Raw genomic sequence first — 57,671 nt, forward strand, 5'->3', positions numbered from 1 at the left:
CTTTTTGTAATAGGTCTGTCAGTGTCTGACCTGTTTGGATACTTAATGCTAACGTATTTATTTTTTCTAAACAATTGTTTTTTGAACAAAGCTGTGCCCCAAGGACCCGTTGCGTCACTTTATCATAGATTAATTTGCCTAAAATTTCTGTCCCATGTTGTAGAGGCGGCGCTGGCTGTCTAACAATTACGGAAGCAAGTGTTTGCGGAAAAAATAAACCTTCCGTTTCGGTTAGACCTGTACTAGCAAGGTAATAGTCCCCCACTTTTGTTCCCATTGTTCGCAAAGAGCCAATGAATCGGTGTGTTTTTTCTTCTAAATTGTTGGCGACTACTAAGCCAGTTCGTACCGCATTGTTCACTAACGGAGCATAAAAAGTTTCCGCGACTGGTTCATTCATAACTGAAATGCAATCTCCGATGGCAAAAACATTTGGCACTGAAGTTTGTAAATAAGCATCCACCGCGATTGTCTGATCCAGATTTCGTTGAATTTTTTTATCCAAATAGGCTAATTGAGGATGTAAGTTTAAAGCAAAAATCCCACTGTCACAAGAAATTTTCTGTTCACTTGTTTCAAGAACAATACCATTTGCTGTTTCTTCAATTCCTAGGACCGTTTCTTCAAAATGGAAAATTACTGCTTGTTTTTCCAAAGATTTTTGAACTTCTGCGACCATTTCTTTATCAAAATATTTAGGCAATAGATTTTCCAAGCTTTCAAAGACATGGACCGTTTTCTTCATTTTCACAAGAAAATCAATAGCTTCCATTCCAATGGGTCCTGCACCAATGACGGCTACTGTCTGGCTCTTTTCCAGTAATGGAACAGCCGCTAAAGCACCTGATAAAAATTTATATTTGAGTAGTTTTTCTGTTTGACTACCACGAATTTGCGTGGAAAACTGGCTCGCGCCTGTCGCTAAAATCAATTTATCATAAGAATACCACTGTTGCTCTTCCTTTCGTGACCAAGCAATCAATTGGTTCTCAACATCCATTGCCACGACTTCTCTATTTAAAAGCAACTGAATCTTTTGACGACGTAATTCCTCTTCCGTTATGTAACGTGCTTCGTGTAATTCATTGATGGTATGATTAAAATACGCACTTAAGCCACCAGATAAATACCCCACTGTTGCTTGTTTATCAATTAAAGAAATTTCTGCTTGGGGATATTTTTTCCTTGAAGCAATTGCTGCGGAAATACCTGCGAATGATGCACCAATAATCACAATTTTCATTTGTTTCCTCCTCTGTCAGGACCTACTATACTTCTCTCAGTTTATCATGATTAAAAAGAATGCTAAAGCAACAACTATAGTTTTCCCTTAAAATAATTATTTTTGCTGAGCGCATTGCTTTTCAAGCACTTTCATTTTCATTTATAATAAATGTTACTACTGTTTGAGGAGGAGTTTTCATGTCTGCAACGAAAGAGCAATTGGAACTATTTTTATTTTATTTATCTGAAACCCATACAAAAAGTTTATCTTTGCATGACTTAGTTACAAGTCGACCACGCCCAGAAGAAGCGCGTATTTTATTAAATATTAACGAGGTTTTCACTTACTACCATAGCGCTCGTGTTCTCTACACAAGTGTTCCTGCTCTTGAAAACAACAAGTCTGAGCCTTTTTTCCAAGCCTTCGAAAATTTTTATTTTGAATTAAAACAACATTTTTTCAATGAAGAAGATGAAACCAACCAATTGAATGAACGTCTAGAGGAAATGAAAATTGCCTTTGAACAATTGACGGATGACTACAATGTTCTATAATAGAAGAGAACAATTCGTTGAGAAGGGGTCCTTATGAAGCAAGAAGAAGTGATTGAACGTTTAAAAGAAGAACTAAATTTGCCATTTTTTAATGGTACGCTAGAAGAAAAGAACTATTCTGAAGCAGATTATCAACAAATCAAGAAAGAGTTAATTCAATACTTTGATGATTATGTGCGAAATGTTGAAAATTAAAAAGAGAAAAAACTTCGTTTAACGCGAAGTTTTTTCTCTTTTTAATTACTTATTTTTTAAAATCATCATAGCTTCAAAAGGTTGTAATTCTAGTTCCTGTATCACTATTTCCCGTGGATAGTTAGCCACTAAGATTCGACTTCCCTCAGTTAAATTAATCCCTGTATCAAAACGAATAGTTTCACTTGTAAAATTCGATACAACCAAAAGGGTTTCATCATCGAATACTCGCTTATAGGCAAACACTTGATTATTTTCTGCATCAATTAATTCAAAATCTCCTTTAACAAAAATCGGCATTTCCTTCCTAAATTTAATTAGTTTTTGATACGTATAAAAAACCGAATTTTTATCTTCAAGTGCTCGCTCAACATTTACCTCATCGTGAGTAGGACCCATTAACCAAGGTTTGTGAGTAGAGAAGCCATAATATTTTTCATCCGTCCATTGCATAGGAATTCGACAGTTATCTCGTGATTTTTGTCGTAATGCCGCTAAAGCATACTCTTTTGAATCGCCCCGTGCAATCATCATATTGTAGGCATTAATTGATTCACGGTCATCGTATTCTGAAATATTTTGAAAATAAGCATCTTTCATGGCAATTTCTTCCCCTTGATAGACAAAAGTTGTACCATGTAAGCCAAATTCTGTAATTGCTAAATTTTTCGCACTTTCAATCCGAAATTCCTCATCATCTAAAAAGCGTGCCAGCGCACGTGGTTGATCATGGTTCGTCCAGAACAAAGCATTCCAGCCGCCTTCATTGTACATTTTTTGTTGCCAATACGCCATTATTTTTTTTAGTTCAGTTAACTGATAGTCACTTACTGCCCATTTCTCGCCATTTGGATAATCAACTTTCATATGGTGAAAGTTAAAAGCCATTGAAAGTTCTTGGCGTTCAGGTTTCGTATATAAAATAACTTGTTCAGGCGTAGTAGATGATAATTCTCCCACCGTCACTAATTGATACGGTGTAAAAACTTCTTTATTCATTAAATGTAAAAATTCATGAATACGTGGTCCATCCGAATAGTACGTTCGTCCGTCATTTTTCGGTGTCTCTAATGTATCGTTAGGAAAGGATTGGTCTTTAGAAATATTATTAATCACATCTAAACGAAAGCCATCAATTCCTTTTTCCGCCCACCATTTCATCATAGTGATTATTTCTTCTCGTAATTTAGGATTTTCCCAATTCAGATCGGGCATTGTTTTTTCATATAAATGTAAATAATATTGTCCTGAGTTGGGCTCGTATTCCCAGGCAGAACCAGAAAATTTAGATACCCAATTATTTGGCTCTTTTCCATTGACAGGGTCTTTCCAGATATAATAATTTCGATAAGGATTATCTTTGCCCTTCAAAGCTTCTTGAAACCAATAGTGTGCAGAAGAAGTATGATTAACAACTAAATCCATCATTATTCGGATATTTTTTTCATGTGCTTTATTTAATAATTCTTCAAAATCAGCCATTGTCCCAAATTTCGAGTCAATGTTATAGTAATCAGCAATATCATAGCCATTATCTCTTTGCGGAGAGACATACATAGGAGTTAACCAAAGATAGGAAACACCTAAATTTTCCAGATAATCTAATTTTTCAATGATTCCTTTGATATCACCAAATCCATCATTATTCGTATCCTTAAATGAACGTGGATAAATTTGATAAATCGTGCCTGATTTCCAATTTTCGTTTGTCATCTTCTATTCCATCCTTAATTTACTGCATTTTTAAAAACATTTTTCTTTTCTATACCAGTTCCCATCACATCATCATCTTTATAACCAAAAAACCAAACGAGTGCCATAGAAACAGTGATACACAAAATTGTTGTCACCCAAAAAACCAGAAAATTATTTGGATTTCCGTTTACCCATTCTTGTGTAGTAGGATTCAATACTCCTTTAGCTGCAAAGTTTGGAAAACCAATTAGCGAACCAGAAAATCCATACATATGGAGATTTAGAAAGCCCGCCGCTCCTGCACCAACAGCTGCACCAATGGAACTCATAATAAACACACGTGGATATTTTAAGTTTACACCATACATTGCAGGCTCCGTTACACCGCAAAAGGCAGAAATTGCAGCTGGTAAAGTTAATCCTTTAACTGGCGCTTTGCGTGTTTTTAAGAATACCGCCAGCGTTCCTGCTCCTTGAGCAAGCATTGTATAACTAGCCAACATATTTAAACTAGACTCACCAGTTGTAGCAATTTGTAATGAAATGATTGGAACAACTAACCAATGGAGACCAAAAATCACCAAACATTGATAGAATCCACCAATTATTAAACCGGCTATCCCAAGTTGAATAACATTTTGTCCATTACCAATTAAAAATTCAACACCAGAACCAAAAGCAGATGAAATCATTGAGATAACAGGACCAACGCCAATAAAAATGATTGATGCTGTCACAAAAAAAGTAATTAACGGTCTAAAAATTGGCTGAAGTACAATCGGTAAAACTTTTTTGAGCCACCTTCCTAAAGGTGCAGCTATAGCCGCTGCTACAATGATTGGAAATATAGAGTACGCATAGTTAGGCAACACAATTGGAATACCAAAATAATCAGCATTAAATGTAGGTCCTGTTGCTCCAAACATCTGAAATAACTTACCTGCAGTTACTGTCCATCCTGTTAAAACACCATGAACATCATAATTTGCTACCGCCGTTGCTCCATTCGTTGTTACGCCAGCTGCCGCAATTGCTTGATTTGCGGTCTCGATTGCTCCTTTTGTAAAATTGACTACTGTTGGATGATCCAAACTAACAATATTACGAATGTTTGGTGCAATCATGGCTGCCCCGACTGCCGCTACGACATATGGATCAGCTTTTAGTTGTTTGGCGGCAGAAAAACCGATTAAAACAGGTAAAAAATAAAATGGAACCATTGATAATGTTGAAATTAATAAATACGTTGTACTGTGTGGATCAAGCACATTAATTAATCCATTCCCTTTTGTGAAAATAGCTAGTAATCCATTAATTAATCCACCAGCAGCTAATAACCCAATAACAGGAATCATGGATCCTGTGATTGTTCCGATAATTATTTGAAAATAGTGAGAAATAATTTCTTTAAAGCCTTGTGGTTGTTTCTTTGGTAATTTTGCTGATTTATCTGTTTGATTTTTAAAATCTTTTGTAGCTAATTGACTATCTACAGCAGTATAAACATCTTCAACCGCTTGACCAATCACCACGTGATACTGATTTAAATTGGTGTTATAAAAAGCTTTTACTGAAGGAACTTTAGGTGCTGAAAGCTTTTCCAGTTCCTCTTGATTTACTTTCTCGATGTCCTTTAAAGTAAATCGCAGACGTGTAATGCAATGAAATACTTTTTCAATATTATCTTCTCCACCAACGCCAACAATAATTGCCTGTGCCAATTCTCGATAATTTGATTTCACTATCTTCTCCTCCTTCATGAGTTTACTGGCCAAGAAACTCATCATTTAACCGCAAACGTTTACAAAATTATTGTAACCTGTTTAAACAAGTTAGTCAACAACTTGTTTAAACAGGTTGCTAAATAATAAAAAAAAACAAAAGCCAACTGGCTTTTGTTTTTTTAATGGACCACAACTTCTGTAAATACATATTTATCCGGTCTATGTTTAGAAATTGTGTATTCAAACAATTTACCTAACTGTGTATAGGCCGTATTTCTAATGATCACTGCAGTATCATAGCTATGGCTGTGCAATAGTTCTTTATCTTCTTTCGTTAATAGTTCAACTGTAATGACGCGTTTTGATGTTGAAACATGTATATTCAACGTTTTTTCCAAGTATTCATAAATGGAATCTTCTGCTATTTCAGTAGACAAACTTTGCACAACATCTTTTAGAAAATAATTTTCATCCACAACGATTGGATCATTTTTTTGCATTCTTAATCGAACAATTCGATAAATTGTTTCTCCCACTTGAAAAGGTAATTTTTTGGTCAATTCTTCCGTCATTACTTCTTCAGAAAAAGATAATACTTTCGTAGACATTTCTAGATGTGTGCGATTAGTGAATTGTTTAAAACTTTCTATTTTATCTAGCGAAACACCTAACGAATGTGGCGTACTTATAATTGAGACACCCTTCCCAGGGATACTAACTGTTAATCCTTGATTCGTTAATTCTTTTAACGCGCGACGGATTGTATTGCGTGAGACTCCATACTCTTTTACTAAAGTATTTTCAGAAGGCATCATTTCATGATAAATACCAGTATCAATTTTATCACGTAGGCTTTCATAAATTTCCATGTACTTAGTTCTTGTCATATCTGCTCACTCTTTCTCCGATGATAATTTCACTTTACTATACTTAAAAGATTTTGACTAGTCTTATTTATGCACGCAACATTACGCACATTTTAAATGATGCTACCTAAAAAACATAACAATGTTTCAAAATAAAAAAATAACAAAAAAAACCACCGGCAGTTTTGCCGATGGAAAAGGAGTATTTACTCAATAAGAGTAAAATGAAAAATAAAAAGGTTGTTGTTGGTATGAATTAATAATACAATACACTTTCTCTTTTGTCCATAAAAAAGACATGAAAAAAATATTAAATTCGTTAGTTATTTTTATTAGTTTTTTATTTTTTCAAAAGAATGTTGCTCATTCGCGTAATGGCAAAGGTTAATTCATCCGTTGCTTGATCCTGCTTTTCCTCTGAAGCATTAAATAAATCTGCATCAATACCTGTTTCTGGATCTGTTGCTAAAATCATTTCATTGCATCCTGCTACATATTCTGTATAAGCATGTTGAAATTTTTTGTGAATGCCAAGTACTTGTGGTGTTGGTTTTAATGTTCCGACTTTTTTGAGCATTAATTCATATTCTTCAGTACCTTCTTTAAATTTTGCTTGAATTTCTGCAATTCGTTCGGCTGTTAAATCATTCACTTTATTCTTATCGATCGCTTGACGAACTTCTTCGTAATATGGATTCATGACTTCGCCAATGTCTTCTGTTGTTTTAACGATATCATTAATTGTTTGAACGTAAAATCCTAAATTTGGTCTCATAACCATCCCTCTTTTCCCTTTTCTCTTTCACTCCATTTTACACTTTTTCTATTCCATCTGACAAGTGGCACTTTTTCAGTCTTTATTCTTTTGATTCTTAACAGAGAAAACATAGTGAGGCATCGTTTTGCCATGGTATGTTTTAATGTATCGATCCCTAACAAGCATCTGGTTTCGAATAGCGACATTCATAGAGGTTAAGTTCGTATCACGAATCGTTGAAATAACTTCTGGAAAATTTAATACATCGAATGCGTACTGTTTTGTCGCTGCGGCAGCTTCAATCGCATACCCTTTGTGCCATTCTTTCACACATAAATGATAACCAATTTCTGGATAGCTCTTGCCTTTTACTAATTGATTGGTGAGACCACACTCGCCGATGACTTCGCCTGTTCGTTTCTTCTCTAACGCCCATAAGCCGTAGCCGCATTCTTGATAGGACTGTAAGTTCCACTTTAGCCAGTTTGCAACCTCTTCATCAGAAAAAGCGTGTTCATAGGCATACATCACATTTTCATCTTGCAAAAATTTTTTCAATTCCACTTCATCTTCCGACTGCCATTCTCTGACAATAAGTCGTTGTGTTTCGAAAATAATTTTCCGTTTCAAGCCCTTTCACTCCTTACATAAAGAAAAATTGACTGGTTTAAGTACCAGCCAATTTTCTTTTCTTATTTATTAAGCACCTTTTTATTAAGCACCTTTACCTGCTTTACGTTGGAAGAACTTCACAATTTCCACAATTGGGATGATAGCAAAAGAAGTACCTGCTACAATTGCCCATTGATATGCATCTAAATGTGTGACGCTGAATAAATCATTAAATCCTGGAATAACAATCGTTGCAGCTAATAGCAAGAACGAAACAAGAATCCCATAGTTAAATGATTTGTTGCGGAATAAGCCAACTTTGAAAATTGATTGATAAATCGACTTCACATTAAAGGCATGGAACAATTGAATTAATCCCAAAGTAGCGAAGGCCATGGTTAAAGCATCGCCGTGTTGTAAATCATACAACGCTTGCGCCGATAAGTTTGTGTTAGCCGCGGTATGTGCTGGGAACATAATTGACATTTTATACACAATCAAAGTCAATGCCCCTTGCGTAATCCCTTGATAAACAACACTGCTTAAAACGCCGCCAGAGAAGAAGTTCGATTTTTTACCACGAGGTTCATGGCTCATCACATCACGTTCTGCTGGTTCCACACCTAACGCAATCGCTGGGAAAGTATCCGTTACTAAGTTAATCCACAATAAGTGAACAGGTAACAAGGTATCCCAATTGAGCATTGTTGCAATAAACAAGGTTAATACTTCCCCTAAGTTAGCTGAAAGTAAATATTGAATCGTTTTTTGGATATTTGAGAAGACTTTACGTCCTTCTTCTACCGCTACAATAATTGTTGAAAAGTTATCATCGGCAAGTACCATATCTGAAGCACCTTTTGATACTTCTGTTCCGGTAATTCCCATACCAATCCCGATGTCAGCAGCTTTTAAGGCTGGGGCATCATTTACGCCATCACCAGTCATAGCAACCACTTTTCCTTCTTGTTGCCACGCTTTAACAATCCGAACCTTGTGTTCTGGTGAAACACGAGCATAGACAGAGTAGTGTCCCACGACTTGTGCGAATTTTTCATCTGACAATTCATTTAATTCAGCGCCTGTGATGACTGCATCGTCGTCGCCTTCTTTGATGATGCCTAAACGTGCCGCAATTGCTTCTGCTGTATCACGGTGGTCACCCGTAATCATAATTGGACGAATACCCGCTTCTTTCGCGACTTTTACAGCATCTGCAGCTTCTTTTCTTTCTGGGTCAATCATACCGACTAAACCAGCAAATGTTAAATCTTTTTCCACAAGTTCAGAACTCATTTCGGCTGGAATCGTCTCAACATATTTATAAGCCATTCCTAAAACACGTAAGGCTTGTTTCGCTAATGAGGTGTTTGTTTTCAAAATTTCTTGACGTTTTGTTTCATCTAATGGACTTGTTTCTCCATTTGATAAGATTTCCGTACAACGTTTCAATAATTCATCTGGTGCACCTTTGACAGAAACTAGGAAGCCACCTGTTTTTAATTCATGAACTGTAGTCATTAATTTACGATCAGAGTCAAAAGGAATCTCTGCCACACGAGGTTCAGCTGCTACTTTTTCGGTTACGTTAAACGCATGATCTAAACCAAATTGTACTAAGGCAGTTTCTGTTGGGTCACCAATTAATGAACCATCTTGAGCGATTTTTGTATCATTCGTAAAGTTCATGATTTTTAAAGCCATATTATCAGCAGGGATTTCTGTGGAAGCAGATAAAACTTGACCATCTGTATACAACGCTTCAACGGTCATTTGATTTAAGGTTAACGTACCTGTTTTATCTGAACAGATAATGTCTGTACTTCCTAATGTTTCAACGGCTGGTAACTTACGGACAATCGCATTTTTCTTGGCCATTTTTTGGGTACCTAAAGCCAAAATAATTGTGACAATCGCTGGTAATCCTTCTGGAATTGCCGCTACAGCTAACGAAATTGACGTTAATAACATGTCAATCCATGAACGACCATTCATCATTCCTACCACAAACATCACCGCTGCAATGACTAAAATGGCAATTGTTAACATTTTACCCAATTGGTTTAAGTTTTGTTTTAAAGGCGTTTCCGTTTCTTGTTCACTTGCTAGCATGCCAGCAATTTTACCGACTTCTGTATTCATCCCTGTGCCAACCACAACGCCAAGACCACGTCCATACGTCACATTACTATTGGAATAAGCCATATTGATCCGGTCACCGATACCAATATCGGTTCCCTCTAAGATGGTTACTTCTTTTTCAACTGGAACAGATTCACCGGTTAACGCTGCTTCTTCAATTTTTAAGCTATTCGCTTCCAATAAACGTAAATCGGCTGGAACGACATCCCCTGCTTCTAATAAAACAATGTCACCTGGCACTAATTCATCACTTTTAACAGTAATGACGTGTCCATCACGGCGAACATTAGCATTTGGTGAAGACATTTCTTTTAATGCTTCAATGGCTTGTTCCGCTTTGGCTTCTTGGATGACCCCAAAGATGGCATTCAAGATAACAACCACTAAGATGATAATCGAGTCTACCACATCATGGGAAAAGACGGCTGAAATGACCGCTGCCGCTAATAAAACAATAATCATAAAATCTTTGAATTGCTCAAAGAATTTCACGGCAAGTGATTTTTTCTTCCCTTCATCTAGCACATTTTCCCCGTACGTTTCTAAACGCTTTTGAGCCTCCTGTGCACTTAATCCATCAGTTGTTGTGTTCATTTTCTCCAAAACAACTGTGTCGTCTTGTGCGTAAAACGCTTCAGACAATTGTGTTTTCTTTTCTTCTGACATGTTCTTCCTCCTCTATTTTTTGCAGCATCCTTCAAGTACTATTTTACATTTCATCAAAAATAAATGAAAAAAAATAGACTTGTGTATGCTACTTCGTCGAACATACATAAGTCTCACCGTTTAAGACAACACCAGAAATTGCTTTCGGAGTTGGTGATGTTGTCACAGCATAAATACTGTCAGTTACTCCCTCATGAAAAAACTATTTAACATTGATTGGAGAACCAATGTTATGAATAATTACTTAATTAGTATACCGTTTTCCACTCTTTTTTTCAAATAAAAGTTCTGCTCATTTGAGAAAAACTGAAATCCTTTCATTCGGATTCCAGTTTCTTGATTTGTATTCGTAAAATACGTTGTTGTCCCCGCTTTCTCGACCAACTAATAACCCAAGAAAGTAAGAAAAGACTAATCACGGTTCCTTCACGAACAAAAATCGGCAAATGATAACTAATGGACAATCCTAGTGCTAAACTGACACAAAAAATATCAACTAAATAACGATAAACCTGAAAACTATAGCGCGTTCTTTCAGAAATAAGTGTACAAAATTTTTCAATGGGAAATTGCAAAACACCTAGCGCAACTACCTGTCCTGTCCCGATTCCTGCTATGATTGTCCCTAAAATAAATAGAACAATTTTAACCAAATAATTTTGAAAAACAAGCGAACCAAATAATTGATATAAGAAAAAATTAATGACAAAACCAAAGCCAATTAACGCCACCAAAATAATCAAATAGTCCTGAATTTTACGCTGCTGATCTAACAACCAACACGTGCCTAAAAAAGCGAAATTGATAGCTGTGGTAACCGTCCCGACTTTTAAATGAGTAAGTGTTGCAAAGGTCACATTAAATGCATTAAAACTACTAACTCCAATGCCTGCTTGAATTGTCAAACTGATGCCCAATGCACTAATTAAATAAAAAAGAAACGATAGCACAATTTTTTTCTTCCACATTATAAAAACTCCTCTACTCTTGATACGTCTATTATGTGCTACAATAGAAGAAACAAATAGGAGATATCTCCTATTATAAGGAGAAAAAATGCTTAAAACAGCCTACCAAGAATCACCGAAACAAGAATTAGCTAAAAATACGCCTTTTTTTAATGAAATTGATTTAAAACACAGTTTTATTATCGATTTTGAAAATCAAGAATTCATTCATCACCAAGCAGAGCCATTAAATTATCTTTTTTATTTAATCAAAGGAAAAGCGAAAATTTTAAAAACAGAACGCAATGGCCGCCAATCCATTGTTCAGTTTTTAACGACAGGTGATTTAATTGGCGATTTAACATTAGTTCAAGCGGAAACGATAACCAAGGACGTTATCGCCTTAGGTGAAACCTGTTGTTTGGCTATTCCTTTAGCTTATGCAGAAACTGTTTTAAAAAACAAGGTACTTTTTATGCAGCAACTCAGCCATTATCTAGGGAAAAAAATGCTCCAACGAGTGGACCACTTTACAACGAATCAGACCTATGAACTAAGTTATCGGCTAGCGGAATTGCTATTGGTTGCCGCTAATCACGAAGATGTTTATAAAGAAAAACATACTGAGATTGCCGAATACTTAGGGGTTAGTTATCGCCATCTTATTTATACCTTCAAACAATTTCGAGAGCGCGGCTTTATTCAAAAACAAGGAACTGCTTATCACATCAACCGCTTAGCGTTACATTCTTTTGTGCAAAAAATGAAGAGTTAAAGTGGTGGATTGTTGACAAATAGTGCGCTTCCCGCTACCCTATTCTTATTAATAAGAAAGAAGGGACAGCAATGGAGCAAGCATCATTTACTGTATCTAGTTGGCAAGAACAACCGATTGACAATCTTAATGAAAATTTCCCAGTGAATCAAACGAGCGCTACTTATCAATTGTCAGGCGCCTTATCTGGGACAGCTTCTGTGGAATACTTAATGACTTATCAAGGCTCTTCAATGGCAGATGGGCTTGAAGCTGTGGCTCAAGTGGTCGGTTTCCTACATTTCGAAGGAACTTATTTAGGAAAAAAAGGCACCTTTACTGCTTGCGAAAAAGGGACGTTTACACAGGGTCTTTTAGACTGCCCAGGTGAACTATTTCAAGCATCAGGTGAGCTTGCCGGTTTATCCGGTCGCTACACTTATGAATTTAGTCAAGAAGAAGCGCTTCTTCATTTAGACTTTGTATAATAAAAAATTTCAAGGAAAGTTGGTGACATTATTTTACTTATTTTAAATTTGGCGGTTGTAAAAGACAATGGGTGTTTTTGATTAGATTAAACTTTTAAGGAGAAAAATCATGAAAAACACCCGAAACACCGTCCCATCATTACTAATTATTATTTTGCTTGTGGGATTTCCACAAATCAGCGAGTCGATTTTCACACCCATTTTACCAGCGCTTAGTTCTGCTTTTAACATTCACGATAGCGTGGCACAATTAACCATGAGTATTTATTTTGTTGCCTTTGCCGTTGGCGTTTTATTCTGGGGAATTTTATCCGATACGATTGGACGTCGCCCAGCTATGTTATTAGGAATTTTATGCTATTTAATTGGAAATATTGGCCTTTTTTTGAGTCCGACATTTCCTTGGCTGTTATTCTTCCGTTTAATTCAAGCATTTGGTGCAAGCGTTGGTTCTGTCATTACCCAATCAATGATGCGGGAAAGCTTTAACGATCTTCAAAGAGGGAAAATTTTTGCTCAAACAAGCGCTGCCCTATCGCTATCTCCTGCCATCGGACCCTTAGTCGGCGGACTTGTTCAAACCTATTTTGGCTATCAGCATGTCTTTAGCACCTTAATTGTCATGGCTGTTCTATTACTTTTCTATAGTTTTTATCGTTTACCAGAAACCTTTCACTTAGGAAATACCTTAACGAAAGCGCCTTTTTGGTCCGTGGCGAAACGCCTTTCCTTCGACTCGAAAGTTTGGTGCTACGGCTTATTGATTGGTGGCATTAATGGTTTATTATTTAGCTACTATGCAGAAGCCCCGTTTATTTTCATCAATCACTTTGGCTTTAGCAGTGTCCAATATGGCTTTCTTGGTTTAGTTTTAGCTGTGTCTAGTATTCTTGCTGCGGTTCTTATCAATTGGTTGCTAGGATATTGGTCAGCGGAAAAAATTGCCTTTGCTGGTTTGCTGCTAAGTATCTTTGCGGCTTGCTGTTTATTAATAATGACACAATTTGAAACAATCATTGGTCTTATTTTGTTTATTTTTCTCTTTTTCTTAGGGATTAATATTACTTTGCCCAATGCATTAAGTATGGCCTTAAAAGGCTATGAATCTGTAATTGGTACTGCCAGTGGGATTTTTAGTTTTGTCTATTACTTGTTTGTTAGTTTCTTTACCTATTTGATTAGTTACTTTCACAATGGTACCATTTGGGTCTTACCGCTTTACTTTTTAAGTTTTGCCTGCCTGTTAGCTTTCAGCTATTATGTCATTGTTTATCGTAAAACTTTAAAATAAAAATCAAAAAACACACGAATATTGTAGTGACCCCAAAAAGTTAGACTTTTTATAGAGTGGATTTTTCCACTCTATTTTTATGCAGTTTTTTGATTGAATTGTCGAAATTCTACTGGGCTTTTCCAGTTAAGTTTTTCCTTGATTCGGTGATGATTGTAATAATAAATGTAGTTCTCAATTGCTTCTATCAATTCATTTTGACTTTGATAGATTTTTCCATAGTACACTTCTTGTTTTAGGATACTGAAGAAATTCTCCATGGGAGAATTATCTAAACAGGTTCCTTTTCGAGACATACTTTGAAAGATATTGTTGTCCTTTAATGTTTGTATATAGACATTCATTTGATAAGCCCAGCCTTGATCAGAGTGAAAGGTGCGCCGATAGGGACAATCATTTGTTTGAGAAATTGCTTCTTTCAGACCTTCCATAACTGTTTTACCATTTGGTTGAGTAGAAAGGCTATAGCTTAGAATTTCACTATTATACATATCCATAAATGGATCTAAGTATAGTTTTTTCTGACGAAAGATGCCTGCGTTATCTGCTTCAAAGTACTTAAATTCAGTTGTATCAGTTGTAATTTTTTGATGAGGAACAGAGGTTTTAAATCGGCGACGAATCAAATTTTTAGCGATTTTACCAACGATTCCTTTATAGGAATTATATTTTCTGGATTTCTTAGTAAAAGCTTTGACTTGTAACTTTAACTTTTGTATTAATCGCTGGACTTTCTTTTTATTCACTTGAAATCCACGTCGTTTCAATTCTTGGGTTATCCTTCTATAGCCATAATGTTGATGTTTTTTACGAATCGCTTGAATTTCTTCTTCAATGATTTGTGTTGAAGCTGTTCTGTCGAGGCGTTTTTGCCAGTACATGTAAGTAGATTTTGGAAACCTTAGGGTTTCCAAAATATCTTTTAATCGAAAGTGTCTTCGGAGACTGTGAATGATTCGTGCGATTCGTTCATTTTTTGTTCGTCCTCTAAACGCAGTCTCCTCAATTCTTTTAAATAGGCATTCTCAATTTTTAACATTCTATTTTCTTTTTCTAGTTTCTCTACTTGAAATCGTTCACTTGGTAGTGGTTGGGGTTCATTTCGTTTCTTTTTAGACATGGTAGGTGGACGTCCTTTCTGTTTAGAGAGTCCCTCTATACCAAACTTCTGATACGTTCTAAGCCAATTCGCAATCAATGATGGATTGTTCATTTTTAGAAGATTAGCTGCTTCTTGATAGGACAACTCTGTTGTTAAATATAACTCTATCGCATCTAGCTTAAATTGAACAGAGTAATTCTTATTTTTTCGACTGCGAAGTAGGCCTTCTTCACCAAGTTCTTTATAGGCATTTATCCATTTGCTTATTTGAGAACTATCTTTAAACCCATACTTCTTTGCGAGAAACCTTAGACCTCCTTGACCAGATAAGTAGTCATGAACAAGTTTAAGTTTAAATTCAAAACTGTATTTTGCCATACAAAAAAACCTCCAAAAGTTAGATTTCTAGGTCTAACTTTTGGGGGTCGGCTCATATTTCGTGTGTTTTTTTTAGCTAAAAAATTGATTTTCTAAACTATATTGCTTCCCTGAAACAATATCATATTGAATCAGTCGGTATTCCTCATATAGTTGTTCTTGCTTTTTATTCATTTCTACTGTTTTTTTCCATTCCCCACCGAGATAGTAATTCCCCTTTTCAAAAGCAGGCAATTGTTCTTGTACCTCATTTAGCATAGCGTAAAATCCCGATTGCGGTAAGCCGCTTTGTTGGAAAAGTGAGGGAGCAAAATAAACTGGACTAATGGTTGCTTGATGCTGATTTTTTTCTGTTAACTGATTCGCCGTATCATACATTAGAAATTCGGTCTGGTGAAGGGCTGCCCCTTCATTCAACGCTTGAATGTTTTCATCATAAATACTTGGTAAGTGATCTCCCCAAAAAACGACTAATGTGCGTTTGGGCATTTTTTCGATTTCTTGTAGGAAATTTTTCAAAGCTTCGCTACTGTAGGCAATATCTTGCAAGTAATTATTGAGCGCGACTTGATTGCCGTTTCCTTGAGAAAAATAATTGGACGTTGTGTATTTATTTTCATAGGGCATATGTGTTTGCATAGTAACTAAATGAATGAATTGCGGTTGCTCTTTTTCTTTAAGCAGTGTCGTCACTTCCTGATACGCTGCTTGATCTGAAATGTAAGGATTATTTTCTAGTTTATCCGTATAGTTCATTGTTTTTTCATTGATAAATTGATCAAAACCTAAAATTTTATACACATCTTTTCGTTTATACATAGATGTATTGTACGGATGAATAGCCGTTGTTTGGTACTTTTGTTCCTTAAGTAATGAAACAATGGAAGGCAATTCCGTCATCTTAGGAATCATCATTGTATAAGGTGTAGTCATTTGGGCATTCATTAATTCCATCGAAAAACTTGTTAGGGCTTCAAATTCAATATTCGCAGTTCCGCCCCCGTAGTTTTGTGAAAGCATCTGGCCACTGTAAGTTTTATCAGCGATTTGCTGATAATCAGCTAAAGGATTACCAATAATGGACAAACCTTTCAGATGATCTGGATTTGAAAAACTTTCACTCATGACAAACACAATATTTGGTTGCTCATTGCTCGGCACTGTTTTCGCCTCGGCCAACTTTTGATATTTCTGAGTAATTTCTGAAATAGCTTCTTTTGAATAACCCTTTGGTTGGTCCATAGCCTCTACTTTTAAATTATATAGAAAACCACCAATAAATCCTGTATTGTAGTAATTCATTTTTTGGCTGTAAGGAATCCATAACGCGGTTTTATTATAGGCTTTACGTAACAAATTTTGCGGATTGTTAAAATCACCAATATATGAAAATAGACCAATCGAAAGAACAAGACTTAACACACGAATCGTTTGTTTTTTCTTCGATAAAAAGAAACTTTTATAAAAGGCTTTTCCTAAGAAAAAAAGTGCTACACAACCTAACGCTACCACAAAAACAAACGGCCATAAACCAACCATTTCTTTTAATAAACTAACTTCTGTGATCATTTTTAAGTCGTCTGGGTAAATAGGTTCGACACGATAAAACATCTTTTGATAGTCCGCAAATCCTAAAACACCTATTATGACACTATATAAAAGAGCGCCAACTCCTAATGAGCCTGCCAAACTACATAAAAAAAGTAAAAAAACGCTTAGCACAAAACAACCTAAGAAAAACTTTTCCGTATGCCACGAAAAAGCAAACTTGAAGGCTAAATCAACAGACAAGTTATTCTGACACCATTGCAAATATAAATTACTAAAAATAATTAATAAGATGAACCCGATTCCATACAAAAGGTAGCGGTAAGGCCATCGTCTAAATTTCTCAACTCTCTTTTTCACATCGATCTCCTATTCAAAAACTAGTAATGTATTTATTTTATGCTTCTTGAAAAAGAATGTAAAGAAGTAGCTAGCAAAGAAGTCTAAGGAATGGTAAAGAAAAAATGTTATTTGTTGCAAAAATAATTTTCCAGTGGTATAGTAACAATGGAATTTCGTTATCAGTTATCGTCGCCTTTTTAGAGTACTTTATGAAAGGAGAATAACTATGACTTACAAAGTAAAAAACATTCAATACCGTATTCAATTAGACACAGACAAAAATATTTTCATTGTTTTTGATGCAAAAAATGAAAGTAAAACAGCAACTGGTCACACAATTGAAGAAGCAATTGCACACTTAAAACAATTAAACTAAGGAGTGACAAACATTTCCATGCAAGACCCTTTAGGTAGTTATTTAAGCTAAAAGCCGTTTAGTAAAGAAAAAATACTAGACGGTTTTTTTGTATCTTCTTCGCCTTTTATTTTTTACATAGTATACTGAAACAAACGGAGGTGTTTTTATATGACCATCATTGCAAACTATATTCGCCAGCAACCCCAACATCAAACACAGTTAACAGAAATCTACCAAGCAATTTTAGCGGTTGTTCCTCAGGAGACTACTGAAAAAATCGCTTATGGAATGCCGACCTTTTACTTAAATGGCAATTTAGTGCATTTTGCGGCGGCCAAGCAACATTTAGGTTTCTATCCTACGCCATCAGCCATCCAACGTTTCAGCAAAGAATTACGCCCTTTTAAAACCTCGAAAGGTGCCATTCAATTTCCCTACACGCAAGAGTTACCTCTTTCATTAATACAGGAAATAGTTAAATTCCGTGTACAAGAGAACATGAAAACAGGGTCTCATTGAGACCCTGTTTTCATGTTCTTAAAATTTTTTCCATCGCTTTTCCCTTGGCCAACTCGTCGATTAACTTATCTAGGTAACGGATTTTTTGCATTAAAGGATCTTCAATTTCTTCCACGCGATAGCCACAAATTACGCCTTTGATCAATTGGGCATTTTCATTAAAATTGGGTGCTTCTTCAAAAAATGTTTCCATCGTTACTTTTTGAGCCAATTGTTGTTGCAAGCCTTTTTCATCATAACCAGTTAACCAGTAAATAATTTCGTCAACCTCCGCTTGCGTTCGATTTTTACGTTCTGCTTTTTGGATGTATAGCGGGTAAACACTGGCAAAGGTCATTGTATAGATTTTCGGTTTTGTCATTGGTTTTCCTACTTTCTGAAGTATTCTCTCTTCAGTCTACCACAGGCTTGCTGGAAAAAGAGGCTATTTTGTCTTAGTAATCAAATTGACGATAATAACGACGAATCTCTAATGGGTGACAATTCAATTTTTCTACATGCGCATCAATGCGTTGCGTTACCGCATGCATTAGGAGAAATGAAATAACTCGGCCACGATATTTTTCACTAATTCCTGGAAGTTCATACGCTTTCGAATCAATAATTGTATAATTGGCACAGATTTTCGGCAATAATTTTGCTACTCGTTCTGCCAACGGTCGCTGCTCGTCTTCTCCAATAAACAACGTTACTGGCGTAGTTTCATCTACAATTTCTAGCGTTCCATGTAAGAACTCTGCTGCATGAATTGATTTTGAGCGAAGCCAACTTTGCTCTTCCCAATAGCACATTGCATAAGAATAGACCGCTCCCCATTGGTTCCCTGCGCCAATAAAATAGTGAATGCTATCATGACGATGTTTTTCCGCAAAAGCTAAGCCAAACGCATCGGCACTTTTTTCGGCTTCAGCTAAACCTGTAGGCAAATATTCTTCCAATTCTTGGTAATAATTTTCGTAATCTGTAAATTCGTTGTTTTTTTGCATTAAACGATCAGCTACCATAAAGAACTTGATTTGCTCAGTTCCTGGAGCTGGATAAGTCACCACATAATCACATAAATCTGCTAAAAGACTGTCTTTTGCATCGATAAAACCAAATAACGTTGCGCCGACCTTTTTGATTTCTTGAACGGCTTGCACCACTTCTTGTGTTGTCCCAGTAACGGAAGACAAGATGACGAATGATTTTTCTGTTAAACGTTTATTGCCTGTTGTGTAATACTCAGCAGCATGTTGAACATAGATTGGTAAATTACTTTTTCCATTCGCATAAGTAACTGCTTGCATGGCTGAAGCATAAGTACCGCCGATTCCTAAATAATAGACCGCATCAAATCCTTTCGTCCAAACTTGATCAACAACTTTTTCAACATCTGAACGCAAGGCTAAGGCACCTCGTATGTCTTTGATTTGTTGTTCTTCATTAAATTTTAACATGGCTGATTTCCCTCTTTCTTTGCTATTTTACTTTTTAGGACACAATCAAAATCATCAAAAATCCGTTGAGATAAATCAATTCCTTTACTTGTAGCTACTTGATACGCCAAGTATTGAAATGGAATAACTAACAATAAAGGACTAATTTTTTCTTCGACATCACTTGCTAACTCTAACGTATTTGATGCCCTCGTTGAACGCGTTGTAATTGTGTAACATTGGCCAACATAACTGGCTAGATAGTTTCTCAAGGCTTGACTACGTGCTTGAATAGGACTTTGATTTTCAATAAAAAACAAAAGATGTGTAGTATCCGCTTCAAGATAAGGCCCATGCATATAGGCTTCGACTTCAAATCCTTGGGAAGGTAAGCGAACTGTTTCTGTAAACTTCGTCTCAAACTCTTTTGCCGTACCAATATTAGGTCCATAACCAATTGCGATAAATCTTGTCCCCTCTGTTAATTCTTTTTTCGTTTTTTGCCAAAATTGTTCGGTTTTATAAATCACCGAATCGATTTCCTGAATTGCTTTGGCAAGTTTTGCTAATTCTTCTTCAACCTCTACTTTTGTTAATTGATGCTTTTGATAGCCCAGTTTCAAACCAAATAGAAATAAATTTAAAAGTGTTGCCGTATAGCCTTTTGTGACAAAACCAACTGTTTCAAGCCCCATTTTTAAATCCAGGACTTCATCCACAACCTCCGTAATCGGGCTGGTGACATCACTTGTCAAGGCCACTGTTTTTACAGACGTTTGGTTTTTAATTTTTGCAATGGCATCAATTGTTGAAGCACTTTTACCACTTTGCGAAACCGCTACGACCAGATCAAACCGATCATCCACTTTGCCATAATGAGCAAAATTGAACGGCTCTTGGATTTCTACATAAATAGGCGCCACTTCTTCAAGGTAAACTTTAGCCGCCTGACAAGCGTTATGTGACGAGCCAGTTGCTAAAATTAGACAGTGCGTGACCTTTGAAACGTCTGTATCAGTTAATTGAAATTGGTTAAGAATCTGAGTTAGAGCTGCTTGCTCCTCATTTATATAATCCAGCATCGTTTTCATATTTTGCCTCCTAAAATAGACCAATTAATGAGCCAAGAATTCCGACAATTGCCATGCCACCTAAAATCGCTAAAGGTTTTACTTCTTTTTTCAATAAATAAAAAACAAAACCAAAAGATGCAAGCGGTAATAATTTAGGCATGATATCGTCAAAGATACTTTGAACCGTGACTGCATTTTTGCCACTTCCGCTGATTGTAATCGGGATAGTTAAATCAATCATGGAGGCGGTCATAGCACCTACCACCATCAAGCCAATTATTGAAGCGCCTAATGTGAGACTTTCCATCATGCCATTTGCTTGAATTTTTTTGAGAAAACCAGTTCCTAATTTGTAGCCCCAACGATTCAGTAAATAACGAACAATCACATGAGGAACGTTAAAAATGAGTAAAAATAGAATTGGCCCTAACACATTCCCTTGTAAAGCTAACGAAGTTCCAACACCTGTTGCAATCAAGCGTAAGGTTCCCCAGAAAAAGGAATCACCTAAACCAGCTAAAGGTCCCATTAACGAGGTTTTAATACTATCGATTGTTCCAACTTCAAAATTTTCGTCCAGAACATTTTCTTCTTCCATTGCAGCATTAATTCCTAAAATAAACGTCACGATATGCGGCGTAGTATTAAAGAAAGCAAGATGCCGTTTTAAAGCTGCCGCCATCTCTTCTTTTTGAGGATATAATTTCTTTAAAATAGGGATCATGGCATAGACATAAGCCATATTCATCTGACGTTCATAATTCCATGAAAATTCCATTTGAAATGAACGCCAAAAGACTTGATTAAGTTCTTTTTTTGTAATTAAGTTTTCTGTCTTAGTTTTAGAAGTCTTCGTCATCATCAATTACCTCCCCACTTGTTGTTTGTATTGTTTCATTCTTTCCTTTGGCATAATTCATGATATTCACAACAATTACTGCTGTAATGGCACCCAAAATTGCTACTCCTGTTACAGGTAACTTAAAGTAGGCCATTAAGACAAAGCCTAAAAAGAAATATGGCGCTACTTGTTTGTTAATCAGTAAGCGTGCAAGCATCGCAAATCCTAGCGCTGGAATAATTCCCGTTGCAACAGACAACCCATGTTGAATAAATTCAGGGATCAGATCAAGTAAGCCTTTAATGGTGTTGCTACCCACGGCAAATGAAATAGTTACAATGAGCGCTAGCATGAACGATAAGCCAAAGCCTGCAAGTAAATGCATGCGCTCCACCCCTTTATATGCTCCTTCTTCAGCATACTGATCAGCTTTTTGACTCATGATCGGGATGAGCAAACCCAAATAAATATTTTTAAGAATCAACGTTAACGTTGCGATTGGCAAGCCTAAGACTAAGGCTGTTTCTGTTCCTGCGCCAGCAGTAATAGCAAACGCTGTACCAAGAATCCCACCAGTCACTACATCAGGTGGGATTGATGCGCCCACTGAAAAAGAACCGATGAAAGCTAACTCTAAGGTCGCGCCCATGATTACGCCCGTTTTGACATCACCTAATACAATTCCGACAAATAAACCGGTTACAATTGGTCTTGAAAGCAACGAGGTTCCTAAAGCATATTCCGACTGCGCAATAAAAGCGATGCAACCTAAAAGAATCGCTTGTCCTATCATTTGTATTTCTCCTTTCTACAAGACATTTAATGCTGCTACTTTTTTGTCATTTGGGACTTGTCGAATTTCAACTTCACAACCATTTGCGACCAATTCTTTAACCATTTTTTCTTCATCCGGCGTAATATTAATTGCTTTAGAAATGTTTCGAGTATTTTCCCTTACTTTCATCCCTCCTAAGTTAATTTCTTTTATTTCTGGATAAGCAGTAGCCAATCGATAAGCATCTTCCACACTCTCAACTACAATAAAAAGTTTGTATTTTTCTGTAACACCACTTTTTAGTGCGGCAATCGCATCTTCAATCGTTTTAATGACCAGTTTTACTCCTGCTGGTTTAGCTAGCTTAATGGTTGTTTTTCGAATATCATTTTTAGGTACGTCATCATTTGCGATTAAAATACAATCGGCGCCTAAGCCTTGGGTCCATGAAAAAGCCACTTGACCATGTAACAAGCGATGATCGACTCTTAACAATTTAATCATTTCATTTCCTCCTAAAATTCTTCTTCTAAAATTTCTTTACTAGATAACTCGTTACAATAACAAAGACTTTCTTGTCCGTTTTCAACGGCACGTTTTACTAAATCAACTAATGAATCAACAGTATTTATTTGGGTATATATTTCAATTAACGTTGCTAAATTTAATCCTGAAATTAAATGCATTGCTTGTTTCCCCACATAATTAAAGAATTCGTTATTCACGCTTCCGCCAAATAGGTCTGTAATCACAATTAATTCATTTTGTTGATTGTTCTTTAAAATGTCTTTGACCGTCTTGGCTAAATCATAAGGTTGTTCCATATAAGCGCAAAGACATTCCACATTCTTTGTTTCACCACAAATTAAAGCTAATGATGTCTGAATCCCTGCAGCGAAATTACCATGTGTTGCCAGAATAATTTTACGTTCCATTTTCTTCACCTCACTTACTTCTTTATATAGCAAAAAGAGTGCCAAAAAAGTGGCACTCCCTCCTTTTTATTTTAAAAATCGCTTTCTGCGTTGTTAAACTCCGTTTTTCCAAACAACACATCATAGACATAAAAAAGCTCCGATTCAGGTATATTGACACTATAAACTTTTTCAATGACACTAAACGCCTCTTTTAACTCTTGCAAGACCGTTCTTTGACACTGCTTTAGTTGTTCGGCGCCATTATAATTTTCAATAGGTTCATTCCGGATTAATCGTTCAATTAAACAACTGACATGGACGTATACCGCTAATTTACGATCATTTTGAATTGTTTGTTGCCACCGCTCTTCTAATTGAATTAAAAAGACTTCTACTTGTCGAATAATTTTTTCTGTATCTAAAATCGTCACTGATTGAATGACCCGATCTAATGAAAAGTTACGAATCAACTCATGATTTACATAGGACAGCATATCTTTAGTTAATTCTCTCTTTGTCCATTCTAAAAGGGTCGTAATTCCTTTTCCTGCAATCAACTCTTCTAAAGAGATATACGGGAGGTCATTTGAAGACGGGTTGTTTGTACCGATGATGCCGACAATCTCATATTCTGGAAAACTTTCTTTGATCGACTCTGCATTACGTAATTGATTATATTCGCAAGGAATAATCTTTAATTGTGCTTCCGCAGGTAAACTTTTTTCAAGTAAATCTCTAATTTTAACGGCTGTGCCAATTCCGGTACTACACGTTGTTAAAATGACACGTTCCGTTTTATTTTCAGGTAATATGATTTCCCATTCATTTGGATGAACTGTTAACGCTTTTTGGGGCAATTCTTCAAAAGAAACTTCGTCTTTAATGGCTTCTCCTATAGACAGAGCTAAGCTTGTTGTCACATTATTCATTAATAAAAAAGGACCTTCTTCTTCTGCCGGAAAATACTGATAAATTTCTTTCAATGAACCCATATCAAAAAGAATTACTAAACCATTCCTCGTTTCTTGACGTTCCATATAGTGAATTAAGTGTTCGGAAATTTTTTTGGGAGTAACATCTAACGGCATGTCAAACGATTGAAAAATTGGCACATTTAACAGCCGATTTGCAACATTCGCAATACTACTTGCTGTGGCATATCCGTGGGCAACAATCACCGCTTTCGGATAGTGACTTTCCTTTACTGAACCCGAAGAGTGAAGATAAATGGTGACAATAATTCGATCCATCTGGGATAGCTCAATATCTAATGAACGTTTCACTAAAGTTAACAGTTGTTCAGCGTAGCCATAACTAGTTGCTAATTTAGTTTGAACTTCTGTTAAAAGTTCGTCAATGACTGTTGTAGGTTCTTTTTCTGGAAACCAATCAATACATCTTCGTTGAAACAGATAGGTGCTTAATGCATAGACTAAACTGCCATTAAACCGAATTTGATAAGACGATTCAATCGTTTCCAATAATTGACGGATATTTTGCGTAATAAACAATAGCATTTCGTGATTTTTCTCTCGCTTCTTTTCAAATAATAAATCATCGAATAAGCGTTCAATTTCTTTCGAGATGTCGTTATTGGCAGTGGAAAGATGATGATGGTGAGAGACATAAAGACGAAGGATTCGTTCATAACTCTGGATAATTCTTCTTTGCGCAAGCTCTGTTTCCTCTAACAAACTAACCAGATTTGTTTGCCCATCTAAACGAATAGGCAATTCATTTTCATCAGGAGCTAGTCTGATCGATTGATCCAGAAATTCTTTCGGTAGATCGTGCAAAGTGATTGGAATAACATGTTTGTCAAGATTGACGGCAAAGCTGCGTGCAGTAATAATTTTTATATTATTTCTTAATTCACCTACATTGCCTACATAATGGTGGTTTTCTAAAAGTTGGATAACTTGTGGCGTGATAGTAACTGCTTTTTGAATAGCTTGCTGTTCCTCATAAAATGCTCGCATAATTAATTGTTTTCTTTCCGCTTGAGTGCGTTCAGCAAGACTTGGGATTTTAATTTGAATAGGAATTCGTCTTAAAAATGTCGTTAAAAAGGTGCTAGAAATTTCTTCAGTTGTGGCAAAGCACAACCGACACGTAACAGGAATGGGCCGATTGGTTTCACCCATCCGATAAATGATACCCTGATCTAAAAATGTAAACAATTTTTCCTGCCCTTCAGGACTCAAACGATGAACTTCATCTAAAAATAAAACGCCCCCTTCTGCACTTTGAAAGGCCCCAATTTTATCGGAATCTGCTCCCGTAAAAGCGCCTTTAAGATGCCCAAATAATTGACTAGTTAAAAGCTCTGGATTGTTGGCATATTGCGCACAATTAACTGTCACAAAAGGTGCTGAATCGTCAAGTAGTTCTTTTGAAAGACAAAACTGATAATATAAGGATGCTAAAAAACTTTTACCCGTACCACTTTCACCTGTAATTAAGACAGGCAAGCCACCGCCAGGATAAAGCGCTGCCATTTTTAATTGTTCGATGGTCTGGGCTAAACTACCTCGATAACCAATGACCGACTGAAAAAAATCACTTTTGCGATCAAAAACAGGCTGTTCATCGATCATTTCTTGGAAACTTTGATAAACAGTTCTTTTTAAAAGATAGTTTTGTTGTTGAAACGCTTCTTTATGAAAAAAGTAAACTGGTCGTGTATTGATCTTAACTAGAATCCCTTCTTCGTTTAACTGATTTAAATAGTGACTAGCTGTATTTCGTTTGATAGAAAATGTCGTTGCAATATTGCTTGCTGTGAAAATTTCACTGACTAAAGATGGTTCAAAAAAAGCTGTTTGATTGCGTAAATAATCAACAATTTGCATTTTTAACATAAAATCACCTCTCATTTATCATAACGTACCTAAAAAAAACGTCAATATTCAAAATTTCTTTTGTTATTTTTCTTTATATAAGGAGCCCATTTTTTATGTTATTTAATCACAGGAACCTGATTCTATCATTGCAGAATAGGCTTTCATTCAGTATACTGTAAATAGAGGAACAAGAAACGAATTGGATAATTAGGCACTGAAAGAACGCACCACCGTTCTGAATGTTTCGAAACACACAACAGGTTATCGAAATGGCCATTGGAGAAAAATTCCTTTTTCTCCGAGGTTAGCGATTGTGACATGTTGCAATCGTTTTTTGTCCTTAAAATGTTGAGAAAAAGAAAAAAGGCACTTTGCATGTCAGCACCACCTGACAAACAAAGCCCTTCATAGACAGCACAACCTATCTATTCCAGTTGCCTTTTTTGCTAGTTACACTAGCTAATTTTAGTGTACCCGATTTTCAGTGAAATTACTAGCATCTTTAAAATTTTTACTGAAACGATCAGCCTGTGCAATGAACTAGTTTTCTTCAGCGGCGGCAACCGCTGAGAAGCTTTTTCTCAAATTTTAAGTGAATAATGTATCATAAACTTTTTTGGCATATCCATCCGTCATATTACATACAAAGTCCACCGCCATTTTCAAACGATAATAGTCTTTTTCTGCTTCTGTAGCGTTCTTTGCTTCTCTTCTATACAACGCTTTCGCGCTTTCCGAAATATTATTAAAGATTCGCTCCTCATACTTATTCATGGAAACTTTTTCATATTTCAGTACGACTGGAACAAATTCATCTAGTAAACGATTGATGATATTGAAGCCCAATACCTCTTGATCCAAAATTGTTTTTGTTTGAAAAACATAGACTCTAGAAAAGTTTTTTAATGCCTGAAAGCATTTCACTTCATCACAATCTTCAATGATAATTTCATTATGATAGATACCTCTCATAATTAAGTCATAATGATTAGCAAAATTTTTCGCTACGCTTTGACAAACAGCTCTTTGTGTCTTTCTCAAAAATTCTTGTAAGGTAGCTTCTTCTGTTTTATCTTTTTCTAACATTAAAAATTTTTTTGTTCCTGTTTGCGCATCAACAAACTGCTTTAAATCTTGATAGCTGTATAAACCATAATTATAGGCATCTTCGATATCTGAAAAAGTATAGGCGATATCATCTGAAGCTTCTAACAAAAAGACTAATGGGTGTCGCTTATTTTGTGTTCCTGTCGCAAATTTAATGGCGTTAAACACTTGTTTTTCCGAGTAAAAATAGCCAACTTTTTTAGACAAAAGCTGTTGCTTATTTAATTGATCTGAAGATGCCGTATATTTGATAACTGTGTCTAATGTCGTGGCGGTTAGTTTCATTCCTGCTTTAGAAGTCCCATTATCATGATGCAGTTTTGTTAAAAGTCGGATGGTTTGAGCGTTGCCTTCAAAGTTAAGAAAATCATTTTGTTGTTGCTCCGAAAAATCAGACCAACAAGCATACAAAGGACCATTTTTTTCAAACCAAATACGAATGGCTTCTTCTCCAAAATGTCCAAAAGGGGGATTGCCGATATCATGGATTAATGCAGCTGTTTCTAACAACCGATAGCATTCTGATAATTCCATAACCTCAATGTTTCGTTCGTTCAACTGTGAAATAACTAATCTAAGTATATCCCTGCTATGCATTGCCACTTCTAAGCTATGTGTTAAACGTGTTCTTACAAAATCATTACGTTCTAAAGGAAAAACTTGTGTTTTATCTTGTAAGCGTCTAAATGCATCACTTTTAATTACTCTACGATAGTCACTATCAAAAGATTTACGAAGTTCTGTGGCTAAATCAACTTGCTTATTTAACCAGTCATTTTGATATTGTTTACCATTATCAGAAATACGATATGTACCAACCAACTGACGCCAATTCATTTTCATTTATTACCTCCTCCAATTACTCTACCTTCTCTAAATAAGAGACGTAAATATTTTTACATTTACCAATATCACTAAATTCCCGATTGTTATACGCCTTATCCTTTTTCAATTTAAACCGCACTTTTTCGCCTTCTTGAAAAGTTCCCCACGTAAGAAAAAAGAATAGCCAATGGCTTTCATCCTCTGATAGCGTGTCTAAACCTAAACTTTTAGGCTCAATTAAGCTAGGTAATTTAAAACAGTCATAGACCCCTTTTGCTGTGCCATACACAGGACGATGAGTGCTAAGAATCGTTTCAAAATATCCCTTTTCATCAGGTTTTAAATAACTTGCTTGCCGAATCAGTTGTGTCAGTTTATTTTGGAATGGCTGAATATTTTTCTCAACGTTTAGTTCAAAATCTGGCTCAGCTTGTACATCTGTGTCATGAGATAACTTTTTTAATAAGCAGTTGATTTCATTAGTACTTGTCTTGTCATTAAACGCAATCGCCAAACGCTCACTACTGATAACACCTTTCATATCTTTCATAGAAAAATTATTTAATGCAATTGGATAGTGTTTATCTGATAGCATCCAAGAAGCACCCATTTCGTTTAAACATGGAATACTCTTATAATAATGATCAGATAAAAAATACAGCATGACAGGTTGATTGGTTAGCTCCCTTTTAATCGTGTCAAAAATTAATTCTCCTGGCTGTACACCTGTTTCAATAGTGGAACTATAAAAAATATCCTGTGTTCGAAACCCAAACTTTTTCAATAATTGGATAAACGCATCCACATATTCTTGATCCTTTGAACTATGACTAATAAAAATCTTTTTCCCGTTGCTCAATACTCAACATCCTCCAAGTTAAATTTGTGTTTTCATTTTTTTGTGAAATTCTATACTATTTCTTTAAGCGTACAGCGTTATCTGAAATCAGTCAATACTAAAATTATAAAATAACAATTATTTTGTTTTATTAAATTTTTATATAATGTTGTTTTGTTAATGTTTTGTTATTTTTAAACAAGTGATTATAGAGCGATGTACGGTTGAAGTTATTTCTAATCTATTTTTTTCAATATTTTTATAAATATAAAAAAACACGCCTTTCTTTGCAGAAAGGCGTGTTTTTACGTCCGAGTATAAGGAGAATTGGTTCATTAACCAATTGTCCCTTTAAGCGTTATTCATTAAATGAATTATTTGTTTTTTAAGTTGTAGAAAGATTTTAAGCCTTTGTATTCAGCTACATCGCCTAATTGATCTTCAATACGTAATAATTGGTTGTATTTAGCAATACGGTCAGTACGGCTTAATGAACCAGTTTTGATTTGGCCAGCGTTTGTTGCAACAGCGATATCAGAGATTGTTGAATCTTCTGTTTCACCAGAACGGTGAGATACAACTGCAGTGTAGCCAGCTTCTTTAGCCATTTCGATTGCTTCAAATGTTTCAGTTAAAGTACCGATTTGGTTAACTTTGATTAGGATTGAGTTAGCGATACCTTTTTCGATACCTTCAGCTAATTTAGTTGTGTTTGTTACGAATAAATCGTCACCAACTAATTGAACTTTGTCGCCTAATACTTCAGTTAATTTTTTGAATCCGTCCCAGTCGTTTTCGTCTAAGCCGTCTTCGATTGACATGATTGGGTATTTAGAAACTAATTCTTCGTAGAACGCGATCATTTCTTCAGTTGTTTTTTCGCCTTCGCCTGAGTCAGCTAAAACGTAAACGCCTTTTTCTTTGTCGTAGAATTCTGAAGAAGCAGCATCCATAGCAAGAACAACGTCTTTACCAGGAACATAGCCAGCTTTTTCGATAGCTTCGATGATTACTTCGAAACCTTCTTCGTTTGAACCTAAGTTAGGAGCGAAACCACCTTCGTCACCTACTGAAGTAGCTAAGCCACGACCTTTTAAGATTGAAGCTAATGCGTGGAATACTTCTGCACCCATACGTAAAGCTTCTTTGAATGTAGGGGCACCTACAGGCATGATCATGAATTCTTGGAAGTCAATACTGTTGTCAGCATGTGATCCACCGTTGATGATGTTCATCATTGGAGTTGGTAATACTTTTGTATTGAATCCGCCTAAGTAGTGATATAAAGGCACTTCTAGGTAATCAGCAGCAGCACGAGCTACGGCGATAGACACACCAAGAATAGCGTTAGCACCTAATTTACCTTTGTTAGGAGTTCCATCTAAATCGATCATTGCTTTATCGATAGCCATTTGATCGCGTACATCGTAACCGATGATTGCTTCAGCAATGATGTTGTTTACGTTATCTACAGCTTTAGTAACACCTTTACCTAAGTAACGAGCTTTGTCGCCATCACGTAATTCAACTGCTTCGTATTCACCAGTTGAAGCTCCTGAAGGAACCATTCCACGGCCGAAAGCTCCGCTTTCAGTGTAAACTTCTACTTCGATTGTTGGGTTACCGCGTGAGTCTAAGACTTCGCGTGCGTAAATATCAGTAATAATTGACATGTTTTGTCTCTCCTTTGAGTTTGTATTTATACTAAGGGGATTCCCTCATGTATGATTGTAGTTAATTCTCGCAAACTATGCAAACATTTTTTTGCAAAAGTCATTGAGAAAACGTTACCGTTAGTGATTCTTATTTTACAGCATCTAATAAAGCTAGGAATGAATCTGCTTCTAAGCTTGCGCCGCCGACTAAAGCACCGTCAACGTTTTCTTTTGCCATATATTCAGCGATGTTTTCTGGTTTAACAGAACCACCGTATTGAATACGAACAGCTTCAGAAACTTCTTTGCCGTATAATTTTTCAACTGTTGAACGAACAACACCACAGATTTCATCTGCAATATTAGCATCTGCAGATTTACCAGTTCCGATTGCCCAGATTGGTTCGTAAGCGATAACCATTGAAGCAACTTGTTCGTTTGATAAACCAACTAAGCCGTTAGTGATTTGACCTTCGATCCATTCCGCTGTTTTACCAGCTTCATACGTTTCTAAAGTTTCACCACAACAGAAGATTGGTGTCATACCATTTGCAAAGATTGCTTTGGCTTTTTTATTGATATCTTCATCTGTTTCGTGGAAATATTCGCGACGTTCAGAGTGTCCGATAATCACATAGTTTACACCTAAATCTGCAATTGCAGCTGGTGAGTTTTCACCAGTGAAGGCACCAGCGTTTTCCCAGTAGCAGTTTTGTGCAGCTAATTTCACTTCAGAATCTTTTAGGTTCCAAGCTAAAGGAGCTAAGAATAATGCTGGAGATCCAATCACAGCGTCAACAACGTCGTTTGATGGAACAGCATTTTTTACTGCTTCTGCAAAGCTTTGTGCTTCGCTTAAAGTTTTGTTCATTTTCCAGTTACCAGCGATAATTGGTTTGCGCATGAAAAGCACATCCTTTTCTTTTTTTAAAAATATTGTCTTTTAAACTGATTATTTATCGTTAATAGAAGCTAAACCTGGTAAAGTTTTGCCTTCTAATAATTCTAAACTTGCTCCGCCACCTGTTGAGATGTGAGAGAATTTGTTTTCGTAGCCTAATTGAATTGCTGCAGCAGCAGAGTCCCCGCCACCGATGATTGTTGTTGCGTCTTCTAAATTAGCAATCGCTTCACAAACACCAATTGTTCCTTTGGCAAAGTTACTCATTTCAAATACGCCCATTGGTCCATTCCAAACAACTGTTTTCGCACCTTGTAATTCGTTAGCGAATAATTCAATTGTTTTTTCACCAATATCCAAGCCTTCTTCATCATCTGGGATTTCAGTTGAAGGAACCGTGTGGAAAGGAGCGTCATTGCTGAACTCTTTAGAGACAACTGTATCAACCGGTAAAACTAATTTGTCGCCAGCTTTTTCCATTAAGCTTTTCGCTAAATCCACTTTATCTTCTTCAAGTAAAGATAAACCAACACTATAGCCTTGTGCTTTCATGAATGTGTAAGCCATACCGCCACCGATTAAAATTTTGTCGGCTTTTTCAATTAGGTTTTCAATGACAGCGATTTTGTCAGAAACTTTTGCGCCACCCAAGATTGCTACGAATGGACGTTTTGGATTTTCAACAGCTTCGCCGATGAATTTAATTTCTTTTTCCATTAAGAAACCAGCAACTGTTGGGATACCAGTTGAAGCAATTCCAACGTTTGAGGCATGTGCACGGTGTGCAGTACCAAAAGCATCATTGACAAATACATCGCCTAAAGAAGCCCAGTATTTACCCAATTCAGCGTCATTGCCGCTTTCTTTTTTGCCGTCAACATCTTCAAAACGAGTGTTTTCAAATACTAAAACGTCGCCGTCTTTCATATTGTTAACAGCGTCTTCTAATTCTTTACCACGTGTTTCTGGAACAAAAGTAACTGGTTGACCTAGTAATTCGCTTAAACGTTCAGCCACTGGTTTTAATGATTTGCCAGCTTTGTCTTCTTCTGTTTTTACACGACCTAAATGAGAGAAAAGAATTGCTTTTCCGCCATTTTCAATCACGTATTTGATTGTTGGTAAAGCCGCTACGATACGATTATCGTTTGTGATCACGCCATCTTTTAACGGAACGTTAAAGTCAACACGGACAAGGACTTTTTTGTCTTTTAAATCTACATCTTTAATTGTCTTTTTAGCCATGAGTAGACCTCCTGTATTGTCAATTTTAGGATTTTTCTTTTTTAAAAAAAGAAAGCGGAGAAGCGCGTTGCTTCCCCGCTTATTATTTCACAATTGTTCAAATTTCACTAATGATAAGAATGAATCTTATAAGTTAGCGAAGTATTCTAAAGTACGAACTAATTGAGCAGTGTATGACATTTCGTTGTCATACCAAGCAACAGTTTTAACTAATTGTTTGTCGCCAACTGTCATAACTTTTGTTTGAGTTGCATCGAATAATGAACCGTAAGTCATACCTACGATATCAGAAGAAACGATTTCGTCTGTGTTATAACCATAAGATTCGTTAGCAGCTTTTTCCATTACTGCATTCACTTCATCAACAGTAACTTCTTTGTCTAATACAGTAACTAATTCAGTTAATGAACCAGTTGCTACAGGAACACGTTGAGCAGCGCCATCTAATTTACCGTTCAATTCTGGGATTACTAAGCCGATTGCTTTAGCAGCACCAGTTGAGTTAGGTACGATGTTTGCAGCAGCAGCGCGCGCACGACGGAAGTCGCCTTTAGGATGTGGTCCGTCTAATGTCATTTGGTCACCTGTGTAAGCGTGGATAGTTGTCATTAAACCTTCAACAACACCAAAGTTGTCATGTAAAGCTTTAGCCATTGGAGCTAAGCAGTTTGTAGTACAAGAAGCGCCTGAAATTACAGTTTCTTCTCCAGTTAATGTTTCATGGTTTGTGTTGTAAACGATTGTTGGTACATCGTTACCACCAGGAGCTGAAATAACTACACGTTTTGCACCAGCAGTTAAATGTTTTTCAGCAGCTTCTTTAGAAGTAAAGAAACCAGTACATTCTAAAACGATGTCTACGCCTAATTCGCCCCATGGTAATTCTTCAGGGTTACGGTTAGCTAAAACTTTGATTTCTTTGCCGTTAACGTTGAATGAACCTTCGTGAACTTCAACTGTACCGTTGAAACGGCCTTGAGTTGTGTCATATTTTAACAAGTGTGCTAACATTTTAGCATCTGTTAAGTCGTTGATTGCAACTACTTCGATTCCTTCTACATCTTGGATACGACGGAAAGCTAAGCGTCCGATACGTCCAAATCCATTAATACCTACTTTAACTGTCATTAAAGATTTCCTCCTTATGAAAATCAAAAATTTTTTATTTTAAAGGGTTACCCCTTTTAAAATCTCGTTTGCGGCAGCTTCATCTGTGATGAGCCACGTTTGTTTTGGTGCATTTTTCATATATGCGCGAATGGCTTTGGCTTTCGTTTTGCCGCCCGCAATTGCGACGACATAGGGAATTTCTTGTAAGTTTTTTAATTGAAGGCCAATTCGTGGAATTTTATAGACCACTTTTCCTTCTTCATCAAAGAAATAACCAAACGATTCTGCCACGGCATTTTTTTGTTTGAGCATAACCATTTCGTCATCAGACATTTTTCGGCGTGCCGCCATGTGCAACGCTCGACCAATACTGTGCACCACACAGTTGGCATGACTAATTAACGTAAGAACTTCTTGAATCGAGGGTTCTTGTAATAAACTATTATACGTTTCACGACTCAATTGTTCTGGGACATATAACGCCCGGTAGTTACCACCCGTTTTGTTGGCCATTACAGCACTAATTGAATTGGCTTGGACAGAAACTGCTTCACCAATCCCTCCTCTTGCTGGAACAAACAAATTATGACGTTTTTCAGTTTCTAGTGATCCCATATTTTCGGCCACCATGGCCATTGTTGTCCCACCCATAACCGCAATTGTATTCTCACCATTTGGTAAGAGTAAATTCAGCGTATTGGTTAAGACATCTCCAAAGTCCGAAAGAACTTTCTTTTGGATATCACTATCTCCTGCAACAACGATACAACGTTGAATGCCAAAGTACTGTGTCATTTCTTTTTCGATTTGGTGCATACCAAGCAATTGATTCATGACTAATTCTAAGCCTTGGTAGACTTCCAAACCGCGTTCTGTTAATGTCATCCCGCTTTTTGAAGGTTCAATCAGGTTGAGTTGCTTTAAAACATCTGTTTCTGTACGCAAGACTCGCTCTGTAATTCCCATCGTTTCTGATAAACTTCTACGTCCAATAGGTTGCATCCAATAAATATTGCGAAGAATTTGGAATCTTTCTTGTAATACATCGAGCATATCTGGAGCAACTGCTTCAATCATTTTAAATTCTTTTAACATGATGCGCTCCTTTTGTGGGTCGAAATATGTCCAAGTAAGACTGAAAACGACCTATGAACTTCAAAAAAATAGAATTGATGTTCGTTTTTCCTACTATTTATTCATAACAGTATTAAAAGTACTTATCAATTACACACTTAGTGTACCAGTTTTTTTAGGTCTTTTCAATAAAAATGATTCTTTTTTCATCGTTTTCTTTCAAATCCAAACAAAGCATTCGTTTGTGGGAAACAATAGCGACTTATTTCCGAATAATTAGATCTAATTAAACCAAAAGCAAAGGAATTCACGAACGTCTTTCAATTAACTTCTTGTTTAAATGGGAATTTCAGGTCCTCTCACAAAGCATTTTTTACTTATTTTTCAAAAAAAGCAACGAAGGAATAGACACAGCCATTCTCTCGTTGCTTCATACCCTTTTATTTGTAATCTTCTTCGTAAAAACGTCCTAAAATTTTAACATTATCTGAGATGCTGACAAAGGCATTCGGATCACTTTCTTTCATGGCTGCTTCTAAACTTGGCAACTCAAAGCGTGTCACAATAGTTAGCAAAACAGTTTGGCGGTCGTGGCGATATGCCCCTTCCGCTTCATGAATAATTGTAATACCACGGCGCATTTTCTTTTGAATCTCATCCACGACTCGATCTGGGTTTTTAGTGACAATCATAACTTGCATTTTCTTTTGCTTAGTATAAACAGCATCTGTGACCTTCCCACTTACAAAAATTGATAACGCACTGTAGAACATGTACTGCCAGCCAAATAAATAACCTGCAACGAAGACAATTAGTGCGTTAAAATAAATTGAAATCGAGCCAACTGAACGCCCCGTTTTTTTCCGAATGGTAATGCTTAGAATATCTAAGCCCCCAGAAGAAACCCCGTTTTTTAAGACAAAACCAATTCCTGATCCAGAAATCGCCCCACCAAAAATAGCACAGATAATTGGATCTTGGGTCATCACCGTTTGCGGAACAATATGCATAAATAATGAAGTTAAAGTCACGGTAATGAAAGTAAAAATTGTAAACTTCTTACCTATCTTCTTCCACGCAATAAAGAATAACGGCACATTTAACAGATACAATGTAATAGAGACAGGCACATTAAAACCCACAATTTTTGTTGAGAGGGTTGTTAAAATTTGGGCCAAGCCTGTTAAGCCACTGGAATAAATATTTCCTGGTTGATAGAAAAAGTTCATGGCAATTGATGCAAGAATAGCATAGACAATCGACACAGAAAATTTTGTTGTATAGTCATGAACTGGCAGTCCGTCATAAATTTTTTTCATAAATAATAGCCTCGTTTCAGGTTTTCAATAAATTACATTTCTTTTCATATTATACGTGGTTTACCGAGAGAAAAAAAGAGATTCCTATAATAATTACGGAAGATTCATCAAATGTTTATAGAAATGAAAAAAGAACGAAATCTTAACGATTTCGTTCTTGGGTTGTTTCATAATGGGCTCTTGGGCCACCAATATATTTAGGACGAGAATATAATGCTGTAACATGGGCCGCACCTAACGTTCGAATGCTCAAGCGAAGAGGAACTTGCACATGTTTTACATGCATACCGATAGATGTATCGCCAATGTCAATCCCTGCTTGAGCAACAATATGTTCAACTTCCACAGGTTCATCAAATTTTTCAAAGGCAGCCACTGAACAAGAACCGCCAGCATGTAATTGTGGTACTACCGAGACAATTTCAAAGCCTTTTTCTTCAGCCACACGACGTTCCATCGCTAAAGCACGATTAATATGTTCGCATCCTTGGACAGCCAAAGAGATGCCTTTTTTATCTAATTGTTCAATTAAGGTTGAGACAATCCATTGTCCTACTTCGGCACTGGAATTTTTACCAATGACGCCACCTACTACCTCGCTGGTGGTACAACCTAAAACAAATAGGTCCCCTTTTTGTAAATTTCCTGCTGTAATGACTTCTTCTGTAATTGTCACTAACTGTTCTTTTAACATTTTTTCATCGATAGTCATTTGTTCATCCTTCTTTCTTCTAAACGACCATTTTTTGGTAACACACGTTTTAATGTTTGACTAAGAGGCAATGCTACAATCACCCCAAATAAGGATTGAATAATATTCCCTGGTAATGAGGCAATCCCCGCATCCACGCCGTAAAGCCAGCTAGTCGCTAAAGCATACCCGCTAATCATGAGGAGACTGGCTAAAAGTAATCCTAGCGTTTGCATCTTTTTATTTTTATTAAAGAAGTGCCCTGCTAACCAACCTTGTCCGCCATGAATCAATAACGAAAAAACGAACCATTGTGGATAGCCTGACAATAAATCAATTAAACCACCGCTTAAAGCTCCGACTGTCAAGCCACCAATCGGACCAAAAAGTAAACTAGCAATGTAAATCCCTGCATCCGCCAATGTAACAAAGCCATTTGTTGCTGGGACGGGGATAATAAAGACCATTGACACAGCCACTGTTAAAGCGGTAATTACTGCATATAGACTAATTTTTCTTGTCATTATCCGCCACACCTCCTGCTAGTAATCCTTCATGCCACACACTTCCAAAAGCTGCATTTAGCTGGACCCCAGAAACAATGGCTTCATGAACGTATGTTTTTGCTAAATCAACTGCTTCAATTAACGGATATCCTTTAACTAAATTCGCACCAATTGCAGAGGCAAAGGAACAACCAGCGCCATCAATGGTGTGGGCCATTACTTTTTCTTTGACCAATTGAATATGTTGTTGTCCATCATAAAAAAAGTCACGTGCTTCTTGGCCAAGCCAACGATTACCACCTTTAATCACCACCGTTGCCGCTCCTAAAGAGTTTAACTTTTCCGCCGCTTGTTGGACTTCTTCGACGGTTGTTAATTTTCTGCCAATGAGTAATTCTGCTTCTTTTAAATTAGGCGTTATAATCGTTGCGAATGGAAAAAGTTTTTCAATCAATAACTGCATGTATCTTTTTTCATAAACTGAAGTCGTTTCTTTAAAAGCCAAGACAGGATCCAACACCACCGGCAGACCTGCGTGCTTTTTCAAAAAGGTTACAATTTGTAACATACTTTCTTCACTGTGAATCAAGCCAATCTTGATGCCGTCTAAACTCCCGGCAGGTATGGAAGCGAGTTGCTCTTTCACCAAAGAAGTCTCCAGGTCATGAATCTGAAAATGATTCTTGGGGGCTGTAGCAAGGCAAGTTAAAGTTGATAAGCCAAAGACTTGATGATTTTCAAACGTTTTTAAATCTGTTTGAATCCCGCCACCTGAAAAAGGATCGGAACCGCCAATTGTTAAAATTATTTTTGTCATTTGTTTCGCTCCTTTATACACTCAGTTATCATACAAAGTTTTCTAAAAAGAAAAAACAGCCAATTGGCAGATTTTTAGCTCAGCCACTTTTTAAGTCTTTCGTTATCTTTTTCCTTCCCAAAGAAAGAGTGACCTCATCCGTCAATGAAGTCACTCTTTCTTTGGATTTAACACTTATTCGTCAATGGCTGTTACATCAATGTTTAATTCAAACAATTGTAATGGAGAAACTAAACTTGGTGCGTTGTTCATTGGGTCAATTGCTTTCCCGTTTTTAGGAAAGGCAATCACTTCACGAATATTTTCTTCCCCAGCCAATAGCATTGCTAAGCGGTCTAGCCCTAAAGCAATCCCTCCATGTGGCGGGAAGCCGTAATCTAATGCGTCTAGCAAGAAACCAAATTGGTCTTGTGCTTCTTCTTTTGTAAAACCTAACGTTTCAAACATTTTTTCTTGTAATTCTCGTGTATGGATCCGTAATGAGCCGCCACCTAATTCGTAGCCGTTTAAGACAACATCGTAAGCTTCAGCATACACAGAGGCTGGGTCTGTTGCTAAGCGGGCCACATCCTCTGCTTTTGGTTGTGTAAATGGATGATGAGCAGAAACATAGCGGCCAGCTTCTTCATCATATTCAAACAACGGCCAATCCACAATCCATAAGAAATTAAATTTCGATTCATCAATTAAACCTAATTCTTTACCTAAACGTGTACGTACCGCACCTAAAGCAGCGGCTACGATTTCAGGTTTATCGGCACCAAACATTAAAATATCACCGACTTCTGCATTGGTAGCAGCAATTAATTCATCACTAACTTCTGTTAAGAATTTAGCAATCGGTCCTTTTAAGCCATCTTCTTCAACTTTTAACCAAGCTAAGCCTTTTGCACCAAATTGACTCACATACTTACCTAAGTTATCCATATCTTTACGAGAATACTTATCTGCGGCGCCTTTTGCATTCAAAGCCTTCACATGTCCACCATTTTCCAACGCTGCTTGGAAAACTTTGAAGTCTACGTCTTTCACTACATCTGCAACATCAATTAATTCCATAGCAAAACGAGTGTCGGGTTTATCGCTACCATAGCGTGCCATTGCTTCGTCATAGCTCATTCGTGGAAACGGAACAGAAATCTCAATTCCTTTTGTCTCTTTCATCACTTCAGCCAACATATTTTCTGTATATGTTTGAATTTCTTCTGGTGTTAAAAAGGTCGTTTCGATATCGATTTGTGTAAATTCTGGCTGACGGTCGCCTCGTAAATCTTCATCACGGAAACAACGAACGATTTGGTAATAGCGATCGAAGCCTGCCCCCATTAATAATTGTTTAAAGAGTTGTGGTGATTGTGGTAAAGCATAAAAATGACCGGCATGGACACGAGAAGGAACCAAATAATCGCGAGCGCCTTCTGGTGTTGATTTGCCTAAATAAGGAGTTTCAATGTCTAAAAAGTCATGATTATCTAAATAGTGACGGATTGTTTTCGTTACTTGGTGACGTAATTTAATGTTGTTTGTCATTGATGGACGACGCAAATCTAAATAACGATATTTCATGCGCAATTCGTCATTAACGTTATTGTCATCTTCAATGGTAAATGGCGTTGTTTTCGCAGTATTTAAAATCGTAATGTCAGTCGCCATCACTTCAAACTCGCCAGTTTTCATTTTGGGATTAATCGCTTCTTTATCACGATAAACGACTTGACCTTTAACTTCGATGACGTATTCACTACGACATTTATCAGCAATTTCCCATGCTTCTTTTGACTTTTCTGGGTTAAAGACCACTTGGACGATTCCTTCACGGTCACGTAAATCAATAAAGATAACGCCTCCTAAGTCACGACGTTTTTGAACCCATCCTTTTAATACAACTTCTTTTTCAATAAATTCGGCAGATACATTGCCGCAATAGGTTGTGCGTTTTGCCATTTCTCAATCTCTCCTTTTTATTCTTCAATCATTTTTGTCATCATTTCGTCATACACTTCATCAAATGAATCATGAATAGCACTTAACGGGAAGGCTTTTTCTTCGCGTGTTGCCATTGATTTTACGTTGACAATGCCTTCATTCAATTCATTTTCACCGATTGTTAAAACTAATTTTGCTTGTAATTTATCGGCCGTTTTAAATTGCGCTTTTGGTTTGCGATTCATGTAATCACGATCAGCTGAGAAACCAAAGTTACGAATGCTTTGAACAAGTTGCAAAGCTGCGACGTTGGTTTCTGAACCAATGCCAACCACATATGCGTCTAATTCAGATAACGCTGGAATCACAACTTCTTCAGCTTCCATTGTTAACAACACTCGCTCAATGCCCATACCAAAACCAAAACCTGGTGTGTCTGGGCCGCCTAATTCTTCAACTAAACCATTGTATCGGCCTCCTGCACAAATAGTTGATTGCGCACCCATTTTAGGCGCTTCACTCATAATTTCAAAAATTGTGTGTGTGTAATAATCCAGGCCGCGAACCATATTACTATCAATTTCATAAGGAATTTCTAGTAAATCTAACATATCAGTTACTGCTTCAAAATGTGCTTTAGATGGTTCATTTAAATAATCTAAAATGGAGGGCGCTTCTGCGACAATCACCTTGTCTTTTTTATCTTTGCTGTCTAACACCCGCAATGGATTTTCGTGTAAGCGACGTTGTGAATCCTCGCTTAATTCTGCCATATGGGGCTCTAAATAATCGATTAATGCTTGACGGTACGTAGCACGTGTTTCTTTATCCCCCAAGGAATTAATAACTAATTTGATTTGTTGGATGCCTAATTGTTTGAAGAAGTCCAAAGCCATAGCCATGATTTCAACATCCAATGCTGGGTTTTCACTACCAAATGCTTCCACACCAATTTGATGGAATTGACGCAAACGACCAGCTTGTGGGCGTTCATAGCGGAACATCGGCCCCATGTAATAGGTTTTATATGGTTTCGTATATTCCGGACCATATAATTTATTTTCAACGAAGGCCCGAACAATTGGCGCTGTCCCCTCAGGACGTAGCGTCACGTGACGGTCTCCTTTATCATAAAAATCATACATTTCTTTTGAAACAATATCTGTGGTATCGCCAACACTGCGAGATATTACTTCATAATGTTCAAAAATCGGGGTTCTGATTTCTTGGTATTGATAATCTTTAAAAATCAAACGAGCTGTTTCTTCCACAAATTGCCATTTTTCAGAAGTTCCTGGCAAAATATCGTTTGTTCCTTTTGGTTTTTGATAACTCATTGTCTTTCTCTCCTTCTATCATTCCACAAAAATGTGTGCGCCATTTTCTTTTTTCTAAAAATGAAAAAAGCCCTTGTATGTTGAACATACAAGGGCGTAAAAGTCTCTTTTACACGGTACCACCTAGTTTTGAAAGATTTTACTCTTTCCTCAACGATTAACGCTCGTAACGGGACGGCTTTTCTTCCGTCCATCTCCAGAATGTCTTTCACTTTCACTGTTGAAGTTGCTCTCAGCCACGGCAACTCTCTCTTCGCAGACAGATGAAACTTACTCGTTCCTTCGTAGATTTTTAATATTATCTATAAACTACTAAAGTTCTCTTAGAAAGTCAAGGGGTTCCGACAGGAAAATCAATTATTTTTCTCGTGTATCAATCACAATGGTCACTGGACCATCATTGGTCAACGACACTTGCATATCCGCGCCAAATTCTCCTGTGGCTACCGCTATTCCTTCTGCTTCTAATTGTTGATTAAATAATTCATACAAAGGAATCGCCACATCTGGACGAGCCGCTTCAATAAAACTGGGACGATTGCCTTTTTTAGTTTTTGCATAGAGGGTAAATTGAGAGATACTCAAAATTGATCCTTCAATCTCTTGAATACTGCGATTCATTTTTCCTTCGTCATCTTCAAAAACACGTAATTTACTGATTTTGCCAACAACATAAGCCACATCTTCTGGCGTGTCTTCTTGATGAATGCCCACCAGCACCATGAAGCCTTGTTTGATTTGTCCCACTATCTGCTCTTCTATCGCAACTTGTGCTTGACTGACTCTTTGAATAACTACTTTCATCTTTTTTGCCTCACTTTTAACACTTACCCATTGGTTCGACGAACACTATAAACATCTGGTACACTTTTAATTTTGTCAACGATGGTTTTTAAATGAGAAAGGTTTTGAATTTTCACAGTAACATGAATCTGGGCCATCTTATCTTTGGATGGACGAGCTTCAACGCCGACTAAATTTTTTGTCATCGAACTAATGACTTGTAAAACATCACTTAGTAAGCCACTACGATCATAGCCGTAAATCTCCAAATCGGCAGCGTATTCTTTGCGACTGTGCTCGGTATCTTCCCACTCAACTTCAATTAGACGTTGTGCTAGTTCTTCTTGATGTTGTACGTTAGGACAGTCCGCACGATGAATTGAAACGCCACGTCCTTTGGTAATGTAACCAACGATTTCATCACCAGGCACTGGATTACAACAGCGGCTTAAACGAATCAATAGGTTGTCCACCCCTTGAATCACGATGCCGCCTTCATGACGAACTTTCATTTTTTCTGATTCTTTTTTAGCTGGCTGATTTAACAACTCTTCTGCTTCTTGACGTTGGCGTTCCAACTCTTGTTCGCGGCGTTCTTTTTCTGTTAAACGATTGCACACTACTTGCGCACTTACTTCGCCATAACCTACTGCCGCAAATAAATCATCTTCCGTTTGAAATTTAAATTTATCTAACACTTCCGCCATTTTATTCTTCGTTAAAAATTCTTTTGGTGTAAAGCCGATTTCTGTCATGTATTTAATGACAGCATCATGCCCTTTAATAATATTATCTTCACGGTCTTGTTCTTTAAAGAAACGTTTGATTTTATTTTTAGCTTTACTTGTTTTAACCATTTTCAACCAGTCGCGACTAGGTCCGAAAGAATTCGGTGATGTTAGGACTTCAATAATATCCCCATTTTTTAGGACATAGTCTAACTGTACCATTTTGCCGTTGACCTTCGCACCGGTTGTTTTATTCCCAATTTCAGTATGAATGCTGTAGGCAAAATCTAGTGGTCCGGAGCCTTTTGGCAGTTCGGTTACATCTCCGCTTGGCGTAAAGACATAGACTTTGTCGCTAAAAATGTCTTCTTTCACACCTTGCATAAATTCAGAAGCATCATAGCTTTCATCTTGTAATTCAATAATTTCATGGAACCAATCGACTTGCTTCGTCAGTTCATCTGTTTCAATTTTTTCCGCTTTGCCTTCTTTATAGGCCCAGTGAGCCGCCACCCCAAATTCGGCGATTTGGTGCATCTCATGGGTCCGAATTTGGACCTCTACTGGATTCCCTTTTGGTCCAATAACTGTCGTATGGATAGATTGATACATATTCGCTTTTGGCATAGCAATATAATCTTTAAAGCGACCTGGCATTGGTGTCCAACGTGTATGAATCGCCCCTAACACGGCATAGCAATCTTTAATGGAATCGACAATAACACGAATGGCTAATAAGTCATAGATTTCATTAAACTGTTTCTTTTGGTCCTTCATTTTACGATAGATTGAATAAATATGTTTTGGTCGACCATATATTTCTGCGTAAATTTCTAAATCTTCCGTAGCTAAACGAATATCTTCGACTGCTTCTGCCACATAAGCTTCACGTTCATCACGTTTACTTTGCATCAAATTAACAATTCGATAGTATTGGTTGGGGTTAATATAACGTAAGGCCGTATCTTCTAATTCCCATTTAATTCGACTAATCCCTAAGCGATGTGCTAAAGGCGCATAAATTTCTAAAGTTTCTTGCGCAATCCGTCGTTGCTTATCTTCACGTAAATGTTTTAATGTGCGCATATTGTGCAAACGATCGGCTAGTTTCACCATAATGACCCGTAAATCTTGCGCCATTGCCAATAACATTTTCCGATGGTTTTCGGCTAATTGTTCTTCATGAGATTTATATTTAATTTTTCCTAGTTTCGTCACGCCATCGACTAACATTGCGATGTCTTCGCCAAATTCTTCTTTTAAATCGTCCAGTGTTACGTCCGTATCTTCGACAACATCATGTAAAAATCCTGTTGCTACAGTATGGGGATCCATATGTAATTCAGCCAGAATGCCTGCCACTTGAATCGGATGGATGATGTAAGGTTCACCTGATTGTCGGACTTGACCTTCGTGTGCTTTTTCAGCATAAGTTAATGCTTTTTGAACCAACTCAACATGTTCTGGTCCCATATAGGTACTTACAATTTTGATGACCGCTGGGCCTGTCAGTATTTCTTCTTTTGGCATGGTATTCACTCCTCTATGAAGGTGACCTTTGGATAAAGAACACTTCGTTCACGTTTTATCTATTTTAATAAAAAAGAAAAGTACCACTTGAAACAGTAGCACTTTCAACAACTCTATTATACTAAATTTCCCTTAAATTTCAATCACTGTCGCTTTTTTACTCTCTGTTTATTTAAAGAGAATGCCTACAAGAATTTTACAGGCGGGCTTTCGTTTAATTTAAAAGTTCCATTTGGTAGCTAACCGCACTTAAAAGATACAACGGTGCTGTTTCTGCTCGTAAAATTCTCGGACCCAACCCGCAAAGTTTCGCCCCAGCCTGCAGAAATTGTTCAATTTCTTGCGGTGCAAAGCCACCTTCAGGTCCAAAGAGCACACACAAACGTGCGCCTGGCTGGCAAGTGGATAATACTTGTGCTAATTGACTTTTTTCTCCTTGTTTTGCTGATTCTTCATACGCAACCAAGACTGTGTCATATGAGTCAAATTGCGCAATGATTTCTTGTGTTTTTTCCACCAAAAAAACACTTGGTGTCTGCTGCCGATGCGATTGTTCAGCCGCTTCTGTGGCAATTTTTTGTAATCTTTTTTCTTTGGCTGCTCTTTTTTTGTGGTCCCATTTGACAACGGAAGTTTTCGCAGGAAAGCCGATAAACTGATTGCCACCTAGCTCCGTGCCTTTTTGAACAATCCATTCTAACTTGTCCCCTTTTGGTAACCCACACGCAATCGTCACTTCAATTGGCAATTCTTTGTCCATTTCTTCTTTACTAATTTCTTTAAAGTAAACAGATGTTGAATCAATTTCCACAATCTCAGCTAAAATGGCAGTTTTATTTTGAAATACTAAATAACAACGATCATTCGGCGTCATTCGCATAACTCGCACAATATGATGATAGTTTTCATCTGCGACTTTATACAAATCTTTTTCTTGATAATCTTCTTTCATGAAATACCGTTGCATTTTACTCTTCCTCTGGTTTCTTCAAGATAATCGCATACCAATCGCCTTGATTAAAGAGTTGGTCCACCACAAACCCGACTTTCGTTAGTGCTTCTAAAACCATTGCTTTTTTATCTTCAATAATTCCAGAAATAATGAAGGTACCGTCTTGTTTTAGCAAACGCCAAGCATCTTCAATCATTAACACAATAATATCTGCCAAAATATTTGCGACGATTACATCAGCAGAATGGTCAATCCCTTTTAGTAAATCATTGGCTGACACATGAACATCGGCCGCAATGGGATTTAAATCCATATTTTCTTTTGCCGCTGCAACTGCTACTTCATCTAAATCATATGCGTAGACGTCTTTAGCCCCTAAATAGCGACTTGCAATACTCAAAACACCAGAGCCCGTTCCTACATCTAGAACTGTTTCGCCACCACGTAAAACAGTTTCTAAAGCTTGCAAGGTTAAACGAGTCGTTGGATGCGTACCTGTACCGAAAGCCATGCCCGGATCCAATGTGATAATTTTTTCTGCTTCATCTTGTGCGTGATAGGCTTCCCAACTTGGCACAATCGTTAAGAATCGTGTGACACGGACAGGATGATAATATTTTTTCCAAGCAGTTGCCCAGTCGCTTTCTGCTACTTCACTAATTGTCATTTCGTTTTTACCAATGGATAAGCCGTACTCAGGCAAGCGTAAAATATTTTCTTTCATAAATGGTAAAATTTCTGGTAAGAAGGTTGTTTCAGGAAAATAAGCCATCACAATCGCTCCTTCTTTAATGTGGGTGAATTGCTCTTTATCTAAAATTTCCCCATACAGATCACTTTCAAAATTTTCAATGTCCAACGCATCTTCAATGGCCACGCCACTTGCGCCAGCTTCCATCATAATGTTTGAAATTGCTTCAACTGCTTCGCTAGCCGTTTCTACTTTTACTTCTGTCCACTTCATGTTCTCACCTCTAAATTAATAACTTGGATACGCAATCCATTGTTCTTTTTCTGTTTCTGCCACTTTTTTAATCATCGCTTCAAAATCTGCTGGCTCCCAATGCAATTCAAAAACTTCCGCTGTTTCATCTGATAAAAAGTCTAACAAATCACTTTGCCCTTCATCTAAAACCACTTTTAAATAGTGAATGAATCCGTCTAAAACTGCTTTGCGTAGCCCTTTTTTTCCTTCATAAGGAATTGTGACTAAATACTCTTCGTCATCAACGACAGACTTTTGCGGATTGTAAAATAACAAACCATCTTCAAATTCAATGAATTCTTCTTCTGAAAGCGTACCATCAACATCATCAATCGCCACTTGCTCATTGTTTTCTGCATATAAACGAACAATGACTTCGATGGTATGGTTTTTGCGATCCCAATCAAGGCCTACTTCGTAATCTCCTAAGTGTTTTTCAAGTTGTTCCTCTAAGTATGTGAGCATTGTTGCTTTTTTCATTTTCTTCATCCTTCCAGCCAAAATCTATTTGGTCTACTGCTGTTCTTTTTTGTTTAGAAATATATGGATTGCCAGCCACGACGTATCTTAAAGGCAACTCTGTCCAACGACCTTTATTGGGAATTCCAATTCGTGGTAGTGCCTCAATTTTTTTCGGAAATTTTCGTTTTTCTGGCACGAGCCGTAACGAACTAGAAAAAATCGACTGACCATATAATTGCTTATCAATTCCTAAGGCTGCAACTAATTTACCTGGTCCATTGGTCAATTCCACGCCTTGACGTCCTTGGCGATTTTCAATCATTTTATCGACACCTTCAACAGGTTCAATCGCGCGGATCATCACCCCTTGTGGTTTGCCTTGTTCTTGTGTCACCATATTTAAAATTAAATGCGTGTGCATAGTATATAAATAAATCGTGCCTGGTTTGTCATACATGGCTTGTAAGCGTGGCGTTTTTCTCAAGCCAAAGCTATGGGCCGCCTCATCATCAGGACCTAAATAAGCTTCTGCATCCACAATGTACCCACCTAAAACGCCTGTTGCTGTTTCGTGCTCTAAATACATCCCTAACAAGTATTGTGCCACTTCTTCAGTTGTTTTTGTGTTAAAGATATTTATCGTTTCTTTCATTTCTTTCACCACTCCCTATCATACACGAAACCTTCCGCTATATCCATCTAAAACCCAAAAAACCACCAAAAAGCGAATGTACGTTCTTTATGTTATAATAAGATGATTATGAAAAAGGAGGTCCTTTTATGCAACAACCTTTAGCCTATCGAATGCGACCTCGTCACTTAGACGAAGTAGTTGGTCAACAACATTTAGTCGGCCCTGGTAAAATTATTCGTCGGATGGTCGAAGCCAAAATGCTTTCATCGATGATTCTTTATGGGCCGCCTGGCACTGGAAAAACCAGTATTGCCAGCGCAATCGCTGGTTCAACAAATTATGCCTTTCGCATGTTGAACGCGGCCACAGACACCAAAAAAGATTTACAAATCGTTGCTGAAGAAGCCAAAATGAGTGGCACAGTGATTTTACTGCTTGATGAAATTCACCGATTAGATAAAACAAAACAAGATTTTTTGCTCCCTCATTTAGAAAACGGACGAATTATTATGATTGGAGCAACTACCGAAAATCCATATATTACAATTAACCCTGCGATTCGTAGTCGCACGCAAATTTTTGAAGTAAAGCCCTTAACAGAAACAGACATTCAGCAAGCGATTCAAGAAGCCTTAACCGATAGCACACGTGGCTTAGGCGATTATCCCGTCTACTTAGAAGAAAAAGCATTACAACATTTGACACGCGCAACGAACGGTGACTTACGTAGTGCGCTAAATGGACTAGAATTAGCTGTTAAATCAACACCCAAAAATGAACAAGGCGAAATTAAGATCACCTTACCGATTATTGAAGAGTGCGTGCAACGAAAAGCCTTAACCCATGATAAAGATGGCGATGCCCATTATGACGTGATTTCCGCTTTCCAAAAGTCAATTCGAGGAAGCGATGTAGATGCTGCACTTCATTATTTGGGTCGCTTAGTTGAAGCAGGTGATTTACCGATTATTTGTCGTCGTTTAATGGTCATTGCTTACGAGGATATCGGTCTTGGGAATCCTGCGGCCGCCGCTCGGACAGTCACCGCTGTTCAAGCCGCCGAAAAGCTAGGGTTTCCAGAAGCTAGAATTCCTCTAGCCAGTGTCGTCATTGATTTATGTTTATCCCCAAAATCAAATTCTGCAGTCACAGCGATTGATGCTGCTTTGGCAGATATTCGACAAGGCTCTGTGGGAGATGTTCCTGATCATTTGCGTGATGCCCACTATGCTGGAGCCAAAGAATTAAACCGTGGCATTGGTTATCAATACCCACATAATTTTGAAAACGGTTGGGTCAATCAGCAATACTTACCTGACAAATTAAAAGAGGCACGTTATTACGAACCGATTGATATTGGTAAATATGAACAAGCCTTACATCAGCAACTCAAGCGTATCCAAGAATGGAAACAGAAAAAATAACAAAATAATACGCTTTCAAAAAAAGAAACAATCTCGTTGCCGATTTTGAGAGAGTATGCTATTATAAAGATGGTAAATCTGTGATGTACGCGTTGTCCTTTCACTGTGTTGACCGAACATTTTTATTGATATCTAGGGATCCTGCTTGTATCAAAGTTGGTAACATGCCTTTTCTTTTGGTAGTTCAATACTGCGATCGAGGAACCCACCTGCTTATCTTGCGGGTTCAATACTCTAGGACGATTACCGGCATCGACGGATTTTACCATTTTTATGAAGATTTCTAAACAATTTGCTCTGGCAAGTTGTTTTTTTTTGGAGGACAAGATGATTCGTATACTCGTACTATTACTCGCCGTTGTCACAGGCGTAGCCAGTTATTATTTGATGAAGAAAAGTGCAGCTTTTTTACCACTCTTAAAAAAAGAAACTGCAACAGAAAGTCAACAGTTTATCGAACGTTTTGGGCGTTATTACTTGATTATCGCCATTCTAGGTGTTCTAGCGGCTATTTTTAATCGCCCGTTATTGTCAATTGGTTTTATCTTTTTTGTTTTATTACTTTCAACGTTGTTTAGTTTAACTTTTGCAAAAAAAATGTCATAAAAGACGATGAATTTAAAGAGGTCGGGACAGAAGTGTTTAACTCCGAGAAATAAGAAGGAATTTCCGAAAATTGTTCTTTAATTTTTGGAGAATTTCGGCTTATTTCCGAAGGAGTTGCTTCTGTTTCCGCCGTTTATCAATTTTTAAGCCTGGGACAAAAATCCAAAGTGATTTTTGTCCCAGGTTCTTTTTTACAAAAAAATGCCAATATTCAGAAAAAAAGAAGCGGTTTCAGTTTCTTTTTTTCTTTGTTTGTTTTACAATTATTATAGAAACAATTAATGATTTTTTTTACGCTGAAAGGAGCGGTTATTATGTTACAACAATATCAAAAAATTATGATAGCAATCGATGGTTCTGACGAAGCAGACTTAGCCTTTAAAAAAGCGGTCAACGTCGCTAAACGAAACGATGCTGAATTACTATTAGCACATGTTGTTGATACGCGCTCTTTCCAATCAGTGTCCTCTTTTGATGGTGCGCTAGCAGAAGAAGCAATGTCAATGGCAAAAGAAACCTTAGACACCTACCAACAACAAGCGGTGGATATGGGACAAACAAAAGTCTCTAGCGTTCTAGCCTATGGTTCTCCTAAGAATATCATTGCCAAAGAATTACCAAAAGAATACAACATTGATTTAATTATGTTAGGAGCAACTGGATTAAATGCCGTTGAGCGTTTATTTATTGGCTCTGTCTCTGAATCAGTTATCCGTAACGCTAGCTGCGATGTTCTCGTTGTACGGACGGATTTAGACAACAAATTACCAAAAAATGAAGAAAAATAAAAAATAAGAAAAAACTGAGCCAACTATCACTTTTGATAGTTGGCTCAGTTTTTTCTTATTTACCTATTAAGCACACCTTGTGAGAGCGTCTCACAAGGTGTGTTCGTTTAATTATTTTAGACGTTCTACGTCACGGGCAATCATTAACTCTTCATCAGTTGGTACTAATAGAAGCTTGATTTTTGAATCATCAGTTGAGATAACTGCTTCTTCACCGTGTACATTATTTTTGTCATCATCGATTTCACAACCAAACCAAGTCATGCCATCAATAATATCTTTACGAACGCCAACTGCATTTTCACCGATTCCAGCAGTAAAGACAATCGCATCAACGCCATTCATAACAGTGACATAGCTACCAATGTATTTACGAATACGATCGATAAAAATGTTGTATGCTGTTTGAACTTCAGGTTTATCTAAGTTTGATTGAATATCGCGCATGTCGCTTGATAAACCATTTGTTAAACCTAATAAACCAGATTTTTTGTTTAAAATATCAACCATGTCTTGTACATCAGTCAAGCCAAGTTTTGTCATTAAATAAGGCAATAGTGACGCATCAACATCCCCTGAACGAGTCCCCATTGTAACACCAGCAAGAGGAGTGAAGCCCATTGATGTATCGACTGATTTACCACCATCAACTGCAGTGATTGAAGCACCATTTCCTAAGTGACAAGTGATAATTTTCAAGTCTTCAATTGGACGACCTAACATTTCTGCAGCACGTTGAGAGACATAACGATGACTTGTTCCATGTGCCCCATATTTACGTGCAGCAAATTTTTCATAGTATTCACGCGGTACACTATATAAATAGTTGTGTTCTGGCATTGTTGTGTGGAACGACGTATCAAAGACTGCCACGCTAATGATTTCTGGTAAGATATGTTTAAATGCTTTAATCCCCATCGCATTCGCTGGGTTGTGTAAAGGTGCTAATTCAGATAAAGCTTCAATTTTTTCTAATACTTCGTCTGTAATAACAACAGAATCTTTAAATTCTTCTCCACCAGCAACTACACGGTGACCAACACCAGTAATTTCATCATAAGAACCTAAAATGTTTAAGTCGATTAATTGGTCTAGTAACATTTTTACTGCCACTTCATGGTTATCAATATCAACAATCACTTCATATTTTTGTCCTTCACCATATTTAATTGTGAAGATAGAATCTTTTAAGCCAATACGTTCAACGATTCCTTTAGCGATCACTTCTTCATTTGGCATTTGGTATAATTGCCATTTTAAACTTGAACTACCTGCATTAATTGCAATTGTTTTAGACATAATTTTCTCCTCTTCGTTACTATTTTATTTTAAATTTGAAGCTTTCCAAGCTTCAAATTGTTTAAAGAACTCCGTTACTTTATTGATATCTTTCAAAGAGGCAAGTTTTGCTAACAAAACTTCCTTCACTTGCTCAGCATCTGCACCCTTGTTTTGAACAAGCAAGATACTTTTACGTGATTGTTCTGACTTAAACAATTCATCAGGTAACTGTATCATTCCTTGTAAATAGACGTTTTTTGTCAACCAATTTTTAAAGAATTCACTTTGCTCAGTCTCTAAAATATTGGTCGGGATTAAGAATAAGCCAAACCCTGCTGGCTTCACGTATTTCATGGCTTGTTCCATTAATAAATGATGCGCATAACTATGGCCTTCCTCAGCAGCAGCAGCAAATCCCTTCGCTCGCTCATCATTTGGATAATAGCCAATCGGCAAGTCACTTAATGCTAAATCAACTGGATCCAATAACAAATCTTGCAATCCGTCTTGATGGAACAACTGAATATTGGCTTGTGACCAAGCATTGTTCACAGAAGATACTGCCAAAAGTGTTTCATCGATATCCACACCATAACCAGAAACTTTGTAACCAGCTGTTTCAAGGTTCAGCAGAACCGTTAACAGTAAATTTCCCATTCCTGAAGCAGGATCTAAAATTTTTAATGGCTCTAATTTATTTGTTAATTGTTCTACTAAATAAACAAACAAAAAGCCAATACCGTCTGGCGTCAATTGATGATTTGCTTGAAGCTGCTCTTTTCTCGTTCCTTTTAACAAAAGTAATTGGGACAAGCGTCGCACATCTTCAGGAGCTAAATCAATTTTTTTAATCGTATGATACAGCGTTTCTAATTGTTTCACTGTCTCTGGATTAGGTACTCCGTCAAGTACTCGTACTTGAAAATCATCTAAAATATTTTCACCATTTTCAATATACGCATCTAAAAAAGAAGTATCCAATGACTGTTGCAATAACTGGATTGCTTGTTCCATTGGCTCGAAAGCCTCTTCAATTTTTTCTGGGAACAAATTAGCACCTCTATTCTATTCAAAATGTAACAACTTCCATACCTGTTTTATTTTAACGAAAAAAGAAAGAATAATCAATGCCTTTACTGTCTTTCTTCTAAAATCTAATAATTTGTAGAAAAACAACGCTATTCCAGTATTGTTTCCGCTTTTTTTTGATGAGAAACTCTCTCTTGATATTGGTATTTTCGACCAGATTTGTTTAATAAAACAGTTATTCTTAATTGTTCATTTTTGTATGTATAATCGAGGGTCACTTGCGCGTATACGAGCCTTTCTTCTGTTTTTAACTTTCGTCTATTTTGTTTAACATCTGCAAGAAATAAATGAAGGATACTTTTCCCTGCATAGTATTCCTGGGTAGCTTGCGTAAATTTTTGTGTTAACTGACGTTCTTCTAGTAACTGAAGGGCGAGAAAACTCATCAAATAAACAAAGGCCATGGCCGTGAACAATAAGTTTCCTGAATATTTTTGCCTCATTAAAATTCTCCCTTTATCGGAAAAAAACTATCAAATGTTTTTTCAGAAGTAAAAGTAACTTCCAAAGTAAACGATTGTCCTTCATTTTTAAACTGTCCATTTTTGATACCAATTAACAGCGGTTGATAGCCTTTACCATTGACTCGCTTAATAATTTTATCTTCTTTGATTTGAATTGAAATAGTCTTGTTTGTTTCTGAGTCGAGGAAAGAAATCTCTTGAGCAGAACCTGTTTGGAAAACGAGCTTTTGACATTCTTTTTCTAATTGAATTAAAAAAATATGCCAGGATTTCGAATCATTGTTTTTCAAATATTGATTTCCGATAAAACTTTGTTGAATCATCAACTGAAACAATTGACACATACAACTTAAAACGACTAGTGCCACTAAACACTCTAACATTGTAAAACCCGCATATTTTTTATTGACCAATCAAAATCGCTCCTCTTGAATCTGTCACTTTTAGTATCCTTCTTCCCTCGTTCTCCATCAAAGAAAATCGGTAAGTTTCTCCTTGATATATCCGCTCTTTGAAACGTAAATCACCCGTCTGCTCTAAAAATAAAATTGCTTCGTATCCTAGACGAGTGCGCGTTAATTCTTGCTCCCGTTGATAATTTTGCTGAATTAATTGTGTAATAGTCAGGGAGAATATCCCTGCTATCACACATACAATACTAAAACTAACGAGACTCTCTAATAAAATAAAACCGCTATAAATAGTTAATTTTCTTCGTATATTTGCCACTCCCCATCTGAAATTGTAAAATAAGTTGCTGTTTCTTTTCAGTCCAAGTAAAAATATATTTCACTAAACGGCCATTGTTCCCTGACGAATGAAGAAAACTGAGCTTGCTTGGACCACTCACTGTCATTTTTTCAGGTACAGCTAATAAAGTCCTCCGAGCTGATTGGTTCAATTTATCAGGAAATGAAAAACTTTGTTGTTCTTCAAAAAACCAAACTTCTTGTGTTTCCTCTAAAACAATTGCTTGCTGTTGCGCAAAACGAAGTTGTTTTTCTACCGTAGCAAGAAACTGTTCAATTTTTAACGTTTCTTGCCAGCGGTGAATAGCGAGTGTCGGAAGCATAGTCATAAAGCAAACAATCGTTAAACTAACAAGTGTTTCCATTAATGTGAATCCTGCTGACTTGTTCATTGCTTTTCTGCTGTATATTTATCTAACTGCTCTTTAGTAATGTAGCCTTCGTTGACTAATTCATTTAAGGAAGGCGTCTTATTTTTTTCTAGTGTGTAGAGCTCGATTTGTGATTCTACAATTTTTACGATTGCTTCATTGCCTTTTTTATCAACTGTTTCTTTATGTTTCGCTAAGTTAGGGACAAAAAGTAAAATCAATACGGAAATAATCAATAAGACAATCAACATTTCTAATAATGTAAACCCTGCGTATTTTTGTTTCTTTTTCATTATAAAACTCCTTCCATATTGCCATAAATAGGCAGCAACATTGCCCCATAGACACCGATAATTAGACAAGCAATTATGATAAAAATAAATGGTTGAACAAGGGTAATGACTCGTTCAATTTTTTTGAAAAAAACTTGGAAACAGACATTACTATAAACCATCAACTCCTTGCCTAATTTTCCTTTTACTTCTCCTTGTTGAATCATTAAACCCAATGCTTTTGTAAAAAAAGGATAAGCAGCTAATTGTCTATGTAAGGTTTCACCAACTAGCAGTCCTTCACTAATTGCTCCAGCTAATTCTTTCATTAAGGGGTAATTGGTTGTATGACGCATCAAATCGATGACCTCTTTCATTTCTAATCCTTGTGCAAGCAACTTCCCCCATTCTAGTGCAAAAAAAGCACTGACGTATTCCCGATAGAGGCCACGGATAATTGGTAGTTTCAGATATACGAAGGCCCGCTGAATAGCAGACTGATGCTTCAAATAACGGTTTAAAATGAAGAAACTAAATGAGAGGACAAAAACTAAGGTAACCAGAATGTATGGACTGTAAACAATCAGAAGAATCCCAATATTTTTAGAATAACTATTGGCATCATTTTCCATTAATTGGGGCAATAAAAATTGCCGAATACCAACAATGACGAGAATCAAAAAAACAATCAGGAGCAGCGGATAACTAATTATTTTATAGAACTGTTGCCGATATTTTTCCGTTTGAAAAAAATGTTCGGAAATCGCTTGTAGTGTCCCTACCAAATCCCCGTGTGCAGTAGCAAACGACAATTGTGCCGAGACCATTGTTGAAAATCCTAATTCTTCGACTAAAGCTTGTAAGGCAATGCCTGAGGAAAAGCCTTCAACTAAAAAAGTTATACTGTGCTGGGGTAATGCGTTTGATTTTTTCATGAAGGAAAAACTTTCTTGTATATTAAAACCATTTGCAAGCAAATCCGCTAATAGTTTCAGAAAAAGCTGCTGTTGTTTTTTCGTTAATTTATTCGATGGCTTGAAAATACGTTTTTTCTGTAATAAACCCATACGCCCACGCCTTTCTTAGATTCTTTTGCCAACTACTCTTTATAACGGCTTCCTTAAAGAAGAAATAATCATAAAGAATTCCTGCTACTTGTTCCTTATTAATCGTGGTTGTCAAAATCTGTTGATAAATGATACCTTGCAAGCATTCAGCCAATTCATGCTCTGGGCCACCTAATTCTATCAAACGCCGTTGCACCCCCAATAAGTTACGGGCGTGAATTGTCGCAAAAATAGTATGACCCGTTAAGGCGGCTCGAATAACTGCTTGAGCCGTCTCGCCATCACGAATTTCACCAATAATCAAAATATCAGGATGATGGCGCAAGCAAACTTTGATCAAGGCTTCGTACGTTAACTGAATTTTTTCATTTGTTTGCAACTGTAAAAACTGCTTTTCCTCAATTTCAACAGGATCCTCAATCGCTATCACTTGTTGTTCGCCACTTCTTTGTTTAGCCACACGATACATGGTTGTTGTTTTCCCAGAACCAACTGGCCCACTGAATAAATAAAGTCCTCGTTTCTGACAAGATGCTTCAATTTCATTCAGCTGGTGGGGAAAGAAAAAATGTTCAGCTTGTTCACCAAATCGGTGCAAAAAACGAATTACCAAGCTCTCTCGATTCTGAAAATCTCCCACAGATGATAAACGCAAGCGTTGCTTCGTCTCGCCAATTAGATAAGTTGTCGCGCCTAATTGTGCTTTTCGTCTTTCTCCGACATCCATGCCGCCTATAAATTTAAAGTGGAAAATTAACTTTTCGCCTATTTCTGCGGAAACTTGTGTGTAAGGTGTCCGTTGCATCCCTGTCCGAAAAGAGATAGCTATTTCGGTATCATTGGGTAAAAAATAAACGTCTTGCGCCCCATGAAGGACGCCCCATTCAATTAATTGATGAGCTAATTTTTTTACATTTTCAGTCATTCATTTCCTCCTCTCACTAATAAACTACGCATTTATTTTATGATTTCAGCAAAAAAAAGAACCTTCACCAATAAGATGAAGGTTCTTTTTTTGAAGTTTGCGCTGTCCATCTATCTTCCCCAAAATAGTGGAACTCCTAGACACTTAATATTATACTAAAAAAATCTTGCGTTTAGTTTTCAAAAATTTCTCTGAATCACAAAATTTTTGAGAAAAACTATCAGAATCAGATCGGATCGTTTACGTTTTTGGCTTCGTTTTTTGTTTATTAACTAAATAAACTGGAATTCCTAGAAGCGTAATCCCTATACCAATCAATGCAAGAATAGGCTGTGTAATACTTGTTGTAACCAAGATGAAGATACCACCTAGACTTGCGATAATTGGAATAATTGGATAGCCAGGAACTTTATACGGTCGTTTTAATTCAGGTTCTCGTTTTCTTAAAATAAAAACGGCTAAGAAAATTAATAGATTAAACAGCCACATAACAAAAACTAACATATCCGTCAATAAATCGAAGGTCCCGAAAAACATCATGATAATGGCTACAGCTAACTGGAAAATTCCAGCAACGTAAGGAACAACAAAGCGTTTAGACAACTTTTGAAACTGACGACTAAAAGGCATCAGATTATCTAAGGCTAAGGCATAAGGAATCCGAATCCCTGTCATTGTGTAGCCGTTTAACGCACCATATACAGAGATTAAAATCCCAATAGTTACGATTTTGCCGCCAATTGGTCCAAAAATAGCCACAGAAGCATCCGAAGCTGCATTCAAATTCCCAGCGATTTGCTCAATTGGTAATGTTTTTAGAAACACAAAATTAATTAAGGCATAAATTAAAGTAATCAATAACAAACCAAAAATAATGGCTTTAGGCAAGTCTCTTTCTGGTCGCTTCATTTCACCAGCCACGTTACCCACACCTAGCCAGCCATCATAAGCAAACATGGTGGCAACTAAGGCGCCACTAAAAGCAACTAAAAAGCCAGTATTCGCTGTTGTTTCAATGGGAAAAAGCGAAACGGCTACTTGTCCTGGAGTAAATAACCCCACTAAAGAAATCAAGGCAATTGGAATCAGTTTTACTACCAATGTCGTGGATTGGACCAAAGAAGCAATTTTTGTTCCTAATAAATTAATTACGGTGATACTAGTTCCCGCAAGAATGGCA

General features: G+C 36.9%; 58 protein-coding genes, 1 other RNA gene and 1 pseudogene (2 of these 60 only partly in view). 11 read left to right on the plus strand and 49 right to left on the minus strand.

What is annotated here, in order from left to right:
* Nucleotides 1-1,243: the 5' portion of an FAD-dependent oxidoreductase gene (locus tag IGM04_RS08165; RefSeq protein WP_086317965.1), read on the minus strand. 92 nt of this gene lie to the left of the window's left edge; only the first 1,243 of its 1,335 coding nucleotides appear in the window; it begins with the start codon at nucleotides 1,241-1,243; its stop codon lies off the left edge, out of view.
* A 179-nt stretch (nucleotides 1,244-1,422) separates the two neighbouring features.
* On the opposite strand from IGM04_RS08165, the gene IGM04_RS08170 reads away from it, so the two are divergent.
* Nucleotides 1,423-1,779: a hypothetical protein gene (locus IGM04_RS08170; protein WP_002357135.1), complete on the plus strand. Its 357-nt coding sequence runs from the start codon at nucleotides 1,423-1,425 to the stop codon at nucleotides 1,777-1,779.
* Nucleotides 1,780-1,812: 33 nt separating this feature from the next.
* Nucleotides 1,813-1,974, plus strand: a complete 162-nt coding sequence (locus IGM04_RS08175; protein ID WP_002357133.1) for a hypothetical protein — start codon at nucleotides 1,813-1,815, stop codon at nucleotides 1,972-1,974.
* A 45-nt stretch (nucleotides 1,975-2,019) separates the two neighbouring features.
* Here the strand turns inward: IGM04_RS08175 and IGM04_RS08180 are convergent, their stop codons facing one another.
* The 7 genes from IGM04_RS08180 to IGM04_RS08210 all read right to left on the minus strand — a co-directional run bounded on the left by IGM04_RS08180 (nucleotide 2,020) and on the right by IGM04_RS08210 (nucleotide 11,404).
* Nucleotides 2,020-3,687, minus strand: coding sequence for an alpha,alpha-phosphotrehalase (locus tag IGM04_RS08180; RefSeq protein WP_086317966.1), 1,668 nt, complete (start codon nucleotides 3,685-3,687; stop codon nucleotides 2,020-2,022).
* A 14-nt stretch (nucleotides 3,688-3,701) separates the two neighbouring features.
* Nucleotides 3,702-5,429: a PTS transporter subunit EIIC gene (locus IGM04_RS08185; RefSeq protein WP_370684189.1), complete on the minus strand. Its 1,728-nt coding sequence runs from the start codon at nucleotides 5,427-5,429 to the stop codon at nucleotides 3,702-3,704.
* 143 nt (nucleotides 5,430-5,572) lie between these two features.
* Nucleotides 5,573-6,262, minus strand: coding sequence for a GntR family transcriptional regulator (locus tag IGM04_RS08190; protein WP_228071552.1), 690 nt, complete (start codon nucleotides 6,260-6,262; stop codon nucleotides 5,573-5,575).
* Nucleotides 6,263-6,599: 337 nt separating this feature from the next.
* A complete protein-coding gene (locus IGM04_RS08195; RefSeq protein WP_016633291.1) occupies nucleotides 6,600-7,040 on the minus strand; it encodes a hypothetical protein in 441 nt (146 codons plus the stop codon).
* Nucleotides 7,041-7,109: 69 nt separating this feature from the next.
* The gene (locus tag IGM04_RS08200) at nucleotides 7,110-7,646 is read right to left on the minus strand and encodes a GNAT family N-acetyltransferase (protein ID WP_002365809.1); all 537 of its coding nucleotides are present in this window, start codon (nucleotides 7,644-7,646) and stop codon (nucleotides 7,110-7,112) included.
* A gap of 84 nt (nucleotides 7,647-7,730) precedes the next feature.
* Nucleotides 7,731-10,436 carry a cation-translocating P-type ATPase gene (locus IGM04_RS08205; protein ID WP_002377094.1) on the minus strand — a complete coding sequence of 902 codons (2,706 nt, stop codon included), beginning with the start codon at nucleotides 10,434-10,436 and terminating at the stop codon, nucleotides 7,731-7,733.
* A 317-nt stretch (nucleotides 10,437-10,753) separates the two neighbouring features.
* Nucleotides 10,754-11,404, minus strand: coding sequence for a YczE/YyaS/YitT family protein (locus tag IGM04_RS08210; RefSeq protein WP_002366868.1), 651 nt, complete (start codon nucleotides 11,402-11,404; stop codon nucleotides 10,754-10,756).
* A gap of 88 nt (nucleotides 11,405-11,492) precedes the next feature.
* Here IGM04_RS08210 and yeiL point away from each other — a divergent pair, with 88 nt between their 5' ends.
* From yeiL to IGM04_RS08225, 3 genes are all read left to right on the plus strand, one after another.
* On the plus strand, nucleotides 11,493-12,158 hold the full coding sequence (yeiL, locus tag IGM04_RS08215) for a transcriptional regulator YeiL (RefSeq protein ID WP_002365811.1): 666 nt from the start codon (nucleotides 11,493-11,495) through the stop codon (nucleotides 12,156-12,158).
* Nucleotides 12,159-12,229: 71 nt separating this feature from the next.
* Nucleotides 12,230-12,625, plus strand: a complete 396-nt coding sequence (locus IGM04_RS08220; RefSeq protein WP_086317968.1) for a DUF3224 domain-containing protein — start codon at nucleotides 12,230-12,232, stop codon at nucleotides 12,623-12,625.
* Between the two features lie 109 nt (nucleotides 12,626-12,734).
* On the plus strand, nucleotides 12,735-13,916 hold the full coding sequence (locus IGM04_RS08225; protein WP_002365813.1) for a multidrug effflux MFS transporter: 1,182 nt from the start codon (nucleotides 12,735-12,737) through the stop codon (nucleotides 13,914-13,916).
* 77 nt (nucleotides 13,917-13,993) lie between these two features.
* On the opposite strand, the pseudogene IGM04_RS08230 reads toward IGM04_RS08225, so the two are convergent.
* Both IGM04_RS08230 and IGM04_RS08235 read right to left on the minus strand, forming a co-directional pair.
* Nucleotides 13,994-15,396 (minus strand): annotated as a pseudogene (locus IGM04_RS08230) (IS3 family transposase).
* A 72-nt stretch (nucleotides 15,397-15,468) separates the two neighbouring features.
* Nucleotides 15,469-17,304, minus strand: a complete 1,836-nt coding sequence (locus IGM04_RS08235; protein ID WP_010819464.1) for an LTA synthase family protein — start codon at nucleotides 17,302-17,304, stop codon at nucleotides 15,469-15,471.
* 208 nt (nucleotides 17,305-17,512) lie between these two features.
* Here IGM04_RS08235 and IGM04_RS08240 point away from each other — a divergent pair, with 208 nt between their 5' ends.
* Complete coding sequence (locus IGM04_RS08240) at nucleotides 17,513-17,662, plus strand: hypothetical protein (RefSeq protein ID WP_002357118.1); 150 nt, start codon at nucleotides 17,513-17,515, stop codon at nucleotides 17,660-17,662.
* 150 nt (nucleotides 17,663-17,812) lie between these two features.
* Nucleotides 17,813-18,163, plus strand: coding sequence for an iron chaperone (locus tag IGM04_RS08245; RefSeq protein WP_002357112.1), 351 nt, complete (start codon nucleotides 17,813-17,815; stop codon nucleotides 18,161-18,163).
* 10 nt (nucleotides 18,164-18,173) lie between these two features.
* Here the strand turns inward: IGM04_RS08245 and IGM04_RS08250 are convergent, their stop codons facing one another.
* The 29 genes from IGM04_RS08250 to IGM04_RS08390 all read right to left on the minus strand — a co-directional run bounded on the left by IGM04_RS08250 (nucleotide 18,174) and on the right by IGM04_RS08390 (nucleotide 47,473).
* Nucleotides 18,174-18,524 carry a DUF2200 domain-containing protein gene (locus IGM04_RS08250; protein WP_002360043.1) on the minus strand — a complete coding sequence of 117 codons (351 nt, stop codon included), beginning with the start codon at nucleotides 18,522-18,524 and terminating at the stop codon, nucleotides 18,174-18,176.
* Nucleotides 18,525-18,597: 73 nt separating this feature from the next.
* Entirely contained in the window at nucleotides 18,598-19,602 is a 1,005-nt protein-coding gene (locus IGM04_RS08255; RefSeq protein WP_002357110.1) for an SIS domain-containing protein, read from the minus strand.
* Nucleotides 19,596-20,672 (minus strand): SIS domain-containing protein, encoded by a 1,077-nt coding sequence (locus tag IGM04_RS08260; RefSeq protein WP_002381754.1) that lies wholly within the window; start codon nucleotides 20,670-20,672, stop codon nucleotides 19,596-19,598. Before IGM04_RS08260 ends, IGM04_RS08255 begins: the two co-directional genes overlap by 7 nt.
* A 10-nt stretch (nucleotides 20,673-20,682) precedes the next feature.
* On the minus strand, nucleotides 20,683-21,516 hold the full coding sequence (locus IGM04_RS08265) for a PTS system mannose/fructose/sorbose family transporter subunit IID (RefSeq protein WP_002384383.1): 834 nt from the start codon (nucleotides 21,514-21,516) through the stop codon (nucleotides 20,683-20,685).
* Nucleotides 21,497-22,288, minus strand: coding sequence for a PTS mannose/fructose/sorbose/N-acetylgalactosamine transporter subunit IIC (locus IGM04_RS08270; protein WP_002357107.1), 792 nt, complete (start codon nucleotides 22,286-22,288; stop codon nucleotides 21,497-21,499). Before IGM04_RS08270 ends, IGM04_RS08265 begins: the two co-directional genes overlap by 20 nt.
* A gap of 15 nt (nucleotides 22,289-22,303) precedes the next feature.
* Entirely contained in the window at nucleotides 22,304-22,774 is a 471-nt protein-coding gene (locus tag IGM04_RS08275; protein ID WP_002357106.1) for a PTS sugar transporter subunit IIB, read from the minus strand.
* A gap of 11 nt (nucleotides 22,775-22,785) precedes the next feature.
* Complete coding sequence (locus IGM04_RS08280; RefSeq protein WP_002389037.1) at nucleotides 22,786-23,205, minus strand: PTS sugar transporter subunit IIA; 420 nt, start codon at nucleotides 23,203-23,205, stop codon at nucleotides 22,786-22,788.
* A 71-nt stretch (nucleotides 23,206-23,276) separates the two neighbouring features.
* Complete coding sequence (locus tag IGM04_RS08285) at nucleotides 23,277-26,048, minus strand: sigma 54-interacting transcriptional regulator (RefSeq protein ID WP_086318221.1); 2,772 nt, start codon at nucleotides 26,046-26,048, stop codon at nucleotides 23,277-23,279.
* Between the two features lie 143 nt (nucleotides 26,049-26,191).
* Nucleotides 26,192-26,407, minus strand: a complete 216-nt coding sequence (locus tag IGM04_RS08290) for a hypothetical protein (RefSeq protein WP_002357102.1) — start codon at nucleotides 26,405-26,407, stop codon at nucleotides 26,192-26,194.
* Nucleotides 26,408-26,618: 211 nt separating this feature from the next.
* On the minus strand, nucleotides 26,619-27,980 hold the full coding sequence (locus tag IGM04_RS08295; RefSeq protein WP_002357101.1) for a deoxyguanosinetriphosphate triphosphohydrolase: 1,362 nt from the start codon (nucleotides 27,978-27,980) through the stop codon (nucleotides 26,619-26,621).
* Nucleotides 27,981-27,996: 16 nt separating this feature from the next.
* Nucleotides 27,997-28,821, minus strand: a complete 825-nt coding sequence (locus IGM04_RS08300; RefSeq protein ID WP_002407499.1) for a toll/interleukin-1 receptor domain-containing protein — start codon at nucleotides 28,819-28,821, stop codon at nucleotides 27,997-27,999.
* A gap of 353 nt (nucleotides 28,822-29,174) precedes the next feature.
* On the minus strand, nucleotides 29,175-30,473 hold the full coding sequence (eno, locus tag IGM04_RS08305; RefSeq protein WP_086318222.1) for a phosphopyruvate hydratase: 1,299 nt from the start codon (nucleotides 30,471-30,473) through the stop codon (nucleotides 29,175-29,177).
* Nucleotides 30,474-30,603: 130 nt separating this feature from the next.
* The gene (gene tpiA / locus IGM04_RS08310) at nucleotides 30,604-31,359 is read right to left on the minus strand and encodes a triose-phosphate isomerase (protein ID WP_002362045.1); all 756 of its coding nucleotides are present in this window, start codon (nucleotides 31,357-31,359) and stop codon (nucleotides 30,604-30,606) included.
* 48 nt (nucleotides 31,360-31,407) lie between these two features.
* Entirely contained in the window at nucleotides 31,408-32,601 is a 1,194-nt protein-coding gene (locus IGM04_RS08315) for a phosphoglycerate kinase (protein ID WP_002357094.1), read from the minus strand.
* A gap of 126 nt (nucleotides 32,602-32,727) precedes the next feature.
* Nucleotides 32,728-33,729, minus strand: coding sequence for a type I glyceraldehyde-3-phosphate dehydrogenase (gene gap / locus IGM04_RS08320; protein ID WP_002357093.1), 1,002 nt, complete (start codon nucleotides 33,727-33,729; stop codon nucleotides 32,728-32,730).
* Nucleotides 33,730-33,768: 39 nt separating this feature from the next.
* Nucleotides 33,769-34,806 carry a sugar-binding transcriptional regulator gene (locus IGM04_RS08325; protein ID WP_002357092.1) on the minus strand — a complete coding sequence of 346 codons (1,038 nt, stop codon included), beginning with the start codon at nucleotides 34,804-34,806 and terminating at the stop codon, nucleotides 33,769-33,771.
* Between the two features lie 419 nt (nucleotides 34,807-35,225).
* Nucleotides 35,226-36,104, minus strand: a complete 879-nt coding sequence (locus tag IGM04_RS08330; protein ID WP_002357090.1) for a YitT family protein — start codon at nucleotides 36,102-36,104, stop codon at nucleotides 35,226-35,228.
* A gap of 142 nt (nucleotides 36,105-36,246) precedes the next feature.
* Nucleotides 36,247-36,816, minus strand: coding sequence for a TIGR01440 family protein (locus tag IGM04_RS08335; protein WP_002365825.1), 570 nt, complete (start codon nucleotides 36,814-36,816; stop codon nucleotides 36,247-36,249).
* Nucleotides 36,813-37,319 (minus strand): ECF transporter S component, encoded by a 507-nt coding sequence (locus tag IGM04_RS08340; protein WP_162782724.1) that lies wholly within the window; start codon nucleotides 37,317-37,319, stop codon nucleotides 36,813-36,815. Before IGM04_RS08340 ends, IGM04_RS08335 begins: the two co-directional genes overlap by 4 nt.
* Nucleotides 37,303-38,139: a bifunctional hydroxymethylpyrimidine kinase/phosphomethylpyrimidine kinase gene (locus tag IGM04_RS08345; protein ID WP_179189168.1), complete on the minus strand. Its 837-nt coding sequence runs from the start codon at nucleotides 38,137-38,139 to the stop codon at nucleotides 37,303-37,305. The genes IGM04_RS08340 and IGM04_RS08345 overlap by 17 nt, the downstream gene beginning before the upstream one ends.
* A gap of 153 nt (nucleotides 38,140-38,292) precedes the next feature.
* Nucleotides 38,293-40,062 carry an aspartate--tRNA ligase gene (gene aspS / locus IGM04_RS08350; RefSeq protein ID WP_002360034.1) on the minus strand — a complete coding sequence of 590 codons (1,770 nt, stop codon included), beginning with the start codon at nucleotides 40,060-40,062 and terminating at the stop codon, nucleotides 38,293-38,295.
* Nucleotides 40,063-40,079: 17 nt separating this feature from the next.
* Nucleotides 40,080-41,381, minus strand: coding sequence for a histidine--tRNA ligase (gene hisS / locus IGM04_RS08355; RefSeq protein ID WP_002362049.1), 1,302 nt, complete (start codon nucleotides 41,379-41,381; stop codon nucleotides 40,080-40,082).
* Entirely contained in the window at nucleotides 41,378-41,599 is a 222-nt protein-coding gene (locus tag IGM04_RS08360; RefSeq protein ID WP_002383130.1) for a hypothetical protein, read from the minus strand. Before IGM04_RS08360 ends, hisS begins: the two co-directional genes overlap by 4 nt.
* Nucleotides 41,600-41,738: 139 nt before the next feature.
* The gene (gene dtd / locus IGM04_RS08365; RefSeq protein WP_002357080.1) at nucleotides 41,739-42,185 is read right to left on the minus strand and encodes a D-aminoacyl-tRNA deacylase; all 447 of its coding nucleotides are present in this window, start codon (nucleotides 42,183-42,185) and stop codon (nucleotides 41,739-41,741) included.
* A gap of 23 nt (nucleotides 42,186-42,208) precedes the next feature.
* On the minus strand, nucleotides 42,209-44,422 hold the full coding sequence (locus IGM04_RS08370) for a RelA/SpoT family protein (protein ID WP_002357079.1): 2,214 nt from the start codon (nucleotides 44,420-44,422) through the stop codon (nucleotides 42,209-42,211).
* 214 nt (nucleotides 44,423-44,636) lie between these two features.
* Nucleotides 44,637-45,389 (minus strand): 16S rRNA (uracil(1498)-N(3))-methyltransferase, encoded by a 753-nt coding sequence (locus IGM04_RS08375; protein ID WP_010715313.1) that lies wholly within the window; start codon nucleotides 45,387-45,389, stop codon nucleotides 44,637-44,639.
* Nucleotide 45,390: 1 nt separating this feature from the next.
* Nucleotides 45,391-46,338, minus strand: a complete 948-nt coding sequence (gene prmA / locus IGM04_RS08380) for a 50S ribosomal protein L11 methyltransferase (RefSeq protein WP_002357075.1) — start codon at nucleotides 46,336-46,338, stop codon at nucleotides 45,391-45,393.
* Between the two features lie 15 nt (nucleotides 46,339-46,353).
* On the minus strand, nucleotides 46,354-46,839 hold the full coding sequence (locus tag IGM04_RS08385) for a DUF3013 family protein (RefSeq protein ID WP_002388170.1): 486 nt from the start codon (nucleotides 46,837-46,839) through the stop codon (nucleotides 46,354-46,356).
* A complete protein-coding gene (locus IGM04_RS08390; protein WP_002364174.1) occupies nucleotides 46,796-47,473 on the minus strand; it encodes a DNA-3-methyladenine glycosylase in 678 nt (225 codons plus the stop codon). The genes IGM04_RS08385 and IGM04_RS08390 overlap by 44 nt, the downstream gene beginning before the upstream one ends.
* Nucleotides 47,474-47,601: 128 nt before the next feature.
* On the opposite strand from IGM04_RS08390, the gene IGM04_RS08395 reads away from it, so the two are divergent.
* The 4 genes from IGM04_RS08395 (at nucleotide 47,602) to IGM04_RS08410 (ending at nucleotide 50,273) form a co-directional block, all read left to right on the plus strand.
* On the plus strand, nucleotides 47,602-48,879 hold the full coding sequence (locus IGM04_RS08395) for a replication-associated recombination protein A (protein WP_078130966.1): 1,278 nt from the start codon (nucleotides 47,602-47,604) through the stop codon (nucleotides 48,877-48,879).
* Between the two features lie 72 nt (nucleotides 48,880-48,951).
* Nucleotides 48,952-49,145: non-coding RNA, 6S RNA (gene ssrS / locus IGM04_RS08400), on the plus strand.
* Nucleotides 49,146-49,152: 7 nt separating this feature from the next.
* Nucleotides 49,153-49,485 (plus strand): hypothetical protein, encoded by a 333-nt coding sequence (locus IGM04_RS08405; protein WP_002357068.1) that lies wholly within the window; start codon nucleotides 49,153-49,155, stop codon nucleotides 49,483-49,485.
* A 314-nt stretch (nucleotides 49,486-49,799) separates the two neighbouring features.
* The gene (locus tag IGM04_RS08410) at nucleotides 49,800-50,273 is read left to right on the plus strand and encodes a universal stress protein (RefSeq protein WP_002357065.1); all 474 of its coding nucleotides are present in this window, start codon (nucleotides 49,800-49,802) and stop codon (nucleotides 50,271-50,273) included.
* A gap of 111 nt (nucleotides 50,274-50,384) precedes the next feature.
* Here IGM04_RS08410 and IGM04_RS08415 read toward each other — a convergent pair whose 3' ends face one another.
* The 10 genes from IGM04_RS08415 to IGM04_RS08460 form a co-directional block, all read right to left on the minus strand.
* Complete coding sequence (locus IGM04_RS08415) at nucleotides 50,385-51,572, minus strand: acetate/propionate family kinase (RefSeq protein ID WP_002357064.1); 1,188 nt, start codon at nucleotides 51,570-51,572, stop codon at nucleotides 50,385-50,387.
* A gap of 24 nt (nucleotides 51,573-51,596) precedes the next feature.
* The gene (locus IGM04_RS08420; RefSeq protein WP_086318227.1) at nucleotides 51,597-52,604 is read right to left on the minus strand and encodes a class I SAM-dependent methyltransferase; all 1,008 of its coding nucleotides are present in this window, start codon (nucleotides 52,602-52,604) and stop codon (nucleotides 51,597-51,599) included.
* Nucleotides 52,605-52,732: 128 nt separating this feature from the next.
* A complete protein-coding gene (comGG, locus tag IGM04_RS08425) occupies nucleotides 52,733-53,086 on the minus strand; it encodes a competence type IV pilus minor pilin ComGG (protein ID WP_002360027.1) in 354 nt (117 codons plus the stop codon).
* The gene (gene comGF / locus IGM04_RS08430) at nucleotides 53,086-53,520 is read right to left on the minus strand and encodes a competence type IV pilus minor pilin ComGF (protein WP_002362055.1); all 435 of its coding nucleotides are present in this window, start codon (nucleotides 53,518-53,520) and stop codon (nucleotides 53,086-53,088) included. Before comGF ends, comGG begins: the two co-directional genes overlap by 1 nt.
* Complete coding sequence (locus IGM04_RS08435; RefSeq protein ID WP_002370967.1) at nucleotides 53,510-53,836, minus strand: type II secretion system protein; 327 nt, start codon at nucleotides 53,834-53,836, stop codon at nucleotides 53,510-53,512. The genes comGF and IGM04_RS08435 overlap by 11 nt, the downstream gene beginning before the upstream one ends.
* The gene (comGD, locus tag IGM04_RS08440) at nucleotides 53,802-54,248 is read right to left on the minus strand and encodes a competence type IV pilus minor pilin ComGD (RefSeq protein WP_002379576.1); all 447 of its coding nucleotides are present in this window, start codon (nucleotides 54,246-54,248) and stop codon (nucleotides 53,802-53,804) included. Before comGD ends, IGM04_RS08435 begins: the two co-directional genes overlap by 35 nt.
* A complete protein-coding gene (comGC, locus tag IGM04_RS08445) occupies nucleotides 54,245-54,520 on the minus strand; it encodes a competence type IV pilus major pilin ComGC (RefSeq protein WP_002356991.1) in 276 nt (91 codons plus the stop codon). Before comGC ends, comGD begins: the two co-directional genes overlap by 4 nt.
* Nucleotides 54,520-55,566, minus strand: coding sequence for a competence type IV pilus assembly protein ComGB (gene comGB, locus IGM04_RS08450; RefSeq protein WP_002396611.1), 1,047 nt, complete (start codon nucleotides 55,564-55,566; stop codon nucleotides 54,520-54,522). The genes comGC and comGB overlap by 1 nt, the downstream gene beginning before the upstream one ends.
* Nucleotides 55,523-56,491, minus strand: coding sequence for a competence type IV pilus ATPase ComGA (gene comGA, locus IGM04_RS08455; protein ID WP_002374519.1), 969 nt, complete (start codon nucleotides 56,489-56,491; stop codon nucleotides 55,523-55,525). The genes comGB and comGA overlap by 44 nt, the downstream gene beginning before the upstream one ends.
* A gap of 240 nt (nucleotides 56,492-56,731) precedes the next feature.
* Nucleotides 56,732-57,671: the 3' portion of an APC family permease gene (locus IGM04_RS08460; protein WP_002396609.1), read on the minus strand. Its footprint extends 389 nt past the window's final position; the window shows 940 of its 1,329 coding nt (coding positions 390-1,329); the start codon falls outside the window, past its right edge — the gene reads right to left on this strand; its stop codon occupies nucleotides 56,732-56,734.

Origin of the sequence: Enterococcus sp. DIV2385 (assembly GCF_051711925.1) — a bacterium.
Taxonomy (GTDB): Bacteria; Bacillota; Bacilli; order Lactobacillales; family Enterococcaceae; genus Enterococcus; species Enterococcus faecalis.

Excerpts from the sequence above, each read along its gene's own strand:
- IGM04_RS08180 (WP_086317966.1), bottom strand. The coding sequence starts at position 3,687 with ATGACAAACGAAAATTGGAAATCAGGCACGATTTATCAAATTTATCCA.
- IGM04_RS08385 (WP_002388170.1), bottom strand. The coding sequence starts at position 46,839 with ATGAAAAAAGCAACAATGCTCACATACTTAGAGGAACAACTTGAAAAA.
- IGM04_RS08225 (WP_002365813.1), top strand. The coding sequence starts at position 12,735 with ATGAAAAACACCCGAAACACCGTCCCATCATTACTAATTATTATTTTG.
- IGM04_RS08285 (WP_086318221.1), bottom strand. The coding sequence starts at position 26,048 with ATGTTAAAAATGCAAATTGTTGATTATTTACGCAATCAAACAGCTTTT.
- IGM04_RS08245 (WP_002357112.1), top strand. The coding sequence starts at position 17,813 with ATGACCATCATTGCAAACTATATTCGCCAGCAACCCCAACATCAAACA.
- IGM04_RS08295 (WP_002357101.1), bottom strand. The coding sequence starts at position 27,980 with ATGAAAATGAATTGGCGTCAGTTGGTTGGTACATATCGTATTTCTGAT.
- IGM04_RS08275 (WP_002357106.1), bottom strand. The coding sequence starts at position 22,774 with ATGATTAAATTGTTAAGAGTCGATCATCGCTTGTTACATGGTCAAGTG.
- IGM04_RS08340 (WP_162782724.1), bottom strand. The coding sequence starts at position 37,319 with ATGACAAGAAAAATTAGTCTATATGCAGTAATTACCGCTTTAACAGTG.
- comGD (WP_002379576.1), bottom strand. The coding sequence starts at position 54,248 with ATGAACAAGTCAGCAGGATTCACATTAATGGAAACACTTGTTAGTTTA.
- aspS (WP_002360034.1), bottom strand. The coding sequence starts at position 40,062 with ATGGCAAAACGCACAACCTATTGCGGCAATGTATCTGCCGAATTTATT.
- IGM04_RS08195 (WP_016633291.1), bottom strand. The coding sequence starts at position 7,040 with ATGGTTATGAGACCAAATTTAGGATTTTACGTTCAAACAATTAATGAT.
- comGA (WP_002374519.1), bottom strand. The coding sequence starts at position 56,491 with ATGACTGAAAATGTAAAAAAATTAGCTCATCAATTAATTGAATGGGGC.
- IGM04_RS08205 (WP_002377094.1), bottom strand. The coding sequence starts at position 10,436 with ATGTCAGAAGAAAAGAAAACACAATTGTCTGAAGCGTTTTACGCACAA.
- IGM04_RS08415 (WP_002357064.1), bottom strand. The coding sequence starts at position 51,572 with ATGTCTAAAACAATTGCAATTAATGCAGGTAGTTCAAGTTTAAAATGG.
- IGM04_RS08185 (WP_370684189.1), bottom strand. The coding sequence starts at position 5,429 with ATGAAGGAGGAGAAGATAGTGAAATCAAATTATCGAGAATTGGCACAG.
- IGM04_RS08335 (WP_002365825.1), bottom strand. The coding sequence starts at position 36,816 with ATGACTATCGATGAAAAAATGTTAAAAGAACAGTTAGTGACAATTACA.
- IGM04_RS08260 (WP_002381754.1), bottom strand. The coding sequence starts at position 20,672 with ATGAAAACGATGCTGGATTATATAAATGAGGAGCAAGCAGCTCTAACT.
- IGM04_RS08170 (WP_002357135.1), top strand. The coding sequence starts at position 1,423 with ATGTCTGCAACGAAAGAGCAATTGGAACTATTTTTATTTTATTTATCT.
- comGB (WP_002396611.1), bottom strand. The coding sequence starts at position 55,566 with ATGGGTTTATTACAGAAAAAACGTATTTTCAAGCCATCGAATAAATTA.
- IGM04_RS08405 (WP_002357068.1), top strand. The coding sequence starts at position 49,153 with ATGAAGATTTCTAAACAATTTGCTCTGGCAAGTTGTTTTTTTTTGGAG.
- eno (WP_086318222.1), bottom strand. The coding sequence starts at position 30,473 with ATGTCAATTATTACTGATATTTACGCACGCGAAGTCTTAGACTCACGC.
- IGM04_RS08375 (WP_010715313.1), bottom strand. The coding sequence starts at position 45,389 with ATGCAACGGTATTTCATGAAAGAAGATTATCAAGAAAAAGATTTGTAT.
- IGM04_RS08370 (WP_002357079.1), bottom strand. The coding sequence starts at position 44,422 with ATGCCAAAAGAAGAAATACTGACAGGCCCAGCGGTCATCAAAATTGTA.
- IGM04_RS08250 (WP_002360043.1), bottom strand. The coding sequence starts at position 18,524 with ATGACAAAACCGAAAATCTATACAATGACCTTTGCCAGTGTTTACCCG.
- IGM04_RS08330 (WP_002357090.1), bottom strand. The coding sequence starts at position 36,104 with ATGAAAAAAATTTATGACGGACTGCCAGTTCATGACTATACAACAAAA.
- IGM04_RS08210 (WP_002366868.1), bottom strand. The coding sequence starts at position 11,404 with ATGTGGAAGAAAAAAATTGTGCTATCGTTTCTTTTTTATTTAATTAGT.
- IGM04_RS08175 (WP_002357133.1), top strand. The coding sequence starts at position 1,813 with ATGAAGCAAGAAGAAGTGATTGAACGTTTAAAAGAAGAACTAAATTTG.
- IGM04_RS08270 (WP_002357107.1), bottom strand. The coding sequence starts at position 22,288 with ATGATAGGACAAGCGATTCTTTTAGGTTGCATCGCTTTTATTGCGCAG.
- IGM04_RS08290 (WP_002357102.1), bottom strand. The coding sequence starts at position 26,407 with ATGCAAAGTGCCTTTTTTCTTTTTCTCAACATTTTAAGGACAAAAAAC.
- dtd (WP_002357080.1), bottom strand. The coding sequence starts at position 42,185 with ATGAAAGTAGTTATTCAAAGAGTCAGTCAAGCACAAGTTGCGATAGAA.
- IGM04_RS08410 (WP_002357065.1), top strand. The coding sequence starts at position 49,800 with ATGTTACAACAATATCAAAAAATTATGATAGCAATCGATGGTTCTGAC.
- IGM04_RS08325 (WP_002357092.1), bottom strand. The coding sequence starts at position 34,806 with ATGTTAAAAGAATTTAAAATGATTGAAGCAGTTGCTCCAGATATGCTC.
- yeiL (WP_002365811.1), top strand. The coding sequence starts at position 11,493 with ATGCTTAAAACAGCCTACCAAGAATCACCGAAACAAGAATTAGCTAAA.
- IGM04_RS08265 (WP_002384383.1), bottom strand. The coding sequence starts at position 21,516 with ATGATGACGAAGACTTCTAAAACTAAGACAGAAAACTTAATTACAAAA.
- IGM04_RS08240 (WP_002357118.1), top strand. The coding sequence starts at position 17,513 with ATGACTTACAAAGTAAAAAACATTCAATACCGTATTCAATTAGACACA.
- hisS (WP_002362049.1), bottom strand. The coding sequence starts at position 41,381 with ATGAGTTATCAAAAACCAAAAGGAACAAACGATATTTTGCCAGGAACT.
- prmA (WP_002357075.1), bottom strand. The coding sequence starts at position 46,338 with ATGAAGTGGACAGAAGTAAAAGTAGAAACGGCTAGCGAAGCAGTTGAA.
- comGC (WP_002356991.1), bottom strand. The coding sequence starts at position 54,520 with ATGAAAAAGAAACAAAAATACGCAGGGTTTACATTATTAGAAATGTTG.
- gap (WP_002357093.1), bottom strand. The coding sequence starts at position 33,729 with ATGACAGTTAAAGTAGGTATTAATGGATTTGGACGTATCGGACGCTTA.
- tpiA (WP_002362045.1), bottom strand. The coding sequence starts at position 31,359 with ATGCGCAAACCAATTATCGCTGGTAACTGGAAAATGAACAAAACTTTA.
- comGG (WP_002360027.1), bottom strand. The coding sequence starts at position 53,086 with ATGAGGCAAAAATATTCAGGAAACTTATTGTTCACGGCCATGGCCTTT.
- IGM04_RS08190 (WP_228071552.1), bottom strand. The coding sequence starts at position 6,262 with ATGGAAATTTATGAAAGCCTACGTGATAAAATTGATACTGGTATTTAT.
- IGM04_RS08220 (WP_086317968.1), top strand. The coding sequence starts at position 12,230 with ATGGAGCAAGCATCATTTACTGTATCTAGTTGGCAAGAACAACCGATT.
- IGM04_RS08315 (WP_002357094.1), bottom strand. The coding sequence starts at position 32,601 with ATGGCTAAAAAGACAATTAAAGATGTAGATTTAAAAGACAAAAAAGTC.
- IGM04_RS08280 (WP_002389037.1), bottom strand. The coding sequence starts at position 23,205 with ATGGAACGTAAAATTATTCTGGCAACACATGGTAATTTCGCTGCAGGG.
- IGM04_RS08255 (WP_002357110.1), bottom strand. The coding sequence starts at position 19,602 with ATGTTAAAATTTAATGAAGAACAACAAATCAAAGACATACGAGGTGCC.
- IGM04_RS08390 (WP_002364174.1), bottom strand. The coding sequence starts at position 47,473 with ATGAAAGAAACGATAAATATCTTTAACACAAAAACAACTGAAGAAGTG.
- IGM04_RS08395 (WP_078130966.1), top strand. The coding sequence starts at position 47,602 with ATGCAACAACCTTTAGCCTATCGAATGCGACCTCGTCACTTAGACGAA.